This is a genomic window from Microbacterium sp. (assembly GCF_052099035.1).
Taxonomy (GTDB): Bacteria; Actinomycetota; Actinomycetes; order Actinomycetales; family Microbacteriaceae; genus Microbacterium.
Map to the genome: position 1 here is coordinate 1 of NZ_JBQDSX010000016.1, position 54,950 is coordinate 54,950.

Below are 54,950 nucleotides of genomic sequence, written 5' to 3' on the forward strand. Positions count from 1 at the left end.
AGTACGTGAGGCACCAGCACATCCCACACGCTCAAAGAAGCTGAGGCACGTCGCGCGCTTGCGTGGTCTGACCACGCGAGGTAATCTGTGGTCTGACCACAGGGGGATCAATGGCGGAACGTGCCTGGCAGCTCGTGCTCGAGCACATCGAGCGCGATCTCCTCGACGGGCGACTCGGCCCCGGTGACCGGCTCCCGTCAGAGCGCGACCTCGCGGCCGATCTCGGAGTCGGCCGCTCCAGCGTCCGAGAGGCGTTCCGCGTCCTCGAGGTGATGGGGCTGATCCGCACCTCGACCGGCTCAGGGCCCTCCTCCGGCGCGATCGTGATCGCCACGCCCTCCGGGGGGGCTGTCGGCTCTCATGCGTCTGCAGGTGGCCGCGCAGGGCTTCCCGCTGGCGGATGTCGTGCGCACCCGTCTCGTCCTCGAAGACGCGGTCGTGGCATCCCTCGCATCGGACCGTGGACGCGACACCTCGGATGCGCACCGCATCCTCGACGCGATGGATGCGGATGGGCTCGCCGCAGCCGAGTTCCTGGCCCTTGATGCGCAGCTCCACCTGGCTCTCGCCGAATCCAGCGGCAACTCCGTGATCGCGGCGATGATGGCCGGGCTTCGCACCGCCATCGAGTCCTACGTGCTCACCGGATCCGAGCAGATCGACAACTGGGACGCCATGACGGCGCGGTTGCGCGCAGAGCACCGCGACATCGTCACGGCGATCGACGCGGGTGATGCGGATGCTGCGCGCCGACTCGTCCACAGCCACATCACCGGCTACTACACCGCTGCCGGACTGACGACGAACACTGACCGGAACGACTGAGAGGCGACCCATGGTCCAGCGACAACTCCCCAACCCCGCCGAGCTGCTCGAGCTGATGAAGTTCAAGAAGCCCGAGCTCGATGGGCGCAAGCGCCGCCTCGAGGGGGCGCTCACGATCAACGATCTGCGCACCATCGCCAAGCGCCGCACTCCGAAGGCCGCTTTCGACTACACGGACGGCTCGGCGGAGGGCGAGATCTCCCTCGCCCGCGCTCGTCAGGCGTTCGAGGACGTCGAGTTCCATCCCGGCATCCTTCGGCCGGCACCGGAGGTCGACACGTCCGTCGACATCCTCGGGGGCCCCAGCGCCCTCCCGTTCGGCATCGCCCCGACCGGCTTCACCCGTCTCATGCAGACCGAGGGCGAGATCGCCGGTGCGGGGGCGGCGGCGGCGGCCGGCATCCCGTTTACCCTCTCGACCCTCGGGACGACGTCGATCGAGGGCGTGAAGGCCGAGACCCTTCGACAAGCTCAGGGACCGCGACAGGCTCAGGGACCGGTCCCTCCGCGGAACTGGTTCCAGTTGTACGTCATGCGCGACCGGGAGATCTCCTACGAGCTCACGCGCCGCGCGGCCGCAGCGGGCTTCGACACCCTGCACTTCACGGTCGACACTCCCGTGGCGGGGGCTCGGCTGCGTGACAAGCGCAACGGGTTCAGCATCCCCCCGCAGCTCACCCTCGGCACGATCATCAATGCGATCCCGCGCCCCTGGTGGTGGTTCGATTTCCTCACGACGCCGAAGCTCGAGTTCGCGTCTCTCAGCACCACCGGCGGCACGGTCGGCGAACTGCTGGATGCTGCGATGGATCCCACGATCAGCTACGACGACCTCGCGGTGATCCGGAGCCTGTGGCCCGGCAAGATCGTCATCAAGGGTGTGCAGAACGTCGAAGACGCCGTGCGTCTGAAGGGCGAGGGCGTCGACGGCATCGTGCTGTCGAACCACGGCGGGCGTCAGCTCGACCGCGCGCCCATCCCGTTCCACCTGCTCCCGGCCGTGCGCAAGGCCGTCGGTGATGATTTCACGGTGATGATGGACACCGGCATCATGAACGGGGCTGACATCGTCGCCGCTGTCGCGCTCGGCGCCGACTTCACGCTCATCGGACGCGCGTACCTGTACGGGCTGATGGCGGGCGGGCGCCAGGGTGTTGACCGGACGATCGAGATCCTGCGCACCGAGATCGAGCGGACGATGCGCCTGCTCGGCGTCGCCTCGCTGGCAGAGCTCGATCCCGGGCACGTCACCCAGCTGCAGCGGCTGACCCCAATCGCTCGGGATGCCGTGGAGGCTGCCGCGCGCTGAGGCTCAGGGACCGGAAACCGCAGGGGCGGACAGCGTCGGCAGCAGCTCGTCGAGCTGCGCGGCGGTGTCCTCCCAGCCGGTGACCGCGATCGAGCGGACTCCGAGCGCGAGCACGGGGTAGTCGTTGCCGCCCACATCGAGGCGGTCGCCGTAGAACAGCATGTCGGAGAGCGAGATGCCGGTGTGCTCGGTGAGCGCCGTCATGCCGTAGGCCTTGTCGATGCCGGCGCGGGTGATGTCGATCGAGGTCGACCCGCCGGCTCGCACCTCGAGGTCGGGAACCCGGGCGGCGACGGCGTCGCGCAGCTGCAGGCGCTTCTCGCCGGAGGGATCCCAGGCGTGCTTGGCATCACCGGGAGCCTGCTGTCCGAGAGCCGAGAACGTGATCTGCGATCCGCGATCCTCGAGGATCTCGCCCCACGGATTCGCTTCCCAGAGCCCCAGCCGCTCGGCCTCTTCGCGGAGTGCATTCAGCGCCGCGGACTTCTCGTCATCGGAGAGGTCGTGGGCGTAGACGGCGACGAAATCCTCGCCGTCATGCCGCAGATACCTGGTGCCGCACGTGGGCAGCAGGTGCAGGCGGACGAGTTCCGCGGCATCCGCATCGCCGAGCTGGGCGATCACTTGAGAGCGGAACTGCGCCTCGTTCCCCCCGGAGATGATCGCGACGTCGACGACGCGCAGCAGCGCGCGCAGGTGCGCCGCGATGCGTGGATCGATCGCGCTCTTCGACGGTGCGAGCGTGTCGTCGAGGTCGAAGGCGACCAGACGCGGGGTGGTCGGGCGCAGTGAAGTCATGATGTCTCCAAGATATGGAAGAAGGCCGCCCCGGAGGGCGACCTTCCTGCAACTGTCGGGGTGACAGGATTTGAACCTGCGGCCTCTTCGTCCCGAACGAAGCGCGCTACCAAGCTGCGCCACACCCCGTTGCAACCGTTCGAGTCTACAGGCAAAAACCTGCCGTACCGAATCGAGGCGACCTGCCGGTCACGCGGGCGTGTCTCGCGCGGTCAGAGTGAGCAGAGTCGCCTCGGGGCGGCACGCGAAGCGCACGGGGGCGTAGATCGATGTGCCGCATCCGGCACTGACGTTGAGCGGGATGCTGCGCCCGCTGTGTGTCCAGGTGCTCAAGCCTTTCGCCTGCTTCAGAGGGATATCGCAGTTCGCCACGAGGGTGCCGTAGAACGGCAGGCACACCTGTCCACCGTGCGTGTGGCCACCGAAGATCGCCTGCGCGCCGAGATCGGTGAACGTGTTCAGCACGCGCTGATACGGCGCGTGGGTGACGCCGAGCAGGGGAGTGCTGGCATCCCGGGCGCCGAGGTCGGCGATGGCATCCGGCAGCGCATCCAGGTCGTCCCAGTCGCGGTGAGCATCATTGACACCGAAGAAATCGACATTCCGGTCGCCGATGCGCATGCGTGTGGCGGCGTTGTTCAGATCCGCCCAGCCGAGTTCCGCGCCGAGGAACTCATCGAGCGCCTCGGTATCGAGTCGTTCGGGCTGAGCATGGCGCTGGGAGGGGCCGGAGAAGTATCGGAGCGGGTTGCGCGGCGTCGGACCGTGCACGTCGTTGGACCCGTGTACGAATACACCGGGTATGCCGGCGAACGGCTCGAACGCGTGGCGGATGCCGATGAGCCCGTCGCGGTGGCCGAGGTTATCGCCGGTGTTGACGATGAGGTCGGGTTCGAGATCGGCGAGAGATGCCAGCCATTCCTGCTTGCGATGCTGCCAGGGTGCCATGTGGGCATCAGAGATGTGCAGCACGCGAAGCGGTGCCGACCCCGCGGGCAGTGCCGCTGCAGTCGCCTCTCGGAGCGTGAACAGATAGCGCTCGATGCCGATGCCCCACACGCCGCAGGCGACACCGGCAGCCCCCACCGCGCCGAGCGCGATGAGGGCCGGGTGAACGGAGCGCGTGCGCGCTACTTGCACTTGAGAGTCACCGTCGCAGTCTTGTTGGACGCGCTGCCGGATGCCGGGGACATCGATGCGACCTTCGCATCATCCTCATTGCAGGATGGATGCTGGCTCACGTTGTTGAATCCGGCCGCGTGCAGTGCGTCGACGGCGGCTTTCGCCTTCTGACCGACGACATCCGGGACGGTGGCACCCTGCCCATTGCTCGGCGAGATCGTGACGCTCGTGCCGCTGCTGACCTGTCCGGCACCCGGGTCCTGCGTGGCGATCGTGCCGACAGCGAGATCGCTGTCGACGGGAGTGCCGACGTTCACCGAGAACCCGGAATTCTCCAGCGTGTAGGTGGCGTCATCGACGGACATGCCCACCACGCTCGGGAGATCGACGAGGACGCGCCGGATGAGGTTCTGGTCGGGCTGCGGGAATTCGTCGCCGCCGCCCAGCAGTGCATCGGCTGCGGCCTGCATGTCGCGGGCGATGTCATAGCGGATGTTCTGCAGCTCGTAACCGTTCTCAGTCCACATACCCCAGATGTTGGCGTCGCCCTGCCAGCGCCCGACGAACACCGCCGTCGCTGCCTTGGTGCTGGATTCGATCATCATCGTCGAGTACTCGTTGTGCGAACCGGTCTTGCCAATCAGTGGGGTGCCGTCCCAGGGGTTGGCATCTGCACCGGTCCCGCCGCGCTCCATCACACCTTGCAGGGCATATGCGGCCGTGGCAGCGACCTCGGGAGAGAGCACCTGGGAGCAGTCGGACTTCGGAATGGGGAGTTCTTCACCCTTCTGGCTCACGACTTTGTCGATCGCTACGGGGGTGCAGTAGATGCCCTTGTTCGCGACCGTCGCGTAGGCGCCGGCCATGTCCAACGGCGAGATGTACTTCGAGCCGAGGACATCGAAGGGCACATTCTGGTCTGTTGTCTTGCCGCCGTTGCCGAGGTTGACGCCCAGGCGGTCCGCGACGCCGTTGATGTCGCAGATGTCGAGCTGGGATGCCATCGCGAAGTATCCGGAGTTCAGCGAGTCTCGAGTGAACCTCATGGGAGTTCCGGTGTATCCGGAGACGCCGTTGAAGTTACCGACCTCATCGGTGTCGAAATCCCACGTGGAGTTCGTGCAGGATGCCTTCATCTTCAGCGTCTGGTTGCGTCCGTTGATGGACTCGTTGACGGAGTGGCCGGTTTCGAGCCAGTCGATCAGCGTGAACACCTTGTACGCCGATCCGACCGGGAATCCGCCGGATCCACCGTGAGCGGCATCCGAGGCGAATACGAGGCTCGTGTAGGCCTGGTCCTCGGTCGCGGTCTCCTGGAAGTTGGTGTTCTGCGTCATCGCGAGAATCCGGCCGGTGCCCGGCTCGATCGTGACGCCGGCGGCGCCGAAATACTGGTTGTCGTAGTTCGCCGGCACGCGATCCTTGAGGGCTGCGACGGCCGGGTCCTGAACACGCAAGTCCAGGCTGGTGTAGATCTTCAGACCGTCGCGGTAGAGCGCTTTCGTGCGCTCCTGGGGGGTGTCGCCGAAGGCGGGATCGCTGAGGATGACGGTCTTCACGTACTGGCAGAAGTAGGCGTTGTTGCCTGCGGCGACGCAGCCCTGCGATGGGGGCGTGATCGCGGGCTCGATCGGCGAAGCATCCGCCTCATCGAACTGCTCCTGGGTGATCTTGCCATCCGCGAGCATGCGGCCCAGCACATAGTCGCGACGCTGGAGCGTGCGGCTGTAGCCGTCGTCTGCGCCGTTGATGCCGTTGCCGTCTGCGTCGGTCGAGGTGCCACCCGGCTGGTCGATGCGATAGGTGTTCGGGTTCTGCACGATGCCGGCGAGGGTCGCGGCCTGCGCGACAGTCAGGTTCGCGGCCGAGGTGCTGAAGTAGTAGTTCGCGGCAGCTTCGACGCCGTAGACCGTTCCGCCGAAGCTGGCGATGTTCAGGTAGCCGAGCAGGATCTCGTTCTTCGAGTAGTCCTTCTCGATCTGGATCGCGTAGCGCATCTCCTGCAGCTTGCGCTCGACGCCATCGGCGCCGGTGGCGTTGGTCGCATCCAGCCAGCACTGGGCGATCTTGTTGCCGTAGTCTTCTGCACCGGGGAGCACACCCTGCTCGCACTGCTGAACGAGGACGTTCTTGACGTACTGCTGGCTGATCGTCGAGGCGCCACGTGTGGACGTGCCGCGGACGTTGTCGACGAGAGCTTTGACCGTGGCGCCGAGGTTGATTCCACCGTGCTCGTAGAAGTCCTTGTCCTCACTGGAGAGGATCGCGTCGTAGACGACCGGGTTGACCTGGTCGAATGAGACCTGCGTACGGTTCTGATCGAAGAACGTGGCCTGCGCGACGGGGTTGCCGTCGCCGCCGATCGCGTAGATCGTGCTCGGCTCCATCGGCGCGTCGATCTCGAGGTACGACGGAAGCTTTTCGAACAGATCGAGAGCTTGTGATCCGGCGGCACCGGCGACAGCCAGTGCGGGCGTGACCGTCGCGGTCACCAGGATCCCGGCGATGGCGCTGAGCCCGACGAGTCCAAGCAGACCGCCGAGCACACCTGTCGCCGTGCGATTCTTCTGAGGCATACGCTAGATCGTAGGGGAGTTCCCTGAATAGCGCCTTTGACGCTCGGCGATCTCAGGCATCGACAACATCCGCAAAACGACGTGCAGGAGTGCCATGACCACGTGGGAATATCTGACAACCCCGCTGCTGATCCACAACACCGCCGCAATCCTCAATAACTGGGGAAAGCAGGGCTGGGAGCTCGTGCAGGTCGTCCCAGGGCCCGAAGGCGGCCTGGTCGCGTACTTCAAGCGTCCCGTTGCAGGTGACGGATCCAACAGCGCCGGCCTTGCTGCCGCGGCCGAGGCCTCGCGCCAGTTCGAGGACGGTGCCGCGTGAGCGTCGCCGCACGACTGGAGGAGCTGGGCCTCAATCTCCCTGAGGTCGCGGCACCCGTCGCCGCTTACGTCCCCGCAGCCGTGCACAGCGGACTCGTGTACACCTCGGGCCAGCTGCCGTTCGCGGCGGGGGCATTGCCTGCCACGGGCAAGGTCGGCGCCGAGGTCACAGCCGATGAGGCCAAGGACTACGCTCGCACGTGCGCGCTGAACGCGCTGGCTGCCGCGGCGGCCGCCGCAGGCGGGCTGGAGAAGATCGGCGGCGTGCTGCGCGTGGGTGGTTTCGTAGCATCCGACCCGTCATTCACCGGCCAGCCCGGTGTCATCAACGGCGCGAGCGAAGTGCTCGGTGAGATCTTCGGTGACGCCGGACGCCACGCTCGCGCGGCCGTCGGCGTCGCCGTGCTGCCGCTGGACAGCCCCGTCGAGGTCGAGGTCACCTTCATCCTCGCCTGATGCTTCGACAGGCTCAGCAACCGGTCGGTTCCTGAGCCTGTCGAAGGGGCGCGGTTACTTGACCTGCGCGGAGATGATGCTCATGACCGCGGTGTCCGCGAGCGTCGTCGTGTCGCCGACTTCGCGGCCCTCGGCCACGTCGCGCAGCAGGCGCCGCATGATCTTGCCGGAGCGGGTCTTGGGCAGCTCGCCGACGATGTAGACGTCGCGCGGGCGGGCGATTGCACCGATCTGCTCGCCGACCCAGCTGCGCAGCTGCGTGGCAAGGCCCGCAGGATCGTGAGCGGCCAGGTAGCTCTCCTTGATGATCACGAATGCGACGACTGCTTGACCGGTGGTCTCATCGGATGCTCCGACGACGGCGGCCTCAGCGGTGGATTCGTGCGCGACGAGAGAGGATTCGATTTCGGCGGTGGAGAGTCGGTGTCCGGAGACGTTCATCACGTCATCCACGCGCCCGAGCAGCCAGAGGTCGCCGTCGGCATCCAGGCGTGCGCCGTCACCGGCGAAGTAGTAGCCTTGGTCCTCGAACTTGTCCCAGTACGTCTCCTTGTAGCGTTCCGGGTCACCCCAGATGCCGCGCAGCATGGCCGGCCAGGGCTCGGTGATCACGAGCAGACCGCCATTGCCGTTGCCGACTTCGCTCCCGGACTCGTCGACGACGTCGATCGAGACTCCGGGCACCGGAACCTGTGCTGACCCCGGCTTGGTCGCAGTCACGCCGGGCATAGGCGAGACCATGATCGCGCCGGTCTCGGTCTGCCACCAGGTGTCGACGATCGGGGTCTTGTTCGCGCCGATCACCTCGCGGTACCACATCCACGCCTCGGGGTTGATGGGCTCACCGACCGATCCGAGCAGGCGGATCGAGGAGAGATCGAACTTCTGCGGGATCGCCCGGCCGGACTTCATGAACGAGCGGATCGCGGTCGGCGCGGTGTAGAAGATCGAGACCTTGTACTTCTCGATGAGCTCCCACCAGCGCCCCGGATGCGGAGTGTCGGGGGTGCCTTCGTAGAGGACCTGGGTGGCGCCGTTGGCGAGAGGACCGTAGGTGACGTAGGTATGTCCGGTGACCCAGCCGATGTCTGCTGTGCACCAGAACACGTCGGTCTCGGGCTTGAGATCGAACACGTTCCTGTGCGTGTACGCAGCCTGGGTGAGGTAGCCGCCGGAGGTGTGCAGGATGCCCTTGGGCTTTCCCGTGGTGCCGGAGGTGTAGAGGATGAACAGCGGGTTCTCGGCAGGGAAGGCCTGTGCGACGTGATCGGCAGAGGCTGCCGGTACGACATCGTGCCACCAGAGGTCCCGGTCCGCTGTCCACTCGACGTCGTTCTCACCGCGCTTGACGACCAGGACGTGCTCGACGGTCTGCTGTTCGCCGTCACCGCGGTCGCTGAGCGCCAGGTCGACGGCGGGCTTGAGGGGGGAGACCTTCCCCTTGCGGTAGCCACCATCGGCGGTGATGACGACCTTCGCTCCAGCGTCGTCGATGCGCGAGCGCAGGCTGTCGGCGCTGAAGCCGCCGAACACCACCGAATGGATCGCACCGAGTCGGGCGACGGCGAGCATCGAGGCGACGGCCTCGGGAATCATCGGAAGATAGATGGCCACGCGGTCGCCGGCACCGATACCCAGGCCCTCGAGCACGTTGGCGACGCGCTTGACCTCGTCGGTGAGTTCGGCGTACGTGATGCGGCGGGAGTCGCCCGGCTCACCTTCCCAGAGAAGGGCGACACGGTCACCGTTGCCTGCGTCGACGTGGCGGTCGAGGCAGTTGTACGCGACGTTGAGCTCTCCGTCATCGAACCACTTGGCAAAAGGCGGCGCCGACCAGTCGAGGACTCGGGTGAACGGCTTGTGCCAGTGCAGCAGGTCCCGGGCCTGATCGCCCCAGAAGCCTTCGCGGTCGGCATCCGCGCGATCGTACAGTTCGGGTTTTGCGACGGAGGCAGCGGCGAACTCCGCCGAGGGTGGGAACTGCCGGGTCTCGTCGAGGAGGTGGTCGATCTGGCTGCTCATGGCGCGCTCCTTTGCGGCGGGACGGATCATGCACAGGGCACGACATTGACAGAGCGAATCTAGCCCCACCCTATGCCCGTCAATACTGCCGAAAGTGAGTAGTGCGGTGGGTTTTGTGAACCGAGTTTCACCTCGTACACTCGACGACAGCCGAAACATTTCCGGCCTCGGCGCACCCGCTCACTCGATTGCGGTGCGTCATCTGGGCGGCATCTCATTCCCCCCGTGAGGTGCCGCCCATTTTCGTTCACCGGCGCAGTATTTTTCGATCACCGGTGCAGTATTTCTCCACGATGCGAAGAATGCGCGAGTTGCGCACAGAACCTGTGTTCGGGCACCCAGAGCGGATGCCGTGGCCCATAGCGTCGGGGCATGCCACAGCCATTCGTCATCCAGCCGCGCGGAACCGCATCGGCCGTTGATCTCCCCGGTACGGTGCCCGTTGATACCGCCCTCGGCCCCCTTGCCGAGCACTGTGCAGATCCGCTGGTGACGGATGTCTTCGTCAACGGTGCGAGCGGGCTGTTCGTCGATCGTGGCGATGGTGCAGAGCGTGTGCCGACATGGGCGGCGTCAGAGAAAGAAGCGCGCGATCTCGCTGTCGCTCTCATCGGGGCCGGAGGTCGTCATCTTGATGACCAGTCGCCGTGCGTCGATGTGCGCCTGGCCTCCGGCATCCGTGTTCATGCGGTTCTCGCTCCCGTCTCGACCGGAGGTACGGCGGTCTCGGTGCGTATCCCGCGGATACGCGCAGCGGATCTCGACGCTCTCGCGGAACTCGGCGCTTTCGATGATCGCCAGCGGGCATGGCTGGAGCAGCTGGTCGCCGATCGAGCGAACGTTCTCATCAGCGGCGGCACGGGGACGGGCAAGACGACGCTGCTGTCGGCGCTGCTGCATGCCGTACCGAGCAGCGAACGGATCGTCACGATCGAGGACGTCGCCGAGCTGCGACCCTCACATCCGCACCATGTGGCGCTCGAGGCGAGGCAGTCGAACTTGGAGGGGGCAGGTTCCATAACCCTGGCCCGGCTGGTACGCGAGTCACTGCGCATGCGCCCTGATCGACTGATCGTGGGGGAATGCCGTGGCGAAGAAGTCCGCGAACTGCTCTCGGCGCTGAACACCGGGCACGATGGCGGCGCCGGAACGCTCCACGCCAGTGGACTGGTGGACGTTCCGGCCCGGCTCGAGGCACTGGGCGCGCTCGCAGGCATGGATGCCACGGCTCTTGCCCGGCAGGCGGTCAGCGCGTTCACCGTGGTACTGCATCTCGGGCGCGGCCCCGACGGTGTGCGCAGACTCATGCAGGCCGGCCGGTTCCTGCTGCGCGATGAACGTCTCGATATCGAAGAGGTGCAACCGTGGTGAATCTGCGCAGGCGCCCGGCAGCGGATGACGGTGCGCAGGCCGCGGCTGTCTCGGTCCGCACTCTTGCGGTGCTGCTGCAGGCGGGATCCGCACCGACGAGCGCGTGGCGGCATCTCGCCGACTCGGGAGACGAGCAAGCGCAGAGCGTCGTGGCACGCTGCGACGATTGCGTCCCGCTCGTCGTGGCGATCGAGGCCCAGGGCGGCGCATGGGTTGATGTCGCCGCTGCCTGGGAGGTGGCAACGACGGTGGGCGCACCCCTCGCCGAGGTGCTGAGGTCGCTCGCGCAGACGATGCTGGACGCGGCTTCGGCCGCAGACGACGTGCGCATCGCCCTCGCGGAGCCGGCCGGAACCGCGCGGCTTCTGCTGTGGATGCCCTTCGCCGGGCTTCTTCTCGGCTTCGCGCTCGGATTCGACACCGTCAGCATCCTCGTGACCAATCCGATGGGGACCGCCTGTCTCGGGGCGGGCCTGCTGCTCGTGCTCGGCGCACGGCTGTGGACCTCCCGTCTGCTGCGCAGGGCGCGGCCGGCGCCGGGAACACCCGGCATGCACGCCGAACTGGTGGCGGTGGCACTCGCTGGCGGCACCTCCATCGATCGCTCGCTGCGGCTGGTCGATGACAGTCCGGCGCGCGGTCTGGTCGGTGCCGACCGCACCACCGAGGTGCTCGCGCTGTCGCGGGCAGCCGGTGTGCCGGCGGGCGAGCTGCTGCGTGCGGCGGCGGCGCAGGACCGCCACGAATCGCGGGTGAGTGGCCGGATGCGTGCGGCCAGACTCTCTTCGCAACTGCTGATCCCGCTCGGGGTGTGCACGCTGCCGGCATTCCTGCTGCTCGGCGTCGCACCGCTCATCCTCTCTGTCCTCGCATCCACCCCGCTGCCGATCTGACGGCAGCACCACAGAAGAAAACGACAAGAAAGAAGGAACACATGAATACCATCCCCACCCTCACCACCCGTCGTGCTGCCGGGCTGTTCACGGACGAGTCCGGAGCGGCGACCGCAGAATACGCGATCACGACCATGGCCGCGGTCGCCTTCGCTGGACTGCTCGTGGTCATCATGCGCTCGGATGAGGTGCGAGGTATTCTCACTGACCTCGTACGCCGGGCGCTGACCGTCGCGTGACGCCGTGCGCCGCATGATTTCGATGATGTCCAGGTCGGGAGCGGATGCGGAGCGCGGCTCTGTCGCTGCCGAGTTCGCGCTCGCGCTTCCGGCAGTGGTCCTCACGCTGCTGCTGGGGGCGGGTGCGCTGGGAGCAGCGGCGCAACTCGTTTCGCTGCAGGATGCTGTCGCCGATGCGGCGCGTCTTCTCGGTCGCGGTGAGAGCGATGCCACCGCGCATGCCGCCGTGACAGCATCGATCGGCGGAGCCGCCGTGTCCAGCGAAGCGCGCGGGGATTTCATCTGCGTCAGCGCACGGATCGACGCGCAGATCGGTCGGCTCATCAGCGTCCCGTTGACGGCTTCGAGCTGTGCGCTCAGCGGAGGCCTGTGATGGCGGGAACCGCGCTCTCGGCCAGTGTGCTCGCCGTTGCCGCAGGTTTGGCCGTCGGCCTCGCGGCGCTGGGCGGTGCCGCAGTCACCACCCAGCGCGCCGCCGGCGCTGCTGATGCGGCGGCCCTCGCCGCAGCGGATGCCGCGTCCGGTGCGGTCATCACGGACGATGACCCCTGCGTGCTCGCAGCGAGAGTGGCCGCGGCATCCGATGCGACCCTCTCCGACTGCACGATCGACGGGCTTGTGGCGACCGTGCAGGTTGAGGCGGCGTACGCTGGACTAGCTGCCGTCTCCCGAGCCCGTGCTGGGCCACCCGAGGGATTCTGACGGCATCCACCCGAGACTCCACTCATGGCTCCGCTGTGAGCGCACCACGACAGTGGTGTGTATGGTGTGCTTCGAATATAGAGCGCACACATAACCCATCACCGGGGCCGCGGAGTGTGACGAGTCATAGTGGCTGACAGACGTACGGCTACTCGGGAGGCGAAGACTCGAACACCAGGATCGACTCTGCTTGAGGACGGTTCGAGAGCACTATTGCCACGACGCCAAGGCCCAGCGTGGTTGCCAGAAAACCGAGGGTCCCAAGTGCAGGGATGACGGTACCCATCTCCGCAAAGGTCGCTGGCGCTGCGACGTTGATCAACTGGGGGACAACCCACACAACTGTTTGAACGCCGAGCGCCCAGAGCGGGGCCAAGTTCCACGGAGCAGGTACTGCACGGATGCGCGCCACCTGTACTGCGGCAATCAGCCCGAACATGAGTGAAACGAGCATCGACAGATACATCCAGAACTGCCAGGGCGAAGCCTGCCCTGGATTCTGGGCGCTGATACCGAGAGAGACCAGCGTGGTCGTTAGCGGCCACACGGCTACGACGATCGAGGCCGTTACTCCCAGCGGCTTGCGTGCGACGACGCTACCCTCGCGGCTCAGGCCGATAGTCAAGATGAGGATGGCGCTCGCCCACAGCACGTCACCAAGAAGTATCAGCGTGTTGTTCACCGCAGGAGTGCCGGGTATGGAGCCACGAACAATGCCAGAAACACTGCACGCAACCAGTCCGATTCCGCCCAACAGCCATGAGAATCTGCGTCCATGCATAAGTCCACGCTAGCGCGGATTCGAGCATGCCCGTCGTCCTGCCTGATCTGCAGGTGATTCTCCCAGAGTCCTTGTTTCACCCGATTGCGTCCCCCTATCGTGGTGGCCGGGGCGCTGGTCCGGGGGTAATGAAATAACGGAGGGAAATCAATGAAGATTAGGTCAACTCTGTCAGCAGTAGCTCTCTTGGTAGTGGCTGCTGGGGTGATCAGCGGTCCGGCGTATGCGGGTGAGACACCGCAGCCGATACCGCCGGAGCAGTACTCCGAATCAGTTGCCGTCGAGCCGCTCGACGCCACGCTTCTGATCGACGGGAAGCCAACCAACATCGCTGTGATGCCTGAATTCGACCCGCAGGCTCCCGCTTTGGTTTTTGACGGGAACGGCGACGCGATACCTGTGAGCAGCATCGAAGTTGTTTACGGCGACGGTACGCGCGCCGACGTGTCGCGGGTGAATACGATGGACAAAGCTGCCGTCGCAAGCTGCACGCGCGGCTGGGTTGCTCCCGGAAGTGGCACCTGGCACTACTCCGTGTATGGGTGCTCACACATCGGGTTCGACGGAACCGCTCGGGTAGGGTACGGCTGGACGGTGGATGGAAACTCCCTCGGTTCGGCATGCCTTCAAGGACGTGGATACCAGTGGTACTCGTACCCAGGGGGCGGCCACTATAACGCGATCTATGCCTCAATCGGTTGCGGAGGCAGCGGCAGTAGCGGAGGAACTTCGGTTCCCTGGGGCGAGGTAGCCTCAACCAAGCGGATCAAGATGCTCGCGACCTCTTCGCCCGTCGGCGCTGCAGGGACCTTCAGTTAGGTCAAGCTGGATCGGAAAGTGCTGGGGACCCGTACGGGTCCCCAGCACTTTCGTTCGCTGATCGCGAGCGTGGAGATTCGCCAGTCGCGCACTTTGGCGAGCGCGGAGTGCGCTGGCGGATCATCCCTGCCTGGGAAGACCTCACTGGGAACTAGGGTTATGTGAGTTCTATGTAGAAAGGACGCACCCTTGGCTGAAGGCAAGAAGCTCGTCATCGTCGAGTCCCCGACGAAGATGCGGTCGATTCAGGGGTACCTCGGCGATGGCTATGAGGTACTCAGTTCCGTCGGTCACATCCGCGACCTCGCAGATAAAAAGGACATCCCTGCCGCTGACAAGCAGGCCTACGGGAAGTACTCGATCGACGTCGACAACGGCTTCGATCCCTATTACGTCGTCTCCGATCGCAAGACGAAGACCGTCGCCGAACTCAAGCGTGCGCTCAAAAGTGCCGACGAGCTCCTGCTCGCAACGGATGAGGACCGCGAGGGTGAGGCGATCGCCTGGCATCTGCTCGAGACGCTGAAGCCCAGGGTCCCCGTCAAGCGCATGGTGTTCCATGAGATCACCAAGGACGCCATCCAGGCGGCCATCGGCAACACGCGTGAGCTCGACCTGGCGCTCGTGGATGCGCAGGAGACCCGTCGCATCCTCGACCGGCTGTACGGCTGGGACGTCTCGCCGGTGCTCTGGTACAAGGTCAAGACCGGTCTGTCCGCCGGCCGGGTGCAGTCCGCGGCGACGCGCATGATCGTCGAGCGGGAACGCGAGCGCATGGCGTTCGTGAACGCCGAGTACTGGGATGTCGACGCGTCGGCATCTTCCGGGACGGCGTTCCGCGTGCGCCTGGTGCGCGTCGATGGCGGCCAGCTCGCCCGCGGCACCGACTTCGACGACAGCGGAAAGCTGAAGAAGGCCGTCGTCGTCCTGTCCGAGAAGGACGCCACATCTCTCGCGCACGCCGTGGATGCTGCCGGTGCTGGCACGGTCACGAAGGTCGAAGCCAAGCCCGGCACGCGCAGCCCGTACGCGCCGTTCACGACGTCGACCCTCCAACAGGAGGCCGGACGCAAGCTCTCGATGAGCGCCAAACAGGCGATGAGCGTCGCCCAGCGCCTGTATGAAAAGGGCTTCATCACCTATATGCGAACCGACTCGGTCGCACTCAGCACTCAGGCCGTGCAGGCGGCGCGCAGCCAGGCTGTCGCGCTCTACGGCGACAATGCCGTGCCGCTGAAGCCTCGCGTGTACAAGTCCAAGAGCAAGAACGCCCAGGAGGCGCACGAGGCGATCCGCCCCTCGGGTGACAACTTCCGCAAGCCCTCATCGGTCTCCGGCGAGCTCGATCGCGAAGAGCTGCGCGTCTACGACCTGATCTGGAAGCGCACCGTCGCCAGCCAGATGGCCGACGCGAAATACGAGACCACCACGGTCACGATCGGAGTCGACACTTCGGCGGAACTCAGTACAGGCACCGCGAAGAACGTCGAGTTCACGGCATCCGGAACCGTGTACACGTTCAAGGGATTCCTCGAGGCGTACGAAGAAGGCAAGGACGAGAAGCGCGGCGACACCGACGCGGATTCGAATCAGTCCCTGCCCGCCGTCGCCGTCGGCGACGAGCTCGCGATGTCGGATGCTGAGGCGAAGGGGCACAAGACCACGCCGAAGCCTCGTTTCACTGAGGCATCGCTGGTCAAGGCACTCGAGGAGCACGGCATCGGTCGTCCCTCGACGTTCGCCAGCATCATCGGCACCGTGATCGACCGCGGCTACGCGACCAAGCGCGGGCAGGCGCTCGTGCCGACCTGGATGGCATTCAGCGTCGTGCGACTGCTCGAGGAGCACTTCGCCGAGCTGATCGACTACGACTTCACCGCGGCGCTCGAGGATGATCTCGACGCCATCGCACGCGGCGAGCAGAAGCGCGTCGAATGGCTGAAGTCCTTCTACTTCGGATCCGACGCACACGTCGGGCTCCGTCAGGTCGTCGACAACCTCGGTGAGATCGACGCCCGCGCGCTGAACTCGACGCGCATCACCGATACCGCAACGCTCCGGTTCGGCAAGTACGGTCCCTACCTCGAAGTCATCGACCCCGCCAAGCCCGATGAGCGCGGACGCATCGTCAACGTACCCGAGGATCTCGCTCCTGATGAGCTCACGGCCGAGAAGGCGCAGGAGCTCATCGACGCTCCCGTCGCCGGTGACCGTGTGCTCGGGGAGAATCCTGAGAACGGCCGCGTCATCGTCGTCAAGGACGGCCGCTACGGTCCGTACGTGCAGGAGAATCTTCCTGAGGAAGCTCCCGTCGTCGACGAGAAAACGGGTGAAGTCGTGGACGCCCCGAAGAAAAAGAAGACGGCGAAGAAGGATGCTCCCAAGCCGCGCACCGGATCGCTGTTCCGCTCGATGTCGGTCGACACTGTCGACCTCGAGACGGCGCTGAAGCTCCTGAGCCTGCCGCGCGTGGTCGGCACCGACCCGGAGTCCGGTGACGAGATCACCGCGCAGAACGGCCGCTATGGTCCGTACCTGAAGAAGGGCACCGACTCGCGGTCGCTCGAGAGCGAGCAGCAGATCTTCGACGTCACGCTCGACGAGGCCCTCGCGATCTACGCCCAGCCCAAGTACGGCGCGGGGTCTCGCCGTGCCGCCAGCGCCCTCGCCGAATTCGAGGCCGACCCCGTCAGCGGCAAGGCTATCCGCGTGCGCGACGGACGATTCGGGCCGTACGTCACCGATGGCGAGACGAACGTCACGATCCCGCGGGGGCAGAAGCCGGAAGACATCACCTTCGAGATCGCCGTGCAGATGCTCGCCGACAAGCGCGCCAAGGGACCCGCGCCCAAGCGCGGCGCGAAGAAAGCGCCCGCGAAGAAGCCCGCTGCTAAGAAGGCACCCGCGAAGAAGGCGGCCACGAAGAAGACGGCCACCAAGACGGATGCTGAGAAGGCGGCGGCTCGATCGGCAGCGGCGAAGAAGGCAGCCGCGACTCGCGCCGCGAACAAGGCAAAGGCGTGACCGCACGACCCGGGCTCTGGATCACTCTCGAGGGCGGCGACGGCTCGGGGAAGACCACCCAGGCCGAGCTGCTCGAGGCCTGGCTGGGGGATGCCGGACGTGCGGTTGTGCGAACCCGTGAACCCGGCGGCAGCGAGGTCGGACAGCTGATTCGTGACATCGTGCTGCATCACCGCGGAGACATCGCGCCGCGCGCCGAGGCGCTGCTGTACGCCGCTGACCGCGCACATCACGTGGCGACCGTCGTACAGCCCGCGCTCGACCGCGGCGAGATCGTGCTGCAGGACCGCTATCTCGATTCGTCAGTGGCCTACCAGGGCGCGGGGCGCGTGCTCGACGGAGCAGAAGTCCGCGATCTCTCGCTGTGGGCGACAGAGGGTGCACTTCCCGACCTCACCGTGCTGCTCGACCTCGATCCTGCTGCTGCGCGTGTCCGCCTGGATTCCGCGGACAAGCCCTTCGACCGTCTCGAGGCGGAGAAGCTCGATTTCCACACGCGCGTGCGCGAGGCGTATCTCGCGCTGGCGGAGGCAGAGCCCGAGCGATTCCTTGTGGTGGATGCCGCGGCATCCGCCCGGTCGATCGCCGATCTCATCCGCGCTCGCGTATCTCCGCTGCTCTGAGCGGCCGTGTCGGTGGTGCCGGTTAGGCTGAGTGCATGACAGCTACCCTCGCGCCGTTCCCCTGGGCGGACGTGTGGGGGCAGGATGCCGCGGTCGAGGCGCTTCGGCAGGCGGCATCCGATCCGGCGGCGCTCTCGCATGCGTGGCTGATTACCGGTCCGCCCGGTTCCGGTCGCTCCACACTCGCTTATGCGTTCGCGGCGGCGCTGATCGCCGACGGTCCTGACGATGAGCAGACGATGCGTCAAGTGCTCGCCGGCACGCACCCCGATGTCACGGCGCTGCGCACCGACAAGGTCATCATCACGATCAAAGAGGCGCGGGCGCTGGTCGAGCGCTCGTACTTCGCGCCCTCCGCTGGCCGGTACCGCGTCATCGTCGTCGAGGACGCCGATCGCATGGTCGAGCGCACGTCCAACGTTCTCCTGAAGGCTCTCGAGGAGCCGCCCGAGAACACCGTCTGGGTGCTCTGCGCCCCGAGCGAGGCCGACCTGCTGCCGACCATCCGCTCCCGTGTGCGTCCGCTGCGGTTGCGCGAGCCCGATGTCGACGATGTCGCCCGGTTGATCATCGAGCGCACGGGCGCCGATGCTGCCGTGGCCGAGCAGGCCGCGCGGCTGTCGCAGCGGCACATCGGCATGGCGCAGCGTCTGGCGACAGACGAGTCGGCGCGCAGGCGGCGCGACTCCACGTTGCGGTCTGTGTTGTCCGTGCGCGGTGTGGGAAGCGCGGTCGAGGTCGCCGGAGAGATCATTCAGGCGGCCACCGACGACGCCAAGGCTTTGACGGCCGAGCGCGATGCTGCCGAGCGCGCATCGCTTCTTCGCACGGTCGGCATCGGCGAGGGGCAGGCTGTGCCACCGGCGCTGCGCGCGCAGATCTCGGCTCTGGAAGACGATCAGAAGAAGCGTGCCACGCGCAGCCTGCGTGACGGCATCGATCGCGTCCTCACCGATATGCAGTCGATGTTCCGCGACGTGGTCATGCTGCAGTACGGGCGAAGCCACGACCTGATCAACCGCGAGCTCAGCGACGATCTGGGCGCGCTCGCGAGCGCGTGGCCGGTGGAACGTACTCTGGTGGTGCTCGACCATCTTGCCGAGACCAGAGAGTCGTTGGAGCGCAACGTCGCACCGACGCTCGCCCTGGAGAGTTTGCTCGTGACCGTCGCGAGCGGGAGGAAACCGTGAACACCCGACAGACTTCTCGCCTGCGACGGCTCGTGACGATCACCGCAGGGCTGGCCGCGGCATCCATGATGCTCAGCGGATGCTTGTATTCCATGATTCCGGAACAGGCATCGCCTCGGCCATCCACGACGAACGCCCCGGACACGGACGGCGTCTCGGCGGATCTCCTCCCGTTCTACGAGCAGACGCTCGATTGGACCGCGTGCGACCGTGGTGGTGCGGCGTTCGACTGCACCTACGTCACGGCTCCGCTCGATTGGGAGAACCCGAGTGCGGGCGAGATCGAACTCTCGATCGTGCGCCATCAGGCGACCGGTCAGGCCATGGGATCGTTGCTGACGAATCCCGGTGGTCCCGGGGCGAGCGGGCGCGACTTCATCCTCGACAGCGTCGGGTACGCGGTCAGCGAGGACCTCGCCGACAACTACGACGTGATCGGATTCGACCCGCGTGGCGTCGGCGATTCGACCGCCGTCGCATGCTTCGACGCCACCGATATGGATGCGTACCTGTACGACATTCCGGCAGCTCCTCGCGGCACCGACGAGTGGGAGGCGGAGCTCACCGAGCGCAACCAGCAGTTCGCTGATGCATGCGAGGCGAGCAGCGACGGCATCCTGCCCTTCGTCACGACGGTGAACTCGGCTCGTGATATGGATCTCATCCGTGCTGTGCTGGGCGACAAGCAGCTGAACTACCTGGGTTACTCGTACGGCACCTTCCTCGGAGCGACCTACGCGGAGCTCTACCCCGAGAAGGCCGGTCGCCTGGTGCTCGACGGTGCGATCGATCCTGCCGTCTCCGGTATCGAGGTCGGAACCACGCAGGCACTCGGCTTCGAGTCGGCGTTGCGTGCGTATATGCAGTCCTGTCTCGATTCGGACACCTGCCCGTTCAACGGCACCGTCGACGAGGCGATGGCCGACCTCGGGGCGCTTCTCGCGGCCGTGGACCGCGCACCGCTGAAGAACGACGACGGCCGCATGCTCGGCGCCGATTCGCTCATGACCGGCATCATCGCCGCGCTCTACTCGCCGGACAGCTGGGACTACCTCACGCAGGCGCTCGACGGCGCGCTGCAGGGCGATCCCTATGTCGCATTCGTCCTGGCCGACTTCTACAACGCACGTGAGAACGGTGCGTACCTCGATAACTCCAGTGAGGCGTTCCGGGCGTACAACTGCATGGACTATCCGGTCGAGGACGACCAGGCCGCTCAGGATGCTGCCGATGCGAAGGTCGCAGAGGGGGCTCCGACCATCGCACCGTACTGGTCCGGTCCGGATTCGTGCGAGGTCTGGCCGTACCCGCCGACCGGCACCCGCGGAGAGATCCATGCCGAGGGCGCAGGGCCCATCCTCGTCGTCGGGACGACCAACGACCCGGCAACGCCCTACGAGTGGTCTGTTTCGCTCGCGAAGCAGCTCCAGGAGGGTGTGCTCATCACCCGCGTCGGAGAGGGCCACACGGGCTACAACAAGGGTAACGTGTGCGTCGACAACGCGGTTGATGCGTACTTCCTCGACGACACGGTTCCCGATGCCGATGTGAAGTGCGAGTGATTTCGCGGTGAGGGCGCGGACAGGGTAATATCGACTCTCGTGCCTGACCCGTCAGGTCACGCCCCGATAGCTCAGTGGTAGAGCATCCCACTCGTAATGGGAAGGCCGTCAGTTCAATCCTGACTCGGGGCTCCAATACCCTCAGCGTAGGCTCGACATATGACTCGCAGCGTGCTGCTTCTCCGGGCGGTGAATGTCTCCGGCCGCAACAGTGTTCCGATGACTCGGCTGCGCGAGGTGCTGGCATCCGAGGCCGATCTGCAGCACGTCTCGACGTACATCGCGAGCGGCAACATCATCTGCGATGCGCCGGCCGATGCGGCATCCGCATGCTCACGCGTCCGCGAGGTCATCGCGGCCGAATTCGACGTCGACACCCCCGTCATCTCCCGTACGCATGACGAGCTCGTCGCGTTGCTCGAGGCGTGCCCATTCGAGAATGGGGTCGAGAAGCTCGTGCATGCGATGTTCCTCGAGGGCGAGCCGTCCGCGGGGGCGATCGACGCGCTCACGGGGCGTCTCGTGCCGGGGGAGGAGCTCGCCCTGATCGGGCGCGACCTGTGGATCAACTACAGCGAGGACGGCGTTCGCGCGACCAAGCTGACCAGGGCCGTCCTCGATCGTGCACTGGGTGTGGCGGGTACCGCGCGCAACCTGCGCACGACCCGCAAGCTTGCCGAGCTGACCGCATGAGCCGGGAGTACCCGGCGACGATCGCGCGGGCTGTCGATCATGAGCTGGTGATCAAGAAGTCGCGCTTCATCGCGCACGTCGCGCCCGTTTCGTCACCGGACGAGGCGGATGCCGTGATCGCCGCGGTCAAGAAGCAGGCATGGGGTGCACGGCACAACTGCGCGGCGCAGGTCACCGGTGCTCTCGGAGATCGGGCTCGTTCGTCGGATGATGGAGAACCGTCCGGGACGGCTGGTGTGCCGATGCTCGAAGTTCTGCGGCGACGCGAGCTGACGGATGTCGTCGCCGTCGTCACGCGGTACTTCGGGGGGATCAAGCTCGGTGCGGGCGGGCTGGTTCGGGCGTATTCGAGTGCGGTCTCCGAGGCGCTGGATCTCGCGCAGCTCGTCGACCGGCGGGTGCTCGCCGAAGTGACGATGGCCGTCGACCATGCGGATGCCGGTCGCTTCGACAATCTGCTGCGCGACTGGGCACCCGCCCATGATGCCGTGCTCGGCGAGCCGGACTACGGCGCGCAGGCCTCGTTCGTGGTGTGGGCGCCGCCTGCAGTTGTTCCGGAGCTCACCGCAGAGATCGCGGAAGCCTCGGCCGGTGCAGTGTCCGCGACCCCGACCGGGGTGGAGAAGCTCGTCGACGTGCCGCGGGGCGCGCCGTCACCGAGCGCGGGCGTCGTAAACACCCGCGCTCGCTGAGGCTATGTGCGGTGGGCCCCACGGGGCTCGAACCCGTGACCCGCGGATTAACATGCCACTTCGACTTTCGCCGCCGCCCACAGGGCGTTCGTGGTCTGGACTGTCCCTTCACCGTGGCTTTCGCCGTAGGTGCCACCCGTCCAGTCTCTACACCTTCCGGACTTGCGTCCGGCTTGGCTCGGGATTGCCATCTGGTTTCCCAGGAAGGGTTCCCCGACTTTGAGTGGTGTCATCCCCGAAGTTTCCCCCGAGGCGCTCCTATTTTTTGTTGAAGTCCGATGCTCTGCCAACTGAGCTAGAGGCCCGCATGTGCAAGTCTAGCCGTTTCCCGATCCCGCCCCGAGCCACGCGCCCGCCGGTTACGACACTCATTCGGAGGTCCTTCCTCTCCGCGGCTGCCCCTTGGCATGCGGGATGCGCCAGTGGAAGTGCAACGACAGCACACGGAACACGAAGACCACGATCGCCGCGGCGAAGACCGTGACCAGGTTCGGGACAGCGGTGAACCAGAGGCTCGCGACGATCGCTGCACCGAGGAAGGCCGGAACCGCATACAGGTCGTTGGAGTTGAACAGCTGCGGGTCGCGGTTGGCGACGACGTCGCGCAGCAGTCCACCACCGACGCCGGTGGTCACTCCGAGCAACAGCCCCGCGACGGGATTCATCCCCGCTTCGAGCGCTTTCACCGTGCCGGTCGTGCAGAAAAGTGCGAGACCGGCCGCGTCGAAGATCAGCAGTGGGCGGGAGTACCGCTCGATCCCATGGGAGAGGAAGAACACCAGCACTGCCGCGGCGACCGGAGCCGCCAGGTGGATCGGCTCTGCGAAAGCCGTCGGCGGCACTCCGATGATCAGGTCGCGGATCACGCCGCCGCCGAGGCCCGTGACGCTGCCCAGCAGCAGAGAGCCGACGATGTCGTAGCCGCGCTGGGCGGCCAACAGCGATCCTGAAATGGCGAAGAAGAACGTCCCGAACAGATCGAGCGTCAATGCCCAGTTCATGCCCTCGCACCGAGGATCGCGGAGAACCACATGAGGCAAGGATATGTCCCCGCGAGTACTCTGGACGGATGCCTGAGCAGTTCCACCGTCCTGTCCGCCGCCCCTCGGCTGCGTTCGACAACCTCGTCGGCCCCGCCGATTCGACGGAGGCCGTGCGGATCGCGCACGAGACGGCATCCGCTCTGCTGACACGGGCGCGCGATGATTCGACGGGGGAGAGCACGGAGCGGCTCATCGCCTTCACCGCCGAGAACGGTATCGACGATATCGCGGAGCTGTGGGCGAGTGCTCCAGCCGTCTCGCTGCCGGGAGCGCTGTGGCGGCTGTACCTGCTGCAACTTGCGATCCACACCGATTCTCAGACGTCGGCGCTGCTGTACGAGCGCGGTCGCGTCGAACTCGCCTCTGCGGATGCCGTCGTTGCGGGCGCTCCCGTACCGGCGAGCCCGCAGGAGCTTGTGGCGCTGATCGACACGATCCTGCGCGGGGTGTTCCAAGGGGACTTCTCGGTCGCGCTCGACCGCGCCGCGGCGTTCTGCCGGGTGCAGGTGTCGGGGGCGACGCACCTGGCAGACGATTACGAGACGACCGAACCCGCCAGAGCGACAGAGCTCACCACACGGGCGCGGCGGTTGCACCTCTACGCGGGGGACCTGAGCGCTGCGGCCGGCCTGTGGCGCGTCGGCGAGTTGAACTGATGCGGCGCTGAGCTGGCTTCGAAGAAAAGAAAGACCGGGCCGCAAGAACGCCTCACGGCGGAAGGCCGCTCGAAGCGGCAAAATTTGGAGCCCGGGGTTATGCGGCCCGGCCACTCAATTGTAACGTCTCGGTGCCGGTGGTATTCCTGAGCGTGGCCGTAGAGTCGTCTCATGTCCCAGCGCTTCGCATTGATCCTCGGTCCGGTCGGCGTCGGTCAGGAGCGTGCCGATTTCGCGGGCACGTTCACCGTGGTGGATGCTGCCGCACCCGCCCTCAGCGTCGGAGAGCTGAGCACGCAGCGGGGCGACGGCGTCTTCGAATCGATCGGTGTCGTCGATTCGCACGCGCAGGAGGTCACAGCGCACCTCGAGCGCCTGGCGAACTCAGCCCGCATCTGCGACCTTCCTGAGCCGAATCTCGAACAGTGGCGTCAGGCGATCGCCGTCGCCGCTGCGGAGTGCCCGGCCGGAGAGTGGGTGATCAAGCTCATTCTCAGCAGGGGAGTGGAGCACGGACCCACACCCACCGCGTGGGTCACGGCGGCGCCGGCATCCGATTTCACGGCAGTGCGCTCGGCGGGCGTGAGCATCGTGACGCTCGATCGCGGCTATCCGCTCGACATCGCCGAGCGGTCTCCGTGGCTGCTGCTGGGAGCGAAGACGCTTTCCTACGCGGTGAACATGGCGGCGTTGCGTGAGGCGCGACGGCGCGGAGCGGGTGACGCCGTGTTCCTCTCCAGCGACGGTTTCGTGCTCGAGGCACCGACCGCATCGCTGATCCTCCGGTTCGGGGATCGTTTCATCACACCAGCGCCGACCGGCGGCATCCTGCACGGGACGACGCAGCTGAGCGTGTACGAGTTCCTGGCCGGGCGGGGCTTCGAGACGGGGTACGAGCAGGTCCGGGCATCGGATCTCGGCCGGGCGGATGCCGCGTGGCTGGTCTCCAGCGTGCGTCTGGCCGTGGCCATCACCGCTGTTGACGGCCAGTCCCTGCCCGTCGACCACGCCCTCACCACGGAACTGAACAAGTACCTGCTGTCTCCGCGCGACTGATCGGTGGGCCGAATCCCAGACGAAGCCCTCGCCAATCGGCGTGTTGCTGGGGGACACGCCCATGGCGGAGCGAACCGTCTGGGATTCAGGCCGCAATGGGCCGGAGCGAGTCGCGCAGATGAGCGCCCTCAGCGACCTTCGCGAGGATCGCTGCTTCGACGACCGGCCAGTCATGGACGATGAGCGCATAGTCGAACCGCAGTGTCTCGTAGCCACGTGCAGCAGCTCTGGCATCGCGGAGAAGGTCTTTGTGGCGCCGTGAGCGGGGCGGAGCCGGGCGGGTCGGATCGTCGTCGTGATTCTCTTTGCCGTCGGCTTCGATGATCAGACGGTCGCCGATGACGAAGTCCACTTCCCCGACGCCGTCGATCGAGACCTGTGATCGCATCGTGACGCCGAGACGGTGCATTCGCAGTCTGATCAGCGACTCAAGACCGCTGTCTGCATCCGCCCGCGCGAACTGGAGCATCCATGTCAATTGCTCGGGCAGACGGCGACGCAGCCATCGCATGTCACCGTACGGAACCTTGTTCTGCCTCAACGCTGACTCGAGGGCGACGAAGAAGGATTCTTCGCCCATGCACGAGGCGATCTGCAACAGCACATTGCGCACGGGCGGCAGGGCGCCGAGTGCGGCTCGGCCATCGTCCCAGTGGATACGAATGCTGTTGTCACATTCTGATCTGGTGCAGCGGTGACGCTCGGCAGTATGACCAAGCCATACATGAAACTCTGCGCAGTCCTCGTCATCGAGCATCCACAATCCGTGCAGTCTTCCCGCAGTAACGCAACCAGGTGCGCCCCCATGCTCGGCCGCGTGGATCAGGTCATCTGAAGCGCCGACCGAAGCGTAGACGCCCTGTCTGACCTTGATGATCTCACCTGCACGATGGGCACGCGCGATCTCGTTCTTGGAGACCCCTCCAGCACGCAACTCGTGTGTGCGTGCAATCGGGCCGATTTTGCGCAGAACAGTGGATGCTAGGACGAAGCTCATCGTCAGAGCATCCACTTGTGCGAAGAGCCACCGAGGCCGAAAAGGCGCCAATGGTGGAGAACTTGCTCTGAAGTGGAACCGTGCAGAACGAGTCAGGTGCGCCGAATCCCAGACGGCAACACTCGCCCTCGGCGTGTCTCGGCGTGTCTCGGCGTGTCTCAGCGTGGACACGCCGCAGCGGCATCCGAGCGTCTGGGATTCGGGCCGGGAATGCGAAGAAGAGGGCGCCCTACCCGAACCGACCCGACACGTAGTCCTCGGTGGCCTGCACCGACGGGGTCGTGAAGATCGTGGCGGTGTCGTCGTACTCGATGAGCTTGCCGGGCTTGCCGGTGCCGGCGATGTTGAAGAATGCCGTGCGGTCGGAGACGCGCGATGCCTGCTGCATGTTGTGCGTCACGATCACGACCGTGTACTGAGTCTTGATCTCGGCGATGAGCTCCTCGATCGCGAAGGTCGAGATCGGGTCGAGCGCCGAGCAGGGCTCATCCATGAGGATGACATCGGGCGAGACGGCGATCGCGCGAGCGATGCACAGACGCTGCTGCTGACCGCCGGAGAGCCCTGAACCGGGCTTGTCGAGGCGGTCCTTGACCTCGTTCCACAGGTTCGCGCCGCGCAGCGACTGCTCGACGAGAGCCTCCTGATCGCTCTTGGGCATGCGCGAATTGTTCAGCTTGACTCCCGCGAGCACGTTCTCCTTGATCGACATCGTGGGGAACGGGTTCGGGCGCTGGAACACCATGCCGACCTGGCGGCGTACGAGCACAGGGTCGATGCCGGGACCGTAGAGGTTCTTGCCGTCGATCAGCACTTCGCCCTCCACGCGAGCGCCCGGGATGACCTCGTGCATGCGGTTGAGGGTGCGCAGGAACGTCGACTTTCCGCAGCCCGAGGGGCCGATGAACGCGGTGACGGTGTTCGGCTTGATGTCGATGTTGACGCCTTCGACGGCGAGGAAGTCGCTGTAGTAGACGTTGAGGTCGCTGACTTCAATGCTCTTGGACACGGGATTCCTTCTTCTGGGGCGGGTGGGCCGCTCAGCGGCCGGTCTTGGGCGCGAATACCTTCGCGATGATTCGGGCGAGCAGGTTGAGCACCATGACGATGAGGATGAGCGCGAGTGCGGACGCCCACGCCCTGTCGATGAATGCTTCAGCAGGGATGCCGGGGTATTTGGCCTGCATGTACGTGAAGACGGGCAGCGTGGCCATCTGCCCGCTGAACATGTTGAGGTTCATGCTCTGCACCATGCCGACGGTGAGCAGCAGCGGGGCGGTCTCGCCGATCACTCGGGCGATGGCGAGCATGATGCTTGTGGTGATTCCCGCGATCGCCGTCGGCATCACCACTTTGAGGATCGTCAGCCACTTCGGAACACCGAGCGCATATGCCGCTTCGCGCAGTTCATTGGGGACGATGCGCAGAAGCTCTTCCGAGCCGCGCACGACGACGGGAATCATCAGCACGGCCAACGACAGTGAGCCCATAATGCCCAAGCGTGTGCCGGGGCCCATGATGAGGGCGAACACGGAGTAGATGAACAGACCGGCCACGATCGAGGGGATGCCGGTCATGACATCCACGAGGAACGTGATGCCGCGCGCCAGCTTCTTGCCCTGCCCGTACTCGACGAGATAGATCGAGGTCATGAGCCCGATCGGCACGGAGATGATCGTGGCGCCGAGGGTGATGAGCAGCGTGCCCCACAGCGCGTGTACGGCGCCACCGCCCTCGCCGACGACGTTGCGCATCGAGGAGCTGAAGAACTCTGCATCGAAGCGCACGAGGCCGTTGAGAACGACGGTGTACAGCAGCGAGATCAGCGGGAGCAGCGCGATCACGAACGCGGTGGACACGAGCGCGGTCATCAGCCGATCCATCGCATGACGGCGGCTCTCGGCCACTGTGGAGATGACCAAGATGAGCACCATGTAGAGCAGCATCCCCACGACAACCGTGAGCGCGATGTTGAAGTCGGCGGGGTCTCCGCCGCTGTTTGCGAACGCGAAGATCGTCGCAGAGATGGCGAGGGAGACGAGCAGCAGGATCCACGGTGCCCCCTTGGGCAGGTGGCCGGCAGTGTATGAGCGCGTGCTCGGTGCGATGGCAGTGGTGGTCATGTCAGTTCGCTCCCGAGAACTCGGCGCGACGCGAGACGATCCAGCGGGCGAGGAAGTTGACCGCGAATGTCACGATGAACAGGATGAGTCCGGCCGCGATCAGGGTGTTGACTCCCTGGTCGTGGGCTTCCGGGAACCGCAGGGCGATGATCGCGGGGATCGTCGTCGGGTTCTCCGGGTTGAGCAGATTGAAGGTGACGATGCCCAGCGGTGAGAGCACGAGCGTCACTGCCATCGTCTCGCCCAGAGCCCGTCCGAGACCGAGCATGGCGCCCGAGACCATGCCGCTGCGCGCAAAGGGCAGAACCGCCATGCGGATCATTTCCCACCGCGTCGCTCCGAGGGCGAGGGCGGCCTCTTCGTGCAGCTTCGGCGTCTGCAGGAACACTTCACGGCAGATGGCGGTCATGATCGGCAGGATCATGACGGCGAGGACGAGCGAGGCGGTGAGAATCGTCTTTCCGGTGCCGGACGGCGTGCCGCTGAAGATCGGGATCCATCCCAAGTTCGTGTTCAGCCACTTGTAGAACGGAACGAGCATGGGGGCGAATGTCAGTGCCCCCCAGAGCCCGAAGACAACGGAGGGAACGGCCGCCAGCAGGTCGATGATGTAGCCGAGGAGCCCGGCGAGCTTGCGCGGGGCGTAGTGCGAGATGAAAAGTGCGATGCCGATCGCGAGCGGCGCGGCGACGATCAGGGCGATAGCGCTCGCGTACAGCGTGCCGAACACGAACGGCCAGACCCAGGAGATGAACGACTGCCCCTGGAGGATGTGGTTGTCCGAGGTGTCCGGGGCGAACGCGGGGATCGACTGGACGATCAGGAATACGGCGACGGCGGCCAGCGTCACGAGGATGATGATGCCGGCGCCGAGCGCAGTTCCGGAGAAGATGCGGTCGCCGGGACGGGTCACCGCCCTGAGCGATCGGGGCGAACGGGTATCGGGGCCCGTCGTGGTGGTGGTCATCTGAGCGGCTCCACAGGGTGCTCGTCGGGAATTTCGGGATTCTCATGCGGGTGCCCCCGCGGCGCTGAGCCGATCTTTCGATCAGCGCCACGGGGGCGATGCTACGTTCTCAGCCGGAGCTGAGGGGTCAGACTATTCGGTGACGATCGCGTCGATCGCCGCGGTGACCTTCGTGCGGAGGTCGTCCGAGATCGGGGCGCTGCCCGCGGCCTCAGCGGCGACATCCTGACCCTCGGGCGATGCGACGTACTCGAAGTATGCCTTCACGAGAGATGCGATCTCGGCGTCTTCGTACTCGACACAGCCGATCAGGTACGAAACGAGTGCGATCGGGTAGGAACCGGCGGGTGCAGCTGCCGGGTCAACCGCGAACGCGAGGTCGTGGTCCGAGCGGCCGTCTTCGAGCGGGGATGCGGCGACGAGTGCCGACGCTGCCTCTGCCGAATACGGCACGTACTCGCCCTCGACCTCGATGGCGACCTGGCCGAGGCCGGATGCCTGCGAGGCGTCGGCGAAGCCGATGTAGCCGACGCCGTTGGTGATGGCGTTGACGACGCCGGAGGTGCCGTCGGCTGCCTCACCGGTCGACAGCGGCCACTCGTCGCTGGCCTCGTCGGTCCACACGTCGGGAGCGACGGCCTCGAGGTAGCTGGTGAAGGTCTCCTGCGTGCCCGAGGCGTCGGCGCGGTGCACCGGAACGATCGCCTGGTCGGGGAGCTCGACGCCGTCGTTCTGATCGGCGATGGCCGGGTCGTTCCAGTTCGTGATGGCGCCCGAGAAGATGCTCGCGATGGTCGCGCCATCGAGGTTCAGCTCGTCGATGCCGTCGAGGTTGAAGGCGACGGCAACGGGGGAGATGTAGACCGGGACCTCGACGATCTCGTCCGAGGCGCAGGAGCCGAAGCCGCCCGCGGCGATCTCTTCAGCGTTGAACGCGCGGTCCGAGCCGATGAAGTTCGAGGAGCCGGCGAGGAAGTTCTCGCGGCCGGTGCCCGAGCCGGTGGAGGTGTAGTTCACCGTGGCGTCCGGGTTCGCGGTCTGGAACGCTGCGACCCAGGCCTGCTGGGCAGCCTCCTGCGACGAGGCGCCGGTGGCCTCGACCATTCCGGAGATGGAGGAACCCGTCGATCCTTCGGTCGGGTCGCCGCTGCCGGCGTCTGCTTCGTTCGCGGCGCAACCGGCCAGGGCAAGAGCTGCGACAGCGCCGATGGCGCTGATACGTGCGATTCGGGAGATCTTCACTGTGGGGATCCGTTCGATCGTGGATGGTTGAGGCCCGGTGCAGGGCACACAGTGACGCTAAGCGCGGCGGTTAACGAGACTCTCCCGCCCGGGTGAACGGCAGATGAACGGGAGTCGACCTCTTGGAGCCGTCAGATCTTCGGTACGTGCGTCTCGATCGAGATGATTCCCGACCCGGGATTGGTGGCCGAGAGGTGCGCCACGGAGAATGCACCGACTTCGAGCGCGGACGCGCTCCCGAGATAGGAACCGTGCATCGTCCCGGTCGCGAGCGCGAGTTCGGAGAGGATGCCGGGGAGCACCGGACCATGGCTGCAGATCACGGCGGGCTTGCCGGAGCGGACGCGCTTGCCCACCACTTTCCGCAGATCCGCGGCTCCGTCCTCCCAAGCATCCTGGCTGATGAGCTCGGTCATCACCGGGGTGCGTTCGATCGCATTGGCGAGCGGGGTCACGGTCTGCACGCAGCGCACGGCATCGCTCGTCACGATCCTGCGCACACCGAAGGCGCGCAACGGCGCGACGATCGCCTCGGACTGCCGGTGGCCGCGCTCGGTGAGAGGGCGCCCAGCATCTGGCCCGTCCCACTCGGAGCGAGACAGTGCCTTCGCATGTCGGAGGACGGCGATGGGATAGGTGCGCAGCACACCGTCATCGACGAGCCGCTCGAATTCGTCGAGGATCTCGAGATCGACCGGATAGCTCAGGTTCTTTCTGGCCCGCTTCAGGCTCACCCACTCCAGAGCTGCGATCTCGTGGTTGGGGACGAACGCCGACCTGCGGATGGCTTCGTCGGTGGCTTCTGCCGCCCAGTAATGGACGACCTTCTGCCGTTTGGGCCGCATGAAGTACCGGCTGACTCCGACGGGCACACCCAGATGCACACGGATGCCGGTCTCTTCACGAACCTCGCGCACGGCGGTCTGCGCGAGCATCTCCCCGGGATCGACCTTGCCCTTGGGCAGCGTCACGTCGTGATACTTCGTGCGGTGAATCAGGAGGATGCGCAGCTTGCCCTCTGCGGTCAGGCGCCAGACGACCGCGCCCGCGGCATAGACCGCCTTGTCATCGCGCACGACCTCGACCGCCTCCTGTCGATTCGTTCCCTGAGCCTGTCGATTCGTTCCCTGAGCCTGTCGAAGGGTCATCGCACTGACCGTACCCTGCGTCGGCGATGGATCTGGCTCATGGTCTTATCCTGCAGATCAATCAGGGGCTTGCCGTTCGCGTCCACAGAGTGCCGCTCCCACACCCCGTCGGCCGCGAGATGCCAGGAGTTCGTACGATCGTCCATGGCCAGGTCGAAGAAGTCGAGCAGCTCCTTGACGTGGCGCGGGTCGGTCACGCGCACCAGCGCTTCGACGCGACGGTCGAGGTTGCGGTGCATCATGTCGGCGCTGCCGATGTGCACTTGCGGTTCGCCATCGTTCTCGAAGGCGAAGATCCGGGAATGCTCGAGATAGCGTCCCAGGATGCTGCGCACGGTGATGTTGTCACTCGTTCCGGGCAGGTCGACCTTGATGCTGCAGATGCCTCGCACCCAGATATCGACCTTGACCCCTGCCTGACTTGCCCGGTAGAGCGCGTCGATGATCTCCTCATCGACCATCGAGTTCACCTTGATGCGGATGTGCGCGGGCTTGCCGGCGACGGCGTTCTTGCGCTCGCCGTCGATCAGCCGCAGCAACCCCTTGCGCAGGTGAAGCGGGGCGACCAGCAGTCTCTTGAACTTCTTCTCGATCGCGTACCCGGAGAGTTCGTTGAACAGCCGCGTGAGATCCTTGCCGACCTGCGCGTCCGCGGTGAAAAGCCCGAAGTCTTCGTAGATGCGGCTGGTCTTCGGGTTGTAGTTGCCGGTGCCGACGTGCGAGTAGTGGCGCAGCTGGCCCTCTTCCTCACGGATCACGAGGGCGAGCTTGCAGTGCGTCTTCAAGCCCACCAGACCGTAGACGACGTGGACGCCGGCCTTTTCCAGTTTGCGCGCCCACACGATGTTGTTCGCCTCGTCGAAGCGGGCTTTCACCTCGACGAGCGCGAGTACCTGCTTTCCCGACTCAGCGGCGTCGATCAGCGCCTGAACGACCGGGCTGTCGCCGGAGGTGCGGTACAGCGTCTGCTTGATCGCGAGCACGTGCGGGTCCCGCGCAGCCTGCTCGAGAAAGGCCTGGACGCTGGTGTTGAAGGACTCGTAGGGGTGGTGCACGAGTACATCGTTCTTGCGGATGGCGGCGAAGACATCGGCGCGCGAGCTGGATCCGGTCGGCTGGAACGCCACGGGCGTGGTCGGCACGTGCGGCGGATAGCGCAGGTCGGGGCGATCCACTCGCGACAGGGAGAAGAGGCCGCGCAGATCGAGCGGGCTCGGGAGTCGGTACACCTCCTGGTCGGTGATGTCGAGCTCTTTGATCAGCAGATCGAGGGTGACATCGTCCATGTCGTCCGCGATCTCGAGACGAATCGGCGGACCGAAGCGGCGGCGCAGCAGCTCGGCCTCGAGCGCCTGGATGAGGTTCTCGCTCTCATCCTCTTCGATCTCGACGTCCTCGTTCCGCGTGAGACGGAAGGCGTGGTGGTCGAGGACCTCCATCCCGGGGAACAGATCACCGAGGTGGTTGGAGATCAGATCCTCAAGCGGCAGGTAGCGGGCGATCTCGCCCGTGCGCGGCACCTCGACCAGGCGCGGCAGCATCGGCGGCACCTTGAGCCGGGCGAAGTCCTGCCGTCCCGTACGCGCATTGCGGATGCGGATCGCCAGGTTCAGCGACAGCCCTGAAATGTAGGGGAACGGATGCGCCGGGTCCACAGCGAGCGGCATGAGGACGGGGAAGACGTGCACCTGGAAGTACTCGGTCAGCGCCGCCTGCTCGGCTTCGGTGAGCAGATCCCACTCGGTGATCTCGATTCCCGCGTCGGCGAGCGCCGGGCGCACCAGCTCGGTCCAGGCCCTGGCGTGGCGCAGCTGAAGGGCGTGGGCTTCGTTCGAGATGTCGGCGAGCACGTCGGACGGCGCCCGCCCGACGTTGGTCGGGACCGCCAGCCCCGTGACGATACGGCGTTTGAGACCTGCAACGCGCACCATGAAGAACTCGTCGAGGTTGCTGGCGAAGATCGCGAGGAAGTTCGCGCGTTCGAGCTCGGGAAGAGTTGGATCCTCCGCGAGCTCCAGCACGCGCTGGTTGAACGCCAGCCAGCTGATCTCACGGTCGTGGTAACGGTGGTCGGGCAACTGCGAATCCGGGGCTTCGACGGCGTCGAAGTCATCGTCCTCTGCGTCGCCGAGCCCGGCATCGGTGATTGCGGCATCGATCATGGAGTACATCTTCGCACCGCTCAGTGACGTGTGCGTGAACGGTTTCGTGCCAGGTCAGCGCTCGGCGGCCGCGATCTGTTCGTCGTCGTAGACATTGAAGCGGTACCCGACGTTGCGGACAGTGCCGATGATCTGTTCCTGATCGCCGAGTTTGGCGCGCAAACGCCGTACGTGCACGTCGACGGTGCGGGTGCCGCCGAAGTAGTCGTACCCCCATACTTCACTGAGCAGCTGTTCGCGGGTGAAGACACGAGACGGATGCGTTGCCAGAAAGTGCAGCAGCTGGAATTCCTTATACGTGAGATCCAGAGGCTTTCCGCGCAGTTTCGCAGAATACGACTGCTCGTCGATGCTCACTCCGGATGCCTGTACGCGGGTCGGCTCCGCCGTGACGGCTGCTCGGTCGATGGCGAGTCGGATGCGAGCATCGGTCTCGGCCGGACCTGCATCTGCCAGCAGGACGTCGTCGATGCGCCATTCGCCGGATACGGCTGACATCCCGCCCTCGCTGACCACGAGGATCAGCGGGGATTCCTGCCCCGTGGTGCGGAGAAGTCTGCACAGCGACTTCGCGCCGGCGAGATTCGTCCTGCCATCGACGATGACGATGTCACTCTCTGGAGCGCTGACGAGCTGAGCAGGCTCTGCGGGGATCTGACGTACCTGGTGGCTGAGCAATTCCAGCGCGGCGAGAACCTGCTCCGAAGGAGTCGAGGTCAGGACCAGGATCGATGCCACACGCAGTTCCTTTCGGGCGCCGATTCCGTCGCCCTGAACGGCGATCTGCACGACGCCGTGGGGCAATGATACCGATTGCGATGGCCTCCCTGACGAAATCGTTCGATACCGCGTCATCGGATGCGTAACAATGGAGACATGTCCGAACCCGCCCTCGCACCGCGAAACGCCCTCGGCGGCGTGATCATCGTCTGGGCGGCAGCTCTCATCGCCGCCGTCGCGATCGGCATCTTCGTTCCGGACGAATGGCGAGTGACCTGGCTGCTCCTGGGCTTCGGCGGGGCGGTCCTGCTCTCCTTCGTGCTGCAGCTCTGGTACGGCCAGACAAAGGGGTTCATCTTCCGCATCGCGGTGAGCACGACCGGTGCCCTGCTCCTGCTCGGTGTCGTCTCGGCCGCCTTCGCTCTGGCAGCACTGGTCCCGGCCTGATCACGCAGGGGTAGAGTGGGGGCATGGATCTCGTCGCTCTCGAACTCTTCTTCATCGGTCTGCTCGGCCTTGCGAGTCTCGCGATCGTCTTCGTGGCGGGCGTCGTGCTGCGCAACCTGTTCCGCGGTCAGCGCTGAGCCGAGCTGTTGCTGCAGCCATGCTCGAGCTTCCTACTGACCTTCCGGCCGATCTCGCCCCGCTGAGCTGGCTCATCGGGGTCTGGGAGGGCACCGGTGTCATCGAGTACACCGCCGGCGACCATCGCTTCCAGGGCGAGTTCACGCATCGCGTGAGCTTCAGCCACGACGGCACCGGTCACATGAACTATTCAGCGACGGCGATCATGGCCGCAGGCGATGGCGAAGCATCCGTCCCCCTCGTCGCCGAGACGGGTTTCTGGCGGCTGTCCCGACCGGCGACGGCGGCGGATGCCGGTCCCGCTCTGCTCCCGCCGACCGAGAAGGCGACCGCACGCACTGTCGACGACGTCGAGCAACTGCGCGCAGCATCCGGCGGGTTCCCGATCGAGGTATCGATCGCGCACTCCGATGGTGCTCTCGAGCTCTACCTGGGTGAGATCAACGGGCCGCGCGTCGATATCGCAACGGACGCGATCGTCCGCAGCGCCGGAGGCAAGGACTACGGCGCGGCCACCCGCATGTACGGGCTCGTCGACGGGCATCTGCTGTGGGCCTGGGACATCGCAGCCCTCGGTGCGGAAATGGCCTCGCACGCCTCCGCTCGACTCGCAAAGGTGTGAACATGCCGACTCTGCTCGATACGCTCTCCGCGCGCGACGGCGCCATCGTGGACGGTGCGGCCGTCGCCCACTTCGGTGATCCGATGCGTGAACAGCGGAGCCTCGCGGCGGGCACGGCTGCGGCTCTGCTCGGCGACCGGCGCGTGGTCGAAGTCGACGGTGTTGACCGCCTCACGTGGCTGGACTCCATCACCTCGCAGGCGCTCGCGCAGCTGAGGCCGGGAACGAGCACGGAGCTGCTCATCCTCGACCCGCAGGGACGAGTCGAGCACGCGGCCGGTGTTTTCGATGACGGAACGACGACCTGGTTGATCGCCGACGCGCCGGACGCCGAGGGGCTCGCCGCGTGGCTGCAGCGCATGGTGTTCCGTTCGCGGGTGACCGTGACGATCCGTACAGATCTCGAACTGCTCGGCTTCTTCGCCGGTGGGCCGGCAGAAGCCGCGATGGCAGCGGCCGCCGCAGCACCGAACGATGTCTCCCTGGTCTGGTCCGACCCGTGGTCGGCTGTGCAGTCGGGCGGTCATCAGTATTCGCAGGTGGCGACGCATCCCGCGGCCGAGTACCACTGGCGCGTTGCGATCGTCGAAGCGGATGCCGCGGCATCCGCGCTCTCGAGCCTCGATGCTGCTGGCCTCATGGCGGCCGAGGCGCTGCGTGTGGCTGCCTGGCGGCCGCGCTGGACAGCGGAGGTCGACGAGCGATCGCTGCCGCACGAGTCGGACTGGATCCGCAGCGCCGTGCATCTGAACAAGGGATGCTACCGGGGACAGGAGACGGTCGCGAAGGTGCACAACCTCGGGCACCCACCGCGCCGTCTGGCAGCTCTGCACCTCGACGGAAGCGCTGACGTGCTGCCCGAGAACGGCGCAGGAGTATTCTCCGGCGACGATGAGATCGGGCACATCACATCGGCTGTCCGCCATTTCGAAGATGGACCCATCGCGCTGGCCATCCTCTCGCGACGAGCACCGACCGGCGATCTCGTCGTGAGGGCCGCTGGGGTCGAGATCGCCGCCGCGCAGCAGGTGATCGTTCCGGCGGATGCCGGTGCCACCGCTGACATCCCTCGGCTGACTCGGCTGTCCCGCAGGCCCGAGGGCCAGGACCCGCGCAAGGCGTAGCACTACCGCGGTGCGACCGCATCCCAATCGACGGTGAGTTCGCCGAGCTTCCATCGGGCTCTGCCGCCTTGCACCGGCCAGCCGTGCTCCTTGAGCGCGGTCGCCGTCGCCAGGAAGCGCTGCGTCGCACCGAATGTCGACAGCGGTGCCGCACGCTCCCACTCGCGGTCCAGTCCGACGAGCAGATCGTGGATGCGCTCGCCGGGAACGTTGCGGTGGATCAGGGCCTTGGGCAGTCGTTCTGCGACGACACCGGGATGCTCGAGTTCGGCCAGCCGCAGCGAGATCGTGAAGCGCAGCGGCTCGCCCGTCGAGGAGATGTCGATCCAGCTCGCGATGCGACCGATCTCGTCGCAGGTGCCCTCGCACAGCATCCCGTCGTGCGACAGCCGGGCCGCCATCGAACGCCAGGCGTCCCGGACGTCCGCTTCGTCGTATTGCCGCAGTACGTTCATCGCACGGATCACGGCCGGGCGGCGTCCACCGGTCAGCGGCACCTCGAAGCCGCCGCGGGAGAAGGAAACCGGGAGATCGGGCGAGAAGTTCGTGAGGCCCGCGCGCACCCCCTCGAGCTGAGCACGCGCCGTCGCCACGCGGGCTGGATCGAGCTCGAAGCCGATCACCTCCGCATCGGCGCGCACTTTGGTGAGCCGTGTCGCCAGTTCGAAGGCAGTGACGCCGCTCGCTCCGTATCCGAGGTCGACCACGAGCGGGTCGGATGCCTGCCTGAAGGCCGTGCTCGCGGCGATCCAGCGGTCGTTTCGGCGGAGTCGATTGGTTCCCGTCGTGCCCCGAGTGGGACGGCCGAGAGGGGAAGACGCCATGGGGTCATTCTCGCATCGCTCTAGACTGGAATCATGACGCGCACTCTCATCCTGCTCCGCCACGGCCAGAGCGAGTGGAACGAATTGAACCTCTTCACCGGTTGGGTGGATGTCCGCCTCACCGAGCAGGGCAAGAACGAAGCTCGCCGCGGCGGCGAGCTCCTGGCCGAGGCCGGCCTGCTGCCCGACGTGCTGCACACCTCGCTGCTCAGCCGTGCCATCCAGACGGCGAACATCGCGCTGGATGCCGCAGACCGGCTCTGGGTTCCTGTCACGCGATCCTGGCGTTTGAACGAGCGCCACTACGGTGCGCTGCAGGGCAAGGACAAGGCGCAGACGCTCGAGGAGTTCGGGCCCGAGCAGTTCCAGCTGTGGCGCCGCTCCTTCGACGTGCCGCCGCCCGTGCTCGACGACGACAGCGAGTTCAGCCAGGTCGGCGACCCGCGCTACGCCGGCATCGACGGAGAGGTGCCGCGCACCGAGTCGCTGAAGCTCGTCATCGACCGACTGCTCCCGTACTGGGACGAGGCGATTGTTCCCGACCTCGAGGCAGGGCGGACCGTGCTCGTCACCGCACACGGCAACTCGCTGCGCGGACTGGTCAAGCATCTCGATGGCATCAGCGATGCCGATATTGCCGAACTCAACATTCCCACCGGCATCCCGCTGGTCTACGAGCTCGACGACAACAACGTTCCCACCGGCCCCGGGCGCTACCTCGACCCCGCTGCTGCCGCAGCCGGTGCTGCCGCTGTCGCGTCACAGGGCAAGAAGTAGTCCCACCCACACCTGTTTACGACTGAGACCCCGTCGCGCTGGCATCAGCGCGACGGGGTCTCAGTCGTAAAAGGAGCTCAGCCCTTGCCGGCTGACTTCTCGTCGTTCAAGATCGAGTTCGCGTGAGCCTCGGCAGCGAGGGGAATGTCGTGCTCCTCGACGGCCCAGTCGCCCGTGGCGAGGTAGACGACCTTCTTGGCGATCGCGACGGCGTGATCGGCGAAGCGCTCGTGGTAGCGGCTCGCCAGAGTCGCATCGACTGTTGCGGTCGCCTCGCCCTTCCAGTTGTCGCTGAGGACCTTCTCGAACACGCGGGCGTGCAATTCGTCCACGTCGTCGTCGGCATTACGGATCTCATCGGCCAGACGCAGGTCCTGGGTGCGCAGCAGCTCAGACAGTGTGCGCGAGATCTCGACGTCGAGCTCGCCCATCTTCGAGAAGGTGCCCTTGAGTCCCTTGGGGATCGCGCGCTCGGGGAACCGCAGACGGGCGAGCTGCGCGATGTGCTCGGCCATGTCGCCCATGCGCTCCAGCGATGCGCTCACCCGCAGCGCGAACACCACGATGCGCAGGTCCCGTGCCACGGGCTGCTGGCGAGCGAGGACCTCGATGGCCAGTTCGTCCAGGGCGACGGCGAGTTCGTCGATTTTCGCGTCGTCGGCGATGACTTCTTCAGCCAGCGAGACGTCGCTGTTCGCGAAGGCATGCGTGGCCTTGTCGATGGCGAGCGTGACGAGGTCGGCGATCTCCACGAGTCGAGACTGGATGTCCTCGAGGGACTGGTGGAAGACTTCGCGCATGACTGGCGCAACCTTTCGTTCGAATCTCGACCGGTGCGATGCAACCGGTGAGGGCACGACAATGCTCGCGCGCCATCTGCGATTGTGGTCGCCGAAGGTTAACGAACGGTGCCCGGTACGTGAATAGTAGTTCCCGATCTTGGCTTCTGATGTGAAAGCGCGCTGAATCAGAGGTGAACGCGCCCTACGCTGAAGACATGACCCAGGGGACCACCGCGCTCATCGCCCTCGCTGTCGGTCTGGTGATCGGTATCGGGCTGTGTGCGATCCTCGCGTGGGCATACCGTTCCCGAGCCCGCAATGTGGAGGCCACATCCACGGCTGTGCCACAGGGCACGCTGGATGTCTTGGAGAGCATGGATGACGCGGCATGCGTACTCGATGCGTCCGGGCTCGTGCTCGCTGTCTCCCACGCGGCCACCCGTCTGGGGATCAACATCGGTGCGACGTTGGAGAATTCGGAACTGCGCCAGCTCGTGCGCACGGTTCGTTCGAGCGGGGTATCCACAACGGAGTCGATGCGTCTCACGCGCTCGCGCGGAGGCCTGGATCCGCGGCTGGTCTCGGCACGCGCGAGCGTTTTGGGCGCGCAGTTGATTCTGATGATCATCAGAGACGTCACCGAGCAGGAGCGGCTCGATCAGGTCCGCCGCGACTTCGTGGCGAACACGAGTCATGAGCTGAAGACGCCCGTGGGCGCGGTGACCCTGCTCGCAGAGGCGATCGAGTCGGCTTCGGACGATCCCGCGCAGGTACGCGTCTTCGCGGCGCGCATCTCCGCGGAGGCAACCCGGCTCGCGCAGCTCACCGGTCGCATCATGAGCCTGTCGCGACTGCAGGCAGCTGACGGTGTCGCCGACTTCGATCCCGTGTCCGTGGACGAGGTGGTCGCAGCATCGCTGGAGGCGCATGCCGTTCAGGCGGATTCGGCAAGCCTCGAACTCACTCGAGGAGGCGATCGGGGGGTGTTCGTCTACGGCGATGCGCAGATCCTCGTCGAGGCGGTCAGTAATCTCATCGCCAATGCGATCGTGTATTCACCGAAGGGCTCGCACATCGGCGTCGGTGTGAAGATCGATGATGAGACGGTGCAGATCGCCGTGTCCGACCAGGGGATAGGGATCAGCGAAACCGATCGTGAGCGTATTTTCGAGCGCTTCTACCGCGCCGATGAAGCGCGTTCCCGGCGCACAGGCGGCACCGGACTCGGACTCTCGATCGTCAAGCACGCCATCCAGCGGCACGGGGGAGAGGTTCGTGTGTGGTCGCGCCCAGGGCGCGGGTCGACGTTCACGATCGTGCTGCCGTGGATCGAAGCCCCCGCGAAAGAAGAGCCTCGTAAGAAGTCCAAGAAGAAGCGCGCTCGGAAGGACTCCAAAGGAGCAAACACCGAGCACGTCCGAAAGGGAGAGCACGCATGACCCGTATCCTTCTCGTCGAGGATGAGCCAGACCTCGCCGACCCGCTCGCATACCTTCTCCGCCGCGAGGGATTCGAGGTCGAGATCGCCGAGGATGGGCCAGCGGCCCTGACGGCGTTCCGCGAACGGGGCGCCGATATCATCCTGCTCGATCTCATGCTGCCGGGGATGCCCGGCACCGAGGTATGCCGACAGGTCCGCTCCACCTCGACGGTGCCGATCATCATGGTCACGGCGAAGGACTCCGAGGTCGACATCGTGGTGGGGCTCGAGCTGGGTGCCGACGACTACATCACCAAGCCGTACTCCTCACGTGAACTGCTGGCGAGGATGCGGGCCCTGCTGCGGAGAGTCGCGCAGACCGACGATGACCTCGAGGAGCGCGTGCTCGAGGGCGGTCGGGTCTCGCTCGACATCGATCGGCACACCGTGTCGGTTGCCGGATCGGAGATCAACATGCCGCTGAAGGAGTTCGAGCTTCTCGAGCTGCTCATGCGCAACTCCGGACGAGTGCTCACCCGGGGGCAGCTCATCGACCGGGTGTGGGGGAGTGACTACTTCGGCGACACGAAGACGCTCGATGTCCACATCAAGCGCATCCGCTCCCGTATCGAGGAGAACCCCGGCGAGCCGAGCATGCTCGTCACCGTGCGGGGGCTCGGCTACCGCTTCGCGGGCTGAGACGGTAAGCCCGGCGCCCTATTCGGCGACGGGAGCCTGCTCTGCCGGAACGAGGTCGGAGTACTCGGGCAGCGTGCCGTCGAGGACGGGGATCTCGGCGGTGGCACCGGTTGCGTCACCGGACTGGAAGTACATTTCGACGGTGGCGCCCGGCATCGTGTCGAAGTCGTCGATGCGTAGCGGCTCGGCGTTCGCCCCGAGGCTGACGGTGTCACCGGCGCCGACGTGGAGCCTCAGAGGCTCGAGTCCTTCGATCTCGATGATGAGGGTCTCGGCGTTGCTCGTGGCGTTGACGACAGCGGCGATCAGGTTGCCGGTCGAGCCGTCTTCGGTCGCGATGACCATGGCGTTGCGAATGTCCAACGGACCCTCGGAGTCGGGGACGTTCACGCCATCCGACACGTTGTAGGGATCGATCGACGTCGCCTGCGGCGTGAGGAACGTGCACCCGGTCGTCCCGAGCAGGACGAGGGCGCTGACGGCGGCTGACGCTACAAGGCGCGATTTCACGAGTCCTCCTGGAGCTGTGGGATGTCTTTCCCATTCTATGGGTATCGACCACGCCTGCAGGGACATGCGGGGGCAAACCTTAGCGCATGTCGCCTGTGGTATTCTGGAGGTTGCCGAAAGGACACGATTTTATGCTTTTTGAGGTTGGCGAAACGGTCGTCTATCCGCACCATGGTGCTGCGAAGATCATCGAGGTCAAGGATCGCGTCATAAAGGGCGAGACCAAGAAATACCTGAAGCTCAACGTCACCCAGGGTGACTTGATCATCGAGGTGCCCGCTGAGAACGTCGACCTTGTCGGCGTCCGCGATGTCATCGGACAGGAGGGCCTCGACCAGGTGTTCGAGGTGTTGCGCGCGCCGTTCACCGAGGAGCCCACCAACTGGTCACGTCGTTACAAGGCGAACCTCGAGAAGCTCGCCTCCGGCGATGTCATCAAGGTCAGCGAGGTCGTTCGCGACCTGTGGCGTCGCGATCAGGACCGCGGGCTTTCCGCCGGTGAGAAGCGCATGCTCGCCAAGGCTCGTCAGATCCTTATCTCCGAGCTCGCGCTCGCTGAGAAGTGCGATGAAGACAAGGCTGGCACGCTGCTCGATGAGGTTCTCGCCTCCTGAATGATGCTTCTCTCTCGCTAAAGTGAGAGTGTGACTGTCATCCCTGTGCCGACCACGGCGATCATCGTCGTCGCGGCCGGTTCTGGAACGCGCTTGGGAGCTTCGGCTCCCAAGGCCTTCGTGGGCATCGGCGAGCGGTCTGTCCTGCGCCATGCGCTTGACGGCGTCTTCGCGGCGTCCCCGGCTCAGGTCATCGTCGTCGCGCCCGCGGGGCTCGAGGGGGATGCCGAAGCCGAGCTGCGTGCGGCTGCCGGAGATCGCCAGGACTTCGGCCGAGTCGTCATCGGGGGCGAGACCAGGCAGCAGTCCGTGGCTGCCGGACTCCGCGCGCTCTGGGGCGATATCACCACGGTCCTCGTGCACGATGCTGCCCGCGCTCTGACTCCGCCGACCCAGATCGATGCGGTCGCAACCGCCGTCACACCCGCCAGCGGCGTGATTCCCGCTCTGCCCGTGGTCAACACGCTCAAACGCGTCGCGGGAGATGACGTCGTGGAAGCGGTCGATCGCGACTCGCTCGTCGCTGCTCAGACTCCGCAGGGCTTTCCGCGCGTGCTCCTCGAAGAGGCGTATGCCGCGGCCCTGGAGGCCGGGACGGAGTACACCGATGATGCCGCGCTGTTCGCGGCCGCGGGGCATCCGGTCAGGCGCATCAGTGGCTCCGAGCGCGCGTTCAAGATCACGACGCCGTCGGATCTCGATCGCGCTCGTCAGCTTCTCGCACCCCCTGCCGCACGTGCGCTGGCATCCGTCCCGCGAGTCGGCATCGGCACCGACGTGCACGCGTACGGAGGCGACGGAAACCTGTGGCTGGCAGGGCTGGAGTGGCCAGGGGAGCCTGCGCTGTCCGGGCATTCCGACGGCGATGCCGTCGCCCACGCGATCGTCGATGCCCTATTGGGGGCTGCAGGACTCGGCGACATCGGCGAGCACTTCGGAACGTCGCACCCGGAGTTCGCCGGAGCGCACGGCGACGTCTTCCTCGCACGCACCCGTCAGATCCTCGCCGAAGCGGGATTCCTGATCGGCAACGTGTCGGTGCAGCTGCAGGCCAACCGGCCACGCTTCAGCGTACGCAGGGCAGAAGCCGAGGCTGCGCTCTCCCATGCACTCGGGGGCGCAACGGTGTCGATCTCGGCAACGACGACCGACGGACTCGGCTTCACCGGACGAACAGAAGGCGCCGCGGTCACAGCTGTCGCGCTGGTCGTGCCCGGTACGCTAGAGCGGTGACACTCCGCCTCCATGACACCCGTGCGCAGCAGTTGCGCGACTTCGTGCCTCTCGATCCCGAGAACATCACGATGTACGTGTGCGGACCCACCGTGCAGTCGGGCCCTCATATCGGGCATGTTCGCGCCGCGCTGAGCTTCGACATCCTGCGCCGCTGGCTCAGCTACCGCTATGGACGAGTCACCTTCGTGCGCAACGTCACCGATATCGACGACAAGGTGCTAACGAATGCGACAGACGCCGAGCCGTGGTGGGCTCTGGCGTACCGCATGGAACAGGAATTCACCGCAGCGTATGCAGGGATAGGAATCCTGCCGCCGACCTACGAGCCGCGTGCGACAGCATCCATCCCGCAGATGCAGGAACTCATCCAGATCCTGATCGAGCGAGGGAATGCGTACCCTGCTCCGGATGCTTCGGGAGATGTGTACTTCGACGTGCGCTCCTGGCCCGAGTACGGTGCGCTGACGCGCCAGTCGCTCGATGCCATGGAGGCGGCAGAGGATGCCGATGGTCGCGGCAAGCGCAACCCACAGGACTTCGCCCTCTGGAAAGGTACGAAGGCGGGCGAGCCCGCGGATGCCGCGTGGGAGTCGCCGTGGGGGTCAGGACGCCCCGGGTGGCACATCGAATGCTCGGCGATGTCGCGGCGCTACCTCGGCGCCGAGTTCGATATCCACGGCGGAGGGCTCGACCTGCGTTTCCCGCACCACGAGAACGAGCTCGCGCAGTCGACCGCTGCCGGTGACGGATTCGCGCGCTACTGGGTGCACAACGGGCTGGTGACCGTCGACGGACAGAAGATGTCGAAGTCGCTCGGCAACTTCACCCTCGCCGCCGATGTGCTCGCAGAGCACGATCCGCTGGTCGTGCGCTATGCGCTCGCCGCTGCCCACTACCGGTCGAGTCTCGATCTGACAGATTCGTCGTACGCCGAGGCCGAGTCCGCCCTCGCGCGGGTGCGCACGTTCATCGAGCGTGCGGAGCGTGTCACGGAAGCTGAGGCGCCCGAGAACCTCCCGGCCGAGTTCGAACGCGCGATGGACGACGATCTCGGAGTGCCGCAGGCGCTGGCCGCGCTTCATGAGAGCGTTCGCCGGGGAAATGCGGCCTTGGATGCCGAGGACTATGCCGACGCGGCGCGTGAACTGCACGCGGTCGAGGCGATGACACGAATTCTCGGGATCGACCCACGGGATGCGCAGTGGAGCGCCCAGGGGAGTGCCGCCGAAGCATCCGCTCTGGATGCTCTCGTGCAGACGATGATCACGCAGCGCGCCCAGGCGCGCGCAGACAAGGACTGGGCAGCAGCGGATCGCATCCGCGACGCGATCGCTGCCGCAGGAATCACGCTGGAGGATACTCCGGCCGGAACTCATTGGAGTATTGATGGCTAAGCCAGGACGCCCCGGAGCGGGCAGCAACAAGAAGAAGGGCGCACTCAAGGGCACCGGAGGGCTCGGACGCAAGTCGCTCGAGGGCCGCGGGCCGACGCCGAAGGCAGAAGACCGCGCCTGGCACGTCGCCGGCAAGCGCAAGGCCGCGAACGAGCGCTATGCGGCAGCCGGCGGCAAGGGCCGTCCGTCGGGAAGTTCCAACAGCGGGGGCCGCAGCGGAGGCAGCAATCCGAACCGCTCGCCCAAGTCGAAGGCCGGCGACGACACGGAGAACGTGACCGGTCGCAACTCCGTGCTTGAGGCGCTGCGTGCCAAGATTCCCGCGACGGCGTTCTACATCGCGCAGCGGGTCGAGATGGATGACCGTGTCAAGGAGATGCTGTCGATCGCGACGCACCGCGGCATCCCGGTGCTCGAGGTCACCCGTCAGGAACTTGACCGGATGGCCGGATTCGACGGAGTGCATCAGGGGGTAGCCCTCAAGGTGCCGCCCTATGAGTACGCTCACCCGCAGGATCTGCTGGAGAAAGTGATCGATCGCGGCGAAGTTCCGCTGTTCGTGGCACTCGACGGCATCACGGATCCCCGCAACCTCGGTGCGATCATCCGCTCGACGGCCGCTTTCGGCGGGCACGGCATCATCGTGCCGCAGCGCCGTTCGGCGGGTGTGAACTCCGCGGCCTGGAAGACCAGTGCGGGAGCTGCCGCACGCCTGCCGGTCGCAATGGCCACGAACCTCACCACGCAGCTGAAAGAGTTCAAGAAGCAGGGCGTGTTCGTGATCGGCCTCGATGGTGGCGGCGATGTCCTCCTGCCTGACCTCTCTCTGGCCGATCGCCCTGTCGTGGTCGTCGTCGGTTCGGAGGGCAAGGGCCTCTCGCGCCTCGTGACGGAGAACTGCGACCAGATCATCTCGATCCCGATCTCCGCAGCCACGGAATCGCTCAACGCCGGGATCGCGGCATCCGTCGCGCTCTACCAGATCGCCACAGTGAGGAGCCAGGCATGAGCCGCATAGCGGTCATCGGAGGAACCGGCTACGCCGGATCGCACATCATCGAAGAAGCGGTGGCGCGCGGCCATTCGGCGATCTCGATCGCACGCTCCATTCCGACGGAGCGCGTCGAGGGCGCGATCTACGTGGAAGGAAACATCCTCGACGTCCCGAGCCTGCTCGAGCAGATCCAGGAGGCGGACGTCGTCATCCAGGCGCTGTCCCCGCGCGGTGACATGGTCGGCAAGGTCCGTCCTGCGACGGCTGAGCTGTATGCGGCGCTTCCGGACAACGTGCGGCTCGGCGTCGTCGGCGGTGCCGGTGGCAGCCTCGTAGCTCCCGGTGGTGCGCGCTTGATCGACACGGATTTCCCGGAGGAGTTCAAACCCGAGGCGTTCGAGGCGATCGGCGTGCTGGAAGACCTGCGCGCCGCCGCCGATGGCAATGACTGGTTCTTCATCCACCCGGCAGGTGGCTTCGGCAACTGGGCGCCGGGCGAGCGCACCGGGACGTACCGCGACGGTGGTCCCGTGCTGGTCACGGGCGAAAATGGTGAGTCCTTCATTTCGGGAGCCGACCTCGGCGTCGCCTTCATCGACGAGATCGAGAACCCCAAGCACCACCGCGAGAATTTCGCCGTCGGCTACTAGTTCACACCAGGTCGCGCCAGTCGACCTGATCCTCCTCGTCGGTCACCGCCATCGTGCCGGTGACCACGGGGAGTGACATCGTCTCGGTGGGCGGACCCATGATCGTGGCCTCGTCTCGACGGTGCCGCAGCACGTCGTTGATGTAGGACGTCAGGACTTCGGCGAGCGGGATGGATCGGTCGTTCGCCTGCGAGAGGTACCACCGGTGCTCGAGCACCTGGTGGAAGACCTCGGCGGGCTCGAGCTTCGCGCGCAGGTCGTAGGGGATCGCTCGCACGACCGGCTCGAAGACGCGTGTGAGCCACTCATGCGCATACATCTCCTCGTCGGACCACTCCTTCTTCGACCGCGCACGGAACTCGTCCAGATCGTTCAGGAGCCTGCGCGCCTGGTTCTCCTCGACGTCGAGTCCGGTGAGGCGGATGAGTCGGCGCTGATGGTGGCCTGCGTCGACGACCTTCGGCTGGATCTGCACCACCGTGCCGTCGGCGGTGGTCGACATCGACATCTCATCGATGTCGAACCCGAGCGAGTTCAACTGCTCGACGCGCTCGGTGATGCGCCAGGTCTCGTTCGCAGAGAACGATTCCTGCTCGGTGAGAGCCGCCCAGAGCGAGTGATACGACGACACGATGCCATCGGCGATGGCGACGGCATCCACGCCGTGCTCGAGGCGCCCACCGGCAGCGAGGTCCATGATCTCTCCGGCGATGTTCGTGCGAGCGAGATCCAGGTCGTAGAGGCGCTGCCCCTCGGTCAGGCCTTCCTCGTGGAGTTCACCGGTCTCAGCATCCACCAGATAGGCGGCGAAGGCGCCGGCGTCACGGCGGAACAGCGTGTTCGATAGAGATACGTCGCCCCAGTAGAAGCCCACGTTGTGCAGTCGCACGAGAAGCAGCGCGAGTGCGTCGACGAGACGGGTGGCCGTGTCCGGACGGAGGACGCGCGTGAACAGTGCGCGGTAGGGCATGGAGAAACGCAGGTGTGCCGTCACTAGTACGGCGGGCAGCGGACTGCCATCGGCATCCGTTCGTCCGGCGATCACCGCGACGCGGTCGACGCACGGCACATCCAGGCGACCGAGGCTGCCGAGCAGTTCGTACTCGCGCTGGGCCATCTCAGCGGTCGTCTCCTTCACAGCGACGACACGGCCGGACAGGTCGGCGAAGCGCACCAGGTGCCGCGACAGGCCCTTCGGGAGCGACACGATGCGCTCCGACGGCCACTTGGCCAATGGTGTCGACCAGGGCAGCGCCAGCAGCTCGGGGTCGACCTTGCTGGCGGTGATGCGAAGTGAGTCCTGCATGCTGCCCCTGACGCGATATCTCCGGAAACGACGCAGCGCGGGTGACCCAGAAGGTCAGCCCGCGCCGTGTCGTGAATCGAACCTAGGAAGCCGAGATGACCGGCTTGTCGTTCAGGCGAAGTCCCGACTCGATGTCGAACGCGTGGATGTGGCCGACGCTCGCGGCGAGCGTGACGGTCTCGCCGGCAGCCGGGTGGTTGCGGCCGTCGACGCGGGCGACGAGGTCGGTGCGCTTGCCGTTGATGTCGGTGTGTCCGTAGAGGTAGCCGTCAGCGCCGAGCTCCTCAACGAGGTCGACCATGACCGAGAGGCCCTTGCCATCGGCGGGGCCGACGACGATGTCCTCCGGACGCACGCCGACGGTGACCTGGCTGCCGTTTGCCCGGCCGACCGTGTCGCGGTCGAGTGCAACGACCTCGGTTCCGAACTGGACGCCGCCCTCGGCGAGGTCTGCCGAGAAGAGGTTCATGGCCGGCGAGCCGATGAAGCCGGCGACGAAGACGTTCTCGGGCTTCTCGTACAGGTCGCGCGGGGAGCCGACCTGCTGGAGCAGACCGTCCTTGAGGACTGCGATGCGGTCACCCATCGTCAGAGCCTCGGTCTGGTCGTGGGTGACGTAGACCGTGGTGACGCCGAGACGACGCTGGAGCGAGGCGATCTGCGTACGGGTCTGCACGCGGAGCTTGGCATCGAGGTTCGACAGCGGCTCGTCCATGAGGAACACCTGCGGCTGGCGGACGATCGCGCGGCCCATGGCGACGCGCTGACGCTGACCACCCGAGAGAGCCTTCGGCTTGCGGGTCAGGTACTCCTCGAGGTCGAGGAGCTTCGCAGCCTCGAGCACGCGGGCGGCACGCTCTTCCTTGCCGATGCCGGCGATCTTCAGGGCGAAGCCCATGTTCTCGGCAACCGTCATGTGCGGGTACAGCGCGTAGTTCTGGAAGACCATTGCGATGTCGCGGTCCTTCGGCGGCACGTCGGTCACGTCGCGGTCACCGATCATGATGCGGCCTTCGTTGACCTCTTCGAGGCCGGCGAGCATGCGCAGCGACGTGGACTTTCCACAGCCGGAAGGACCGACCAGGACGAGGAACTCACCGTCAGCGACTTCGAGATTCAGCTTGTCGACGGCCGGGCGGGTTCCGCCGGGATACAGCCGCGTAGCGTCATCGAACGTTACAGATGCCATTGTTTTCTCCTTCACCGGCAGGTACGTGCCGGACGATCCGTTGTGAGGATGCGGTGGGATCTCGCCCACCGTGGCCCGTCATCGGGCCGCGTCCAGTATGTCACGGATGCTGGCATCTGGGTGATTCCCAGCCTGGCTGACTACCATCGAACGCGGCCCCGCTTGCAGCAACCATGCGTGCGTCAGCAGCCGAAGGGGAGCCCGTCCCCACACAATGATTCAAGAGGAACGATGTCGAGCGAGGAAACGCCGAACGTCCCTGACCCTCGCACTTCCCGTGAGGCAGTCCGGGAGAAGGCCCAGCAGTTGCACGTCAAGCAGTCCAGGGCGCGCATCATGCGACGGATCATCGTCGGCGCTGTCGCTGTCGTCGCCGTCGGAGCGATCGGCACCGCAGTGACGCTCGCGGTCACATCGACGGTGGCCAAGCCCATGCTGGAGCCTCGCGGTATGGACGGCGACGGCATCGTCGTGCGAAACATCGCGAACACCGACGTGACCGAGGTCCCCTCGACACCCGTGCCGGAAGAATCCGGTGCCACTGGGGAGACCACGACGCCTACGCCCGAGGCCACCGCGCCAGCTGTCGACGTGCATGTCTACGTGGACTACCTGTCGCCGGGCGCGGGCGAGTTCGAGGGTGCGAACACGCGCCAGCTCGCCGGATGGATCAGCGAAGGCGCTGTCGAGGTGACCTACCACCCGGTCTCGATGCTCACCGCCAGCTCGAACGGCACCAAGTACTCGCTTCGTGCTGCGGCCGCAGCAGCGTGCGTCGCCACGTTCTCACCGGATCAGTTCTACGCCTACAACCACGAGCTCCTCGTGGATCAGCCGGAAGTCGACAGCAGCGGCCGCTCCGACGTCGAGCTCGCCGATCTTGCGGTGGCTGTCGGAGTGAACACGCCTAAGGCAGTCCGCTCCTGCATCGAGGAGGGCGACTACATCACCTGGGCCAAGGAAGCGACATCCCGCGCGCTGGAAGGCCCGTTGGAGGGAACGGATGACCTCGCGTTGACGAGTGCGCCGATGATCGTGGTCAACGGCGAGGTCTATGTCGGCTCGCTCAAGGACCCAGCCGAGTTCTCGCAGTTCGTGCTGACCGTGGCGAGCGACACTGATGCCACCGCCAGCCCGACGCCAACTCCGACCGAGACCGCTGCGAAGTAGTCTCGCCGCCTCCGGTTTTCGAGACGCCCTTGCGAATCACTAAGCTGGAGGACGTTCGCCGACTTAGCTCAGCTGGTAGAGCACCTGTCTTGTAAACAGGATGTCACGGGTTCGAATCCCGTAGTCGGCTCCACGGAATAAATTCTGGGCCAGAAGCCAGAACTGCGACTATTTACTCCATGCGCCCGTTGCGGGCACAGGAGTGGGTGCGCGGTGGGATGAGCCGTCCCGATCGGACGGCGGGCCGTGTGCTGTGCCCGCGTGTGGCGTTACGAGAACATCTGACGGAGCACGTCAAGGTCGCCGACGTCGAGCGCCTCCGCGATCACGTTGACGTGCTCTGGATTGATGAACATGTCGGACAGGCCATCGGCCCAGATCGCACGCATAGCGTCCACGTCGTCCGCGTCGGCCGCAACGCCCATTGCGTAGATCGCCTGCTGGTATGGAATTTGCTGGAACCCGCTGGGAGCATCAACAGGGTTGAAGAACGGCACCCACGGAACATCGGGGTCAGGGCGGAGCAGCAGCACTTGGCCGGGTTGGATTGTGCGTGTGTGGTTGAGGAGCGCGATCGAAAGTGGGTTCGCGATGCAGAATCGATCGCTGATCGCGTACGGCGCGTCGCCGGGCGCGACGGTGTAGGTCACGATGTTGCCCTTGTCGTCCAGGCCAACAGTGCCCGCGGCGAGGTCGCGTGGTCCCTGGTCCACGAGTTCCCCGGCCAGGCTGGCACTCATGCCGCCGACGTGAATCCAGGCTGAGGCGGTGCAGTCGCCGGGACCACCAGCGGGGATGAAGGTGCCGTTCCCGACGCTGACGTAGCCGTCTGGAAGATCGGCGGGCAGGTCCTCGGTCTCGGTGACCGGAGTGGCGACCGGAGTGGTGGCGGGTGCGAACCGCTCGGCGGCCCACGATGTCGCTGCGACGACCGGAGGTGCGGCGAGGGCAACGATGCCCGCGACGACGAGAACGGACACGGCAGTGGCGATCTTCTGTGCGCGGTTCATCCGTCTCAGCTTGGCATCGAACGCCAGTAGATGCCAGAGGTAGGAAGCAAAGAGCACTGCCCGCCCCGCGAAAGACGGAACGGGCGGCGGGATGGACCGCTCTCCGTACGACGAGTGAGCCCGGCCTTCAGCCGAGTGCGGACTGGATCTGCCCGGTGAGCTTTTCCAGCGCCTTGCGGTTCTTGACGCCGTCGAGAGCGGCCGGAGGCCGGTTGTGATGCAGATCGAGCGAAAGATGCACGTCGGATCCGGCTTCTCCCGGCACGGTCACCGCGCGGCCGATCAACTCCCAGTTGAGCAGCGTCTTCTTCGTCTGGAAGTCGATCTGGCTGCCGTCGGGGCTCTGACCGAGCACCTTGTGCTTGTTCTCGGCGAGCACGCGTTGAATTGCCGCGGCGACTGTCGCGACATCGGCGGGAGTGTGGAAGCTCGTGGTGGCTTCGGATGACATAGGAGGCTCCTCCGGTCTTGTGTCTTCTGCGCTACTGCGCGCTCTTGGGCTTGCGCCCGCGCCGCGGACGGTTGTGCCACGCTTCGACCGCCTCGGGCGTGAGGTCTTCGCGGTCCCAGAGGTACCCCGAGACGTTGCCGATCGGATCGATGAACGCGTCGCTCGCGCTGGATGCTTCACCGGCATCCCTGCGCCGCATCGTCTGACGCAGCGACACGGGCGTCACACCGAGCAACCCGGCGACCTCGTCGATGGTCGCGTAGCGGGCGGCGAAACGGGACTCTTGCGTCGCGTCGCGCAGTGCATGCGGACGAGACTTCTCATCGTCGGTCATGGTCCTCCAGACTGTGGGTGAGCCCCCACGATAGTCGAGCGGTCACTCCTGCAGCGCGGCGCTGCGACGACGCAGCAGCAGGGGAGCTGCGACGCCGTGCAGCACGATGCTCCCCACGACAGTGGCGACCATGACGGACAGGACGAGCATGCCCTCATCCTCGGGCAGTGCGTTGTAGGCGAGCAGGCCGAAGACGATCGTGGCCGTACCTCGTGGGCCGAGAGCTCCGATGAGCACACGGTCTTTTCGCGCGACGCTGCTCTTCATGAGCGAGAGGTACACCGGCGCCATCCGTATCAGGGTGAGCGCGAGAACGGCGAGTACGAGGAAACGCCAGTCGAAGCCTGAGGTGAACACGATCAGGGCTGCACCGCCGAGCATGAACCAGACGAAGTTCGCCGCCAGTACGCCCGCTTCCTCGACCAGCAGCAGTTCGTCGTGATCGATGCCCGCTTCCTCGTCGGAGCGAACTCGGGTGAGGCGATAGCCGATACCGGCGACGAACGCCGCGACGAATCCGTTCGCGTTGAAGATCGGCAGGCTCGCGACACCGTAGACGATCAGCGGCAGCAGCATCATCACGTATCGCGCACCGACGGCGCTGGCGAGCTCCCGTTGGCGTGCGAAACGCACGGCGAATCCCACCCCGCATCCGAGCACCATGCCGATCAGGATCGCGATGACCGTGGACGGCACGGCGTTGACGAACGCGGTCAGGAACTCGAGGACGGGCTTCTCGATCGCGTCCTCGGTGAGCTCGGATTCCGGTGTGCGTGAAATCGTCGACCAGAACACCGCCACAGCCAGTGACATCCCGAACACAGGAGAGATGACACCGTCGTTGTATCCGCTTTCGACGTTGAGGATCTGGCGCGCTCTCGGTGAAAGGCTCCGGCCGCGCAGCAGTTGGGTGGCGGGGGAGAAGTCGGTGGGCATGATCACGCACGCGATCACCACCATGATGAGAATGCCCGCATCGGGGATGATCAGCAGCCCGGCCACGAGCGCCAGCATGAGAGACAGCGGCAGTGCGATGAGCACCAGCCGTGCGATCACCCTGCCTTCTTTGCCGAAGACGCCGCCCTTCACCTCGGTCGCATCCACGAAGAGCAGGATCGCGAGAATGATCTCGACGACCTTCTCGGCGAGATGTGAATCGAGTACCTGCCCGAACGCTGAGATGTCCCATGCGACCGTTGCCGCGCCGAGGATCAGCAGGCCCGCGGGCCCTGCCACACCCCACCGTTCGAAGCGATGCGACACGAGCGACCACAGCAGGATCGCGGCGAGGCTGATCAGCACCACTAAGGACATGAGCACAGACTACGGGCGCGTGGCCGCTGGCGCGGTACTGATCCGAGCGGACATCTCAGCGGATGCCGCAAGCGCCTCGTCGATGAGATCCCGATCCGGTTCCGCCCTCAGCCACTGGTCGCTCAGTTGTGCGGGGATCAGCACCGGCATCCGATCGTGTATCTCGACGAGGTGCTCCGGTGCTGGCGCCATCACGATCGAATAGCACGTCACCCGTTCACCGTCGGGAGTACGGCCTCGCTGGGTCACCGCCGCCATCCCGAACAGGGCACGATCATCGAGGGTGAACTCGTGCCACACCCGTTCCGGTTTGCGCATCTCGAACCACCCGGTCGTCGGGACGATCGCGCGGGTTCGCAAGCCACCGGGTCGGTCCTGCAGCCGCTCGGAACGGGTGTTGATCGAGGGGAATTTCGCGGGCTGCCCGTCGACCAAGTATCCCCACCAGGCGGGTTCGAGCGTCGCATGCCCATCGCCGGGGACGATCAACGGATTGAGGTTGCGCAGATTCTTACCGGTCGGGCGCAGCGTCTCATCATCGTTCTGCGTCGCCCAGGATCGCAGCTCTTCGAGGATGTCGGCATCTGCCTCGGCCAGCAGCTCGGCGTCGGTGAAGCGGGGATCGAGTCCGTAGCTCGCGCACATGCCGTAAGAGTAGCGCCGGGCAGGGACATCCGCTCGGGTAAGGTGCTCGGGTGACCCAGACCCGCAGTCTTCCCGCGCCCGTGGCGCTTGGCGGGGCCGTGTCGATCGGCGCGATGACAGCGGTCCAGGCCCGTGTGAACGGCGTGCTCGGGGTGCGCATCGATGACGGAATCGTCGCCGGCCTCATCTCCTTCGCCGTCGGGCTGGTCATTCTCGTAGTGGTGACGGTCGCCCTGCCGCAGACGCGGGCGGGAGCGGTGCGCCTGTGGCGTGGCGTTCGAACCCGGAAGATTCCACCCTGGATGCTGCTCGGAGGCGCGTGCGGAGCACTGACCGTCTCCACACAGGGGCTGACTGCCGGGCTGCTCGGAGTTTCCCTGTTCACGGTCGGCGTTGTCGCAGGGCAGACCCTGCACGGGCTGGTGCTGGACCGGATGGGCGTCGGTCCGGCCGGAGTCGTGGCAGTGACCCCGGGTCGCGTTCTGGGCGGCGTTCTCGCGCTCGCCGCGGTGGCTATCTCGCTGGGAGGGGATGTCCTGTCGACGGCGCCGTTCCTGCTTCTCGTCCTGCCATTTCTCGCGGGCGTCGGCATCGCCTGGCAGGCAGCGGCGAACGGCCGGCTGACGCAGCGGGTGCAGTCGCCGATGACGGCGACGCTGGTGAGCTTCATTGGCGGAACCGTAGTACTCATCGGAGCGGCGTCGATCAGTATCGCCATCGACGGGATGCCGCGGGCGCTGCCCACGGAACCATGGTTGTACCTCGGCGGACTGCTCGGTTTCGTCTACATCCTGCTCGGTGCGAGCATCGTCGCTCACACCGGCGTGCTGCTGCTCGGGCTCGGATCGGTGCTCGGACAGCTGGTGACCTCGGTGATCATCGATCTGCTGTGGCCGACGGCATCCGCTCCGGCGCTCTGGCAGCTTCTGACGATGATGGCGGCGTCGGTGGCATCCGTTGCCGTCGCCCTGCCGTGGCGGCGCCGCCGGCGCTGAACGACATTTAGAGCGCGGGCGACGGCATCCGGGTGAGCTGCGCGTCCGCGTCGACCGGATCGCGCCGGGACGGCTTCTTGCGCTCGGGTTTGCCGCCGACGTAGAGCCAGCCCAGCAGCTCCTCGTTCTTCTTCAGCCCGTGAGCGGTGGCGATGGGCGTCGAGCGGGTGTGGCCA

Annotated in this window: 55 protein-coding genes, 3 tRNA genes and 1 pseudogene (1 of these 59 running past the window's edge); 33 read left to right on the forward strand and 26 right to left on the reverse strand. The window is 65.8% G+C overall.

Annotation, left to right across the window (positions count from 1 at the left end):
* Window positions 1-110 precede the first annotated feature (110 nt).
* The 3 genes and pseudogenes from ACTIAO_RS07030 to ACTIAO_RS07040 form a co-directional block, all read left to right on the forward strand.
* Window positions 111-245 (forward strand): annotated as a pseudogene (locus ACTIAO_RS07030) (GntR family transcriptional regulator); the annotation flags it as partial.
* 115 nt (window positions 246-360) lie between these two features.
* On the forward strand, window positions 361-825 hold the full coding sequence (locus ACTIAO_RS07035) for a FadR/GntR family transcriptional regulator (protein ID WP_441905573.1): 465 nt from the start codon (window positions 361-363) through the stop codon (window positions 823-825).
* A 10-nt stretch (window positions 826-835) separates the two neighbouring features.
* Window positions 836-2,134, forward strand: coding sequence for an alpha-hydroxy acid oxidase (locus ACTIAO_RS07040; RefSeq protein WP_441905574.1), 1,299 nt, complete (start codon window positions 836-838; stop codon window positions 2,132-2,134).
* A gap of 3 nt (window positions 2,135-2,137) precedes the next feature.
* Here the strand turns inward: ACTIAO_RS07040 and ACTIAO_RS07045 are convergent, their stop codons facing one another.
* From ACTIAO_RS07045 to ACTIAO_RS07060, 4 genes are all read right to left on the reverse strand, one after another.
* The gene (locus ACTIAO_RS07045; RefSeq protein WP_441905575.1) at window positions 2,138-2,932 is read right to left on the reverse strand and encodes an HAD-IIB family hydrolase; all 795 of its coding nucleotides are present in this window, start codon (window positions 2,930-2,932) and stop codon (window positions 2,138-2,140) included.
* Window positions 2,933-2,987: 55 nt separating this feature from the next.
* Window positions 2,988-3,061 (reverse strand) — tRNA-Pro (locus ACTIAO_RS07050).
* A 60-nt stretch (window positions 3,062-3,121) separates the two neighbouring features.
* Complete coding sequence (locus tag ACTIAO_RS07055; protein ID WP_441905576.1) at window positions 3,122-4,072, reverse strand: metallophosphoesterase; 951 nt, start codon at window positions 4,070-4,072, stop codon at window positions 3,122-3,124.
* On the reverse strand, window positions 4,063-6,630 hold the full coding sequence (locus ACTIAO_RS07060) for a transglycosylase domain-containing protein (protein ID WP_441905577.1): 2,568 nt from the start codon (window positions 6,628-6,630) through the stop codon (window positions 4,063-4,065). The genes ACTIAO_RS07055 and ACTIAO_RS07060 overlap by 10 nt, the downstream gene beginning before the upstream one ends.
* A 94-nt stretch (window positions 6,631-6,724) precedes the next feature.
* On the opposite strand from ACTIAO_RS07060, the gene ACTIAO_RS07065 reads away from it, so the two are divergent.
* Both ACTIAO_RS07065 and ACTIAO_RS07070 read left to right on the forward strand, forming a co-directional pair.
* Complete coding sequence (locus ACTIAO_RS07065) at window positions 6,725-6,949, forward strand: hypothetical protein (protein ID WP_441905578.1); 225 nt, start codon at window positions 6,725-6,727, stop codon at window positions 6,947-6,949.
* The gene (locus tag ACTIAO_RS07070) at window positions 6,946-7,404 is read left to right on the forward strand and encodes a RidA family protein (protein WP_441905579.1); all 459 of its coding nucleotides are present in this window, start codon (window positions 6,946-6,948) and stop codon (window positions 7,402-7,404) included. The genes ACTIAO_RS07065 and ACTIAO_RS07070 overlap by 4 nt, the downstream gene beginning before the upstream one ends.
* A 54-nt stretch (window positions 7,405-7,458) precedes the next feature.
* Here the strand turns inward: ACTIAO_RS07070 and acs are convergent, their stop codons facing one another.
* Window positions 7,459-9,426 carry an acetate--CoA ligase gene (acs, locus tag ACTIAO_RS07075; protein WP_441905580.1) on the reverse strand — a complete coding sequence of 656 codons (1,968 nt, stop codon included), beginning with the start codon at window positions 9,424-9,426 and terminating at the stop codon, window positions 7,459-7,461.
* Between the two features lie 372 nt (window positions 9,427-9,798).
* Here acs and ACTIAO_RS07080 point away from each other — a divergent pair, with 372 nt between their 5' ends.
* Genes ACTIAO_RS07080 through ACTIAO_RS07100 form a run of 5 tightly spaced genes read left to right on the forward strand, consistent with a single transcriptional unit; the run spans window position 9,799 to window position 12,631 of the window.
* Window positions 9,799-10,797 carry a TadA family conjugal transfer-associated ATPase gene (locus tag ACTIAO_RS07080; RefSeq protein ID WP_441905581.1) on the forward strand — a complete coding sequence of 333 codons (999 nt, stop codon included), beginning with the start codon at window positions 9,799-9,801 and terminating at the stop codon, window positions 10,795-10,797.
* A complete protein-coding gene (locus ACTIAO_RS07085) occupies window positions 10,794-11,690 on the forward strand; it encodes a type II secretion system F family protein (RefSeq protein WP_441905582.1) in 897 nt (298 codons plus the stop codon). The genes ACTIAO_RS07080 and ACTIAO_RS07085 overlap by 4 nt, the downstream gene beginning before the upstream one ends.
* 41 nt (window positions 11,691-11,731) lie before the next feature.
* A complete protein-coding gene (locus ACTIAO_RS07090) occupies window positions 11,732-11,929 on the forward strand; it encodes a DUF4244 domain-containing protein (RefSeq protein WP_441905583.1) in 198 nt (65 codons plus the stop codon).
* Window positions 11,930-11,954: 25 nt separating this feature from the next.
* On the forward strand, window positions 11,955-12,302 hold the full coding sequence (locus ACTIAO_RS07095) for a TadE family type IV pilus minor pilin (RefSeq protein WP_441905584.1): 348 nt from the start codon (window positions 11,955-11,957) through the stop codon (window positions 12,300-12,302).
* On the forward strand, window positions 12,302-12,631 hold the full coding sequence (locus tag ACTIAO_RS07100) for a helicase (RefSeq protein ID WP_441905585.1): 330 nt from the start codon (window positions 12,302-12,304) through the stop codon (window positions 12,629-12,631). Before ACTIAO_RS07095 ends, ACTIAO_RS07100 begins: the two co-directional genes overlap by 1 nt.
* A gap of 148 nt (window positions 12,632-12,779) precedes the next feature.
* Here ACTIAO_RS07100 and ACTIAO_RS07105 read toward each other — a convergent pair whose 3' ends face one another.
* Window positions 12,780-13,313, reverse strand: coding sequence for a hypothetical protein (locus tag ACTIAO_RS07105; protein ID WP_441905586.1), 534 nt, complete (start codon window positions 13,311-13,313; stop codon window positions 12,780-12,782).
* A gap of 1,107 nt (window positions 13,314-14,420) precedes the next feature.
* Here ACTIAO_RS07105 and topA point away from each other — a divergent pair.
* The 7 genes from topA to ACTIAO_RS07140 all read left to right on the forward strand — a co-directional run bounded on the left by topA (window position 14,421) and on the right by ACTIAO_RS07140 (window position 22,015).
* A complete protein-coding gene (topA, locus tag ACTIAO_RS07110; protein WP_441905587.1) occupies window positions 14,421-17,255 on the forward strand; it encodes a type I DNA topoisomerase in 2,835 nt (944 codons plus the stop codon).
* Window positions 17,252-17,878: a dTMP kinase gene (gene tmk / locus ACTIAO_RS07115; RefSeq protein WP_441905588.1), complete on the forward strand. Its 627-nt coding sequence runs from the start codon at window positions 17,252-17,254 to the stop codon at window positions 17,876-17,878. Before topA ends, tmk begins: the two co-directional genes overlap by 4 nt.
* A gap of 35 nt (window positions 17,879-17,913) precedes the next feature.
* Window positions 17,914-19,068 (forward strand): DNA polymerase III subunit delta', encoded by a 1,155-nt coding sequence (locus tag ACTIAO_RS07120; RefSeq protein ID WP_441905589.1) that lies wholly within the window; start codon window positions 17,914-17,916, stop codon window positions 19,066-19,068.
* Window positions 19,065-20,630, forward strand: a complete 1,566-nt coding sequence (locus ACTIAO_RS07125) for an alpha/beta hydrolase (RefSeq protein WP_441905590.1) — start codon at window positions 19,065-19,067, stop codon at window positions 20,628-20,630. Before ACTIAO_RS07120 ends, ACTIAO_RS07125 begins: the two co-directional genes overlap by 4 nt.
* 60 nt (window positions 20,631-20,690) lie before the next feature.
* Window positions 20,691-20,765 (forward strand) — tRNA-Thr (locus tag ACTIAO_RS07130).
* Window positions 20,766-20,789: 24 nt separating this feature from the next.
* A complete protein-coding gene (locus ACTIAO_RS07135; protein WP_441905591.1) occupies window positions 20,790-21,323 on the forward strand; it encodes a DUF1697 domain-containing protein in 534 nt (177 codons plus the stop codon).
* Window positions 21,320-22,015: an IMPACT family protein gene (locus ACTIAO_RS07140; protein WP_441905592.1), complete on the forward strand. Its 696-nt coding sequence runs from the start codon at window positions 21,320-21,322 to the stop codon at window positions 22,013-22,015. Before ACTIAO_RS07135 ends, ACTIAO_RS07140 begins: the two co-directional genes overlap by 4 nt.
* A 368-nt stretch (window positions 22,016-22,383) precedes the next feature.
* Here ACTIAO_RS07140 and ACTIAO_RS07145 read toward each other — a convergent pair whose 3' ends face one another.
* Entirely contained in the window at window positions 22,384-23,016 is a 633-nt protein-coding gene (locus ACTIAO_RS07145; protein ID WP_441905593.1) for a trimeric intracellular cation channel family protein, read from the reverse strand.
* Between the two features lie 68 nt (window positions 23,017-23,084).
* Between ACTIAO_RS07145 and ACTIAO_RS07150 the strand changes: the two genes are divergently transcribed.
* Both ACTIAO_RS07150 and ACTIAO_RS07155 read left to right on the forward strand, forming a co-directional pair.
* Window positions 23,085-23,714 carry a DNA-directed RNA polymerase subunit beta gene (locus tag ACTIAO_RS07150; protein ID WP_441905594.1) on the forward strand — a complete coding sequence of 210 codons (630 nt, stop codon included), beginning with the start codon at window positions 23,085-23,087 and terminating at the stop codon, window positions 23,712-23,714.
* A gap of 171 nt (window positions 23,715-23,885) precedes the next feature.
* On the forward strand, window positions 23,886-24,770 hold the full coding sequence (locus tag ACTIAO_RS07155; protein ID WP_441905595.1) for an aminodeoxychorismate lyase: 885 nt from the start codon (window positions 23,886-23,888) through the stop codon (window positions 24,768-24,770).
* Window positions 24,771-24,855: 85 nt separating this feature from the next.
* On the opposite strand, the gene ACTIAO_RS07160 is transcribed toward ACTIAO_RS07155, so the two are convergent.
* The 8 genes from ACTIAO_RS07160 to ACTIAO_RS07195 form a co-directional block, all read right to left on the reverse strand.
* Window positions 24,856-25,350 (reverse strand): endonuclease domain-containing protein, encoded by a 495-nt coding sequence (locus ACTIAO_RS07160; protein WP_441905596.1) that lies wholly within the window; start codon window positions 25,348-25,350, stop codon window positions 24,856-24,858.
* 646 nt (window positions 25,351-25,996) lie between these two features.
* On the reverse strand, window positions 25,997-26,776 hold the full coding sequence (pstB, locus tag ACTIAO_RS07165) for a phosphate ABC transporter ATP-binding protein PstB (protein WP_441905597.1): 780 nt from the start codon (window positions 26,774-26,776) through the stop codon (window positions 25,997-25,999).
* Window positions 26,777-26,807: 31 nt separating this feature from the next.
* Window positions 26,808-27,890, reverse strand: a complete 1,083-nt coding sequence (gene pstA, locus ACTIAO_RS07170; RefSeq protein WP_441905598.1) for a phosphate ABC transporter permease PstA — start codon at window positions 27,888-27,890, stop codon at window positions 26,808-26,810.
* A gap of 1 nt (window position 27,891) precedes the next feature.
* Complete coding sequence (gene pstC / locus ACTIAO_RS07175; RefSeq protein ID WP_441905599.1) at window positions 27,892-28,857, reverse strand: phosphate ABC transporter permease subunit PstC; 966 nt, start codon at window positions 28,855-28,857, stop codon at window positions 27,892-27,894.
* A gap of 132 nt (window positions 28,858-28,989) precedes the next feature.
* On the reverse strand, window positions 28,990-30,099 hold the full coding sequence (gene pstS, locus ACTIAO_RS07180; RefSeq protein WP_441905600.1) for a phosphate ABC transporter substrate-binding protein PstS: 1,110 nt from the start codon (window positions 30,097-30,099) through the stop codon (window positions 28,990-28,992).
* A gap of 131 nt (window positions 30,100-30,230) precedes the next feature.
* Entirely contained in the window at window positions 30,231-31,247 is a 1,017-nt protein-coding gene (locus ACTIAO_RS07185; protein ID WP_441905601.1) for an NUDIX hydrolase, read from the reverse strand.
* Window positions 31,244-33,409, reverse strand: a complete 2,166-nt coding sequence (locus tag ACTIAO_RS07190; protein WP_441905602.1) for an RNA degradosome polyphosphate kinase — start codon at window positions 33,407-33,409, stop codon at window positions 31,244-31,246. Before ACTIAO_RS07190 ends, ACTIAO_RS07185 begins: the two co-directional genes overlap by 4 nt.
* A gap of 54 nt (window positions 33,410-33,463) precedes the next feature.
* Window positions 33,464-34,147 carry a response regulator transcription factor gene (locus tag ACTIAO_RS07195; RefSeq protein ID WP_441905644.1) on the reverse strand — a complete coding sequence of 228 codons (684 nt, stop codon included), beginning with the start codon at window positions 34,145-34,147 and terminating at the stop codon, window positions 33,464-33,466.
* 138 nt (window positions 34,148-34,285) lie between these two features.
* Here ACTIAO_RS07195 and ACTIAO_RS07200 point away from each other — a divergent pair, with 138 nt between their 5' ends.
* The 3 genes from ACTIAO_RS07200 (at window position 34,286) to ygfZ (ending at window position 36,460) form a co-directional block, all read left to right on the forward strand.
* On the forward strand, window positions 34,286-34,576 hold the full coding sequence (locus ACTIAO_RS07200) for a hypothetical protein (protein WP_441905603.1): 291 nt from the start codon (window positions 34,286-34,288) through the stop codon (window positions 34,574-34,576).
* Between the two features lie 157 nt (window positions 34,577-34,733).
* The gene (locus ACTIAO_RS07205) at window positions 34,734-35,336 is read left to right on the forward strand and encodes an FABP family protein (protein WP_441905604.1); all 603 of its coding nucleotides are present in this window, start codon (window positions 34,734-34,736) and stop codon (window positions 35,334-35,336) included.
* Between the two features lie 2 nt (window positions 35,337-35,338).
* Window positions 35,339-36,460: a CAF17-like 4Fe-4S cluster assembly/insertion protein YgfZ gene (gene ygfZ / locus ACTIAO_RS07210; protein ID WP_441905605.1), complete on the forward strand. Its 1,122-nt coding sequence runs from the start codon at window positions 35,339-35,341 to the stop codon at window positions 36,458-36,460.
* A gap of 2 nt (window positions 36,461-36,462) precedes the next feature.
* On the opposite strand, the gene ACTIAO_RS07215 is transcribed toward ygfZ, so the two are convergent.
* Window positions 36,463-37,284 (reverse strand): class I SAM-dependent methyltransferase, encoded by an 822-nt coding sequence (locus ACTIAO_RS07215; RefSeq protein WP_441905606.1) that lies wholly within the window; start codon window positions 37,282-37,284, stop codon window positions 36,463-36,465.
* Between the two features lie 33 nt (window positions 37,285-37,317).
* On the opposite strand from ACTIAO_RS07215, the gene ACTIAO_RS07220 reads away from it, so the two are divergent.
* Entirely contained in the window at window positions 37,318-38,061 is a 744-nt protein-coding gene (locus ACTIAO_RS07220; RefSeq protein WP_441905607.1) for a phosphoglyceromutase, read from the forward strand.
* A 77-nt stretch (window positions 38,062-38,138) separates the two neighbouring features.
* Here the strand turns inward: ACTIAO_RS07220 and phoU are convergent, their stop codons facing one another.
* Window positions 38,139-38,861, reverse strand: coding sequence for a phosphate signaling complex protein PhoU (phoU, locus tag ACTIAO_RS07225; protein WP_441905608.1), 723 nt, complete (start codon window positions 38,859-38,861; stop codon window positions 38,139-38,141).
* 197 nt (window positions 38,862-39,058) lie between these two features.
* Here phoU and ACTIAO_RS07230 point away from each other — a divergent pair, with 197 nt between their 5' ends.
* Together ACTIAO_RS07230 and ACTIAO_RS07235 are read left to right on the forward strand one after the other, a co-directional pair.
* Complete coding sequence (locus ACTIAO_RS07230; RefSeq protein WP_441905609.1) at window positions 39,059-40,282, forward strand: sensor histidine kinase; 1,224 nt, start codon at window positions 39,059-39,061, stop codon at window positions 40,280-40,282.
* On the forward strand, window positions 40,279-40,962 hold the full coding sequence (locus ACTIAO_RS07235) for a response regulator (RefSeq protein ID WP_441905610.1): 684 nt from the start codon (window positions 40,279-40,281) through the stop codon (window positions 40,960-40,962). Before ACTIAO_RS07230 ends, ACTIAO_RS07235 begins: the two co-directional genes overlap by 4 nt.
* 18 nt (window positions 40,963-40,980) lie before the next feature.
* Here ACTIAO_RS07235 and ACTIAO_RS07240 read toward each other — a convergent pair whose 3' ends face one another.
* Window positions 40,981-41,472: a DNA modification methylase gene (locus ACTIAO_RS07240; RefSeq protein WP_441905611.1), complete on the reverse strand. Its 492-nt coding sequence runs from the start codon at window positions 41,470-41,472 to the stop codon at window positions 40,981-40,983.
* Window positions 41,473-41,603: 131 nt separating this feature from the next.
* Between ACTIAO_RS07240 and ACTIAO_RS07245 the strand changes: the two genes are divergently transcribed.
* The 5 genes from ACTIAO_RS07245 to ACTIAO_RS07265 are packed head-to-tail and all read left to right on the forward strand — an operon-like array spanning window position 41,604 to window position 46,360.
* On the forward strand, window positions 41,604-42,086 hold the full coding sequence (locus ACTIAO_RS07245) for a CarD family transcriptional regulator (RefSeq protein WP_441905612.1): 483 nt from the start codon (window positions 41,604-41,606) through the stop codon (window positions 42,084-42,086).
* Window positions 42,087-42,116: 30 nt separating this feature from the next.
* Window positions 42,117-43,319, forward strand: coding sequence for a 2-C-methyl-D-erythritol 4-phosphate cytidylyltransferase (gene ispD / locus ACTIAO_RS07250; RefSeq protein WP_441905613.1), 1,203 nt, complete (start codon window positions 42,117-42,119; stop codon window positions 43,317-43,319).
* Entirely contained in the window at window positions 43,316-44,716 is a 1,401-nt protein-coding gene (gene cysS, locus ACTIAO_RS07255; RefSeq protein WP_441905614.1) for a cysteine--tRNA ligase, read from the forward strand. The genes ispD and cysS overlap by 4 nt, the downstream gene beginning before the upstream one ends.
* Window positions 44,709-45,725 (forward strand): 23S rRNA (guanosine(2251)-2'-O)-methyltransferase RlmB, encoded by a 1,017-nt coding sequence (rlmB, locus tag ACTIAO_RS07260; protein ID WP_441905615.1) that lies wholly within the window; start codon window positions 44,709-44,711, stop codon window positions 45,723-45,725. The genes cysS and rlmB overlap by 8 nt, the downstream gene beginning before the upstream one ends.
* Window positions 45,722-46,360 carry an NAD(P)-dependent oxidoreductase gene (locus ACTIAO_RS07265; RefSeq protein WP_441905616.1) on the forward strand — a complete coding sequence of 213 codons (639 nt, stop codon included), beginning with the start codon at window positions 45,722-45,724 and terminating at the stop codon, window positions 46,358-46,360. Before rlmB ends, ACTIAO_RS07265 begins: the two co-directional genes overlap by 4 nt.
* A gap of 1 nt (window position 46,361) precedes the next feature.
* Here the strand turns inward: ACTIAO_RS07265 and ACTIAO_RS07270 are convergent, their stop codons facing one another.
* Together ACTIAO_RS07270 and ACTIAO_RS07275 are read right to left on the reverse strand one after the other, a co-directional pair.
* Window positions 46,362-47,666 carry a DUF4032 domain-containing protein gene (locus ACTIAO_RS07270; protein WP_441905617.1) on the reverse strand — a complete coding sequence of 435 codons (1,305 nt, stop codon included), beginning with the start codon at window positions 47,664-47,666 and terminating at the stop codon, window positions 46,362-46,364.
* An 82-nt stretch (window positions 47,667-47,748) separates the two neighbouring features.
* Window positions 47,749-48,855, reverse strand: a complete 1,107-nt coding sequence (locus ACTIAO_RS07275) for an ABC transporter ATP-binding protein (RefSeq protein WP_441905618.1) — start codon at window positions 48,853-48,855, stop codon at window positions 47,749-47,751.
* Window positions 48,856-49,086: 231 nt separating this feature from the next.
* On the opposite strand from ACTIAO_RS07275, the gene ACTIAO_RS07280 reads away from it, so the two are divergent.
* On the forward strand, window positions 49,087-50,025 hold the full coding sequence (locus tag ACTIAO_RS07280; RefSeq protein WP_441905619.1) for a DsbA family protein: 939 nt from the start codon (window positions 49,087-49,089) through the stop codon (window positions 50,023-50,025).
* A gap of 57 nt (window positions 50,026-50,082) precedes the next feature.
* A tRNA-Thr gene (locus ACTIAO_RS07285) sits at window positions 50,083-50,158 on the forward strand.
* 136 nt (window positions 50,159-50,294) lie between these two features.
* Here ACTIAO_RS07285 and ACTIAO_RS07290 read toward each other — a convergent pair.
* The 5 genes from ACTIAO_RS07290 to ACTIAO_RS07310 all read right to left on the reverse strand — a co-directional run bounded on the left by ACTIAO_RS07290 (window position 50,295) and on the right by ACTIAO_RS07310 (window position 53,779).
* Window positions 50,295-51,035 (reverse strand): hypothetical protein, encoded by a 741-nt coding sequence (locus ACTIAO_RS07290; RefSeq protein WP_441905620.1) that lies wholly within the window; start codon window positions 51,033-51,035, stop codon window positions 50,295-50,297.
* Between the two features lie 127 nt (window positions 51,036-51,162).
* On the reverse strand, window positions 51,163-51,486 hold the full coding sequence (locus ACTIAO_RS07295; RefSeq protein WP_441905621.1) for a hypothetical protein: 324 nt from the start codon (window positions 51,484-51,486) through the stop codon (window positions 51,163-51,165).
* A gap of 31 nt (window positions 51,487-51,517) precedes the next feature.
* The gene (locus ACTIAO_RS07300; RefSeq protein ID WP_441905622.1) at window positions 51,518-51,820 is read right to left on the reverse strand and encodes a hypothetical protein; all 303 of its coding nucleotides are present in this window, start codon (window positions 51,818-51,820) and stop codon (window positions 51,518-51,520) included.
* Window positions 51,821-51,862: 42 nt separating this feature from the next.
* Window positions 51,863-53,134, reverse strand: a complete 1,272-nt coding sequence (locus ACTIAO_RS07305) for a cation:proton antiporter domain-containing protein (RefSeq protein WP_441905623.1) — start codon at window positions 53,132-53,134, stop codon at window positions 51,863-51,865.
* 9 nt (window positions 53,135-53,143) lie between these two features.
* Window positions 53,144-53,779 carry an SOS response-associated peptidase family protein gene (locus ACTIAO_RS07310; RefSeq protein ID WP_441905624.1) on the reverse strand — a complete coding sequence of 212 codons (636 nt, stop codon included), beginning with the start codon at window positions 53,777-53,779 and terminating at the stop codon, window positions 53,144-53,146.
* Window positions 53,780-53,829: 50 nt separating this feature from the next.
* Here ACTIAO_RS07310 and ACTIAO_RS07315 point away from each other — a divergent pair, with 50 nt between their 5' ends.
* Entirely contained in the window at window positions 53,830-54,774 is a 945-nt protein-coding gene (locus tag ACTIAO_RS07315; protein WP_441905625.1) for a DMT family transporter, read from the forward strand.
* 7 nt (window positions 54,775-54,781) lie between these two features.
* On the opposite strand, the gene ACTIAO_RS07320 is transcribed toward ACTIAO_RS07315, so the two are convergent.
* Window positions 54,782-54,950 carry the 3' end of a nitroreductase family protein gene (locus tag ACTIAO_RS07320; RefSeq protein WP_441905626.1) on the reverse strand. Its footprint extends 377 nt past the window's final position, so only the last 169 of its 546 coding nucleotides appear in the window; the start codon falls outside the window, past its right edge — the gene reads right to left on this strand; it ends in the stop codon at window positions 54,782-54,784.

Coding starts and splice junctions, on each gene's coding strand:
- ACTIAO_RS07270 (WP_441905617.1), bottom strand. CDS start 47,666: ATGCAGGACTCACTTCGCATCACCGCCAGCAAGGTCGACCCCGAGCTG.
- ACTIAO_RS07100 (WP_441905585.1), top strand. CDS start 12,302: ATGGCGGGAACCGCGCTCTCGGCCAGTGTGCTCGCCGTTGCCGCAGGT.
- ACTIAO_RS07060 (WP_441905577.1), bottom strand. CDS start 6,630: ATGCCTCAGAAGAATCGCACGGCGACAGGTGTGCTCGGCGGTCTGCTT.
- acs (WP_441905580.1), bottom strand. CDS start 9,426: ATGAGCAGCCAGATCGACCACCTCCTCGACGAGACCCGGCAGTTCCCA.
- ACTIAO_RS07140 (WP_441905592.1), top strand. CDS start 21,320: ATGAGCCGGGAGTACCCGGCGACGATCGCGCGGGCTGTCGATCATGAG.
- ACTIAO_RS07235 (WP_441905610.1), top strand. CDS start 40,279: ATGACCCGTATCCTTCTCGTCGAGGATGAGCCAGACCTCGCCGACCCG.
- ACTIAO_RS07065 (WP_441905578.1), top strand. CDS start 6,725: ATGACCACGTGGGAATATCTGACAACCCCGCTGCTGATCCACAACACC.
- rlmB (WP_441905615.1), top strand. CDS start 44,709: ATGGCTAAGCCAGGACGCCCCGGAGCGGGCAGCAACAAGAAGAAGGGC.
- ACTIAO_RS07220 (WP_441905607.1), top strand. CDS start 37,318: ATGACGCGCACTCTCATCCTGCTCCGCCACGGCCAGAGCGAGTGGAAC.
- ACTIAO_RS07095 (WP_441905584.1), top strand. CDS start 11,955: ATGTCCAGGTCGGGAGCGGATGCGGAGCGCGGCTCTGTCGCTGCCGAG.
- ACTIAO_RS07080 (WP_441905581.1), top strand. CDS start 9,799: ATGCCACAGCCATTCGTCATCCAGCCGCGCGGAACCGCATCGGCCGTT.
- ACTIAO_RS07160 (WP_441905596.1), bottom strand. CDS start 25,350: ATGGGCGAAGAATCCTTCTTCGTCGCCCTCGAGTCAGCGTTGAGGCAG.
- ACTIAO_RS07200 (WP_441905603.1), top strand. CDS start 34,286: ATGTCCGAACCCGCCCTCGCACCGCGAAACGCCCTCGGCGGCGTGATC.
- ACTIAO_RS07090 (WP_441905583.1), top strand. CDS start 11,732: ATGAATACCATCCCCACCCTCACCACCCGTCGTGCTGCCGGGCTGTTC.
- ACTIAO_RS07305 (WP_441905623.1), bottom strand. CDS start 53,134: ATGTCCTTAGTGGTGCTGATCAGCCTCGCCGCGATCCTGCTGTGGTCG.
- ACTIAO_RS07035 (WP_441905573.1), top strand. CDS start 361: ATGCGTCTGCAGGTGGCCGCGCAGGGCTTCCCGCTGGCGGATGTCGTG.
- ACTIAO_RS07245 (WP_441905612.1), top strand. CDS start 41,604: ATGCTTTTTGAGGTTGGCGAAACGGTCGTCTATCCGCACCATGGTGCT.
- ACTIAO_RS07145 (WP_441905593.1), bottom strand. CDS start 23,016: ATGAACTGGGCATTGACGCTCGATCTGTTCGGGACGTTCTTCTTCGCC.
- ACTIAO_RS07310 (WP_441905624.1), bottom strand. CDS start 53,779: ATGTGCGCGAGCTACGGACTCGATCCCCGCTTCACCGACGCCGAGCTG.
- ACTIAO_RS07300 (WP_441905622.1), bottom strand. CDS start 51,820: ATGACCGACGATGAGAAGTCTCGTCCGCATGCACTGCGCGACGCGACG.
- ACTIAO_RS07230 (WP_441905609.1), top strand. CDS start 39,059: ATGACCCAGGGGACCACCGCGCTCATCGCCCTCGCTGTCGGTCTGGTG.
- ACTIAO_RS07265 (WP_441905616.1), top strand. CDS start 45,722: ATGAGCCGCATAGCGGTCATCGGAGGAACCGGCTACGCCGGATCGCAC.
- ACTIAO_RS07295 (WP_441905621.1), bottom strand. CDS start 51,486: ATGTCATCCGAAGCCACCACGAGCTTCCACACTCCCGCCGATGTCGCG.
- ACTIAO_RS07045 (WP_441905575.1), bottom strand. CDS start 2,932: ATGACTTCACTGCGCCCGACCACCCCGCGTCTGGTCGCCTTCGACCTC.
- ACTIAO_RS07190 (WP_441905602.1), bottom strand. CDS start 33,409: ATGATCGATGCCGCAATCACCGATGCCGGGCTCGGCGACGCAGAGGAC.
- ACTIAO_RS07215 (WP_441905606.1), bottom strand. CDS start 37,284: ATGGCGTCTTCCCCTCTCGGCCGTCCCACTCGGGGCACGACGGGAACC.
- ACTIAO_RS07290 (WP_441905620.1), bottom strand. CDS start 51,035: ATGAACCGCGCACAGAAGATCGCCACTGCCGTGTCCGTTCTCGTCGTC.
- ACTIAO_RS07155 (WP_441905595.1), top strand. CDS start 23,886: ATGTCCCAGCGCTTCGCATTGATCCTCGGTCCGGTCGGCGTCGGTCAG.
- ACTIAO_RS07275 (WP_441905618.1), bottom strand. CDS start 48,855: ATGGCATCTGTAACGTTCGATGACGCTACGCGGCTGTATCCCGGCGGA.
- ACTIAO_RS07120 (WP_441905589.1), top strand. CDS start 17,914: ATGACAGCTACCCTCGCGCCGTTCCCCTGGGCGGACGTGTGGGGGCAG.
- ACTIAO_RS07135 (WP_441905591.1), top strand. CDS start 20,790: ATGACTCGCAGCGTGCTGCTTCTCCGGGCGGTGAATGTCTCCGGCCGC.
- ACTIAO_RS07150 (WP_441905594.1), top strand. CDS start 23,085: ATGCCTGAGCAGTTCCACCGTCCTGTCCGCCGCCCCTCGGCTGCGTTC.
- phoU (WP_441905608.1), bottom strand. CDS start 38,861: ATGCGCGAAGTCTTCCACCAGTCCCTCGAGGACATCCAGTCTCGACTC.
- ACTIAO_RS07185 (WP_441905601.1), bottom strand. CDS start 31,247: ATGACCCTTCGACAGGCTCAGGGAACGAATCGACAGGCTCAGGGAACG.
- ACTIAO_RS07280 (WP_441905619.1), top strand. CDS start 49,087: ATGTCGAGCGAGGAAACGCCGAACGTCCCTGACCCTCGCACTTCCCGT.
- ACTIAO_RS07205 (WP_441905604.1), top strand. CDS start 34,734: ATGCTCGAGCTTCCTACTGACCTTCCGGCCGATCTCGCCCCGCTGAGC.
- ygfZ (WP_441905605.1), top strand. CDS start 35,339: ATGCCGACTCTGCTCGATACGCTCTCCGCGCGCGACGGCGCCATCGTG.
- ACTIAO_RS07040 (WP_441905574.1), top strand. CDS start 836: ATGGTCCAGCGACAACTCCCCAACCCCGCCGAGCTGCTCGAGCTGATG.
- pstC (WP_441905599.1), bottom strand. CDS start 28,857: ATGACCACCACCACGACGGGCCCCGATACCCGTTCGCCCCGATCGCTC.
- pstA (WP_441905598.1), bottom strand. CDS start 27,890: ATGACCACCACTGCCATCGCACCGAGCACGCGCTCATACACTGCCGGC.